General features: G+C 40.5%; 51 protein-coding genes, 1 tRNA gene, 1 pseudogene and 2 other annotated features (1 of these 55 running past the window's edge). Of the genes and pseudogenes, 16 read left to right on the top strand and 37 right to left on the bottom strand.

Going from position 1 to position 57,671, the window contains the following annotated elements:
* Both RV00_RS06845 and trpE read right to left on the bottom strand, forming a co-directional pair.
* A protein-coding gene (locus RV00_RS06845) for an anthranilate synthase component II (protein ID WP_071861864.1) crosses the window boundary here: on the bottom strand, positions 1-57 show its beginning. Its footprint begins 492 nt before the window's first position; 57 of the gene's 549 nt are visible here — the first part of the coding sequence; the start codon lies at positions 55-57; its stop codon lies off the left edge, out of view.
* Positions 54-1,400: an anthranilate synthase component I gene (gene trpE / locus RV00_RS06840; protein ID WP_071861863.1), complete on the bottom strand. Its 1,347-nt coding sequence runs from the start codon at positions 1,398-1,400 to the stop codon at positions 54-56. Before trpE ends, RV00_RS06845 begins: the two co-directional genes overlap by 4 nt.
* Before the next feature lie 71 nt (positions 1,401-1,471).
* Positions 1,472-1,698 (bottom strand) — a binding site (T-box leader).
* Positions 1,699-1,814: 116 nt separating this feature from the next.
* Positions 1,815-2,051, bottom strand: a binding site (T-box leader).
* Between the two features lie 128 nt (positions 2,052-2,179).
* On the opposite strand from trpE, the gene RV00_RS06835 reads away from it, so the two are divergent.
* Positions 2,180-3,169, top strand: coding sequence for a YncE family protein (locus RV00_RS06835; RefSeq protein ID WP_249024073.1), 990 nt, complete (start codon positions 2,180-2,182; stop codon positions 3,167-3,169).
* Positions 3,170-3,193: 24 nt separating this feature from the next.
* On the opposite strand, the gene RV00_RS06830 is transcribed toward RV00_RS06835, so the two are convergent.
* Together RV00_RS06830 and RV00_RS06825 are read right to left on the bottom strand one after the other, a co-directional pair.
* Positions 3,194-3,907 carry a nitroreductase family protein gene (locus RV00_RS06830; RefSeq protein ID WP_071861862.1) on the bottom strand — a complete coding sequence of 238 codons (714 nt, stop codon included), beginning with the start codon at positions 3,905-3,907 and terminating at the stop codon, positions 3,194-3,196.
* A gap of 681 nt (positions 3,908-4,588) precedes the next feature.
* On the bottom strand, positions 4,589-5,446 hold the full coding sequence (locus RV00_RS06825; protein WP_084133252.1) for a formate/nitrite transporter family protein: 858 nt from the start codon (positions 5,444-5,446) through the stop codon (positions 4,589-4,591).
* A gap of 177 nt (positions 5,447-5,623) precedes the next feature.
* On the opposite strand from RV00_RS06825, the gene RV00_RS06820 reads away from it, so the two are divergent.
* Entirely contained in the window at positions 5,624-6,058 is a 435-nt protein-coding gene (locus tag RV00_RS06820; RefSeq protein ID WP_071861861.1) for an OsmC family protein, read from the top strand.
* A 43-nt stretch (positions 6,059-6,101) separates the two neighbouring features.
* Here the strand turns inward: RV00_RS06820 and RV00_RS06815 are convergent, their stop codons facing one another.
* The 10 genes and pseudogenes from RV00_RS06815 to RV00_RS06775 all read right to left on the bottom strand — a co-directional run bounded on the left by RV00_RS06815 (position 6,102) and on the right by RV00_RS06775 (position 18,572).
* Positions 6,102-9,329 carry a SpaA isopeptide-forming pilin-related protein gene (locus RV00_RS06815; RefSeq protein ID WP_071861860.1) on the bottom strand — a complete coding sequence of 1,076 codons (3,228 nt, stop codon included), beginning with the start codon at positions 9,327-9,329 and terminating at the stop codon, positions 6,102-6,104.
* A gap of 182 nt (positions 9,330-9,511) precedes the next feature.
* Positions 9,512-10,303 (bottom strand): hypothetical protein, encoded by a 792-nt coding sequence (locus RV00_RS06810; protein WP_249024072.1) that lies wholly within the window; start codon positions 10,301-10,303, stop codon positions 9,512-9,514.
* A gap of 15 nt (positions 10,304-10,318) precedes the next feature.
* On the bottom strand, positions 10,319-11,437 hold the full coding sequence (locus RV00_RS06805; protein WP_071861859.1) for an NAD(P)-dependent alcohol dehydrogenase: 1,119 nt from the start codon (positions 11,435-11,437) through the stop codon (positions 10,319-10,321).
* A gap of 21 nt (positions 11,438-11,458) precedes the next feature.
* Positions 11,459-12,193, bottom strand: a pseudogene (locus tag RV00_RS16665) (butyrate kinase); the annotation flags it as partial.
* Positions 12,194-12,205: 12 nt separating this feature from the next.
* A complete protein-coding gene (locus RV00_RS16660) occupies positions 12,206-12,520 on the bottom strand; it encodes an acetate and sugar kinases/Hsc70/actin family protein (RefSeq protein WP_249024070.1) in 315 nt (104 codons plus the stop codon).
* Positions 12,521-12,524: 4 nt separating this feature from the next.
* On the bottom strand, positions 12,525-13,418 hold the full coding sequence (locus tag RV00_RS06795) for a phosphate acyltransferase (RefSeq protein WP_071861858.1): 894 nt from the start codon (positions 13,416-13,418) through the stop codon (positions 12,525-12,527).
* 9 nt (positions 13,419-13,427) lie between these two features.
* The gene (locus RV00_RS06790; protein ID WP_071861857.1) at positions 13,428-14,768 is read right to left on the bottom strand and encodes an aldehyde dehydrogenase family protein; all 1,341 of its coding nucleotides are present in this window, start codon (positions 14,766-14,768) and stop codon (positions 13,428-13,430) included.
* Between the two features lie 142 nt (positions 14,769-14,910).
* A complete protein-coding gene (locus RV00_RS06785) occupies positions 14,911-15,489 on the bottom strand; it encodes a TetR/AcrR family transcriptional regulator (RefSeq protein WP_071861856.1) in 579 nt (192 codons plus the stop codon).
* 276 nt (positions 15,490-15,765) lie between these two features.
* A complete protein-coding gene (locus tag RV00_RS06780) occupies positions 15,766-17,778 on the bottom strand; it encodes a glucosaminidase domain-containing protein (protein ID WP_071861855.1) in 2,013 nt (670 codons plus the stop codon).
* A gap of 455 nt (positions 17,779-18,233) precedes the next feature.
* Positions 18,234-18,572 (bottom strand): hypothetical protein, encoded by a 339-nt coding sequence (locus RV00_RS06775; RefSeq protein ID WP_071861854.1) that lies wholly within the window; start codon positions 18,570-18,572, stop codon positions 18,234-18,236.
* A gap of 235 nt (positions 18,573-18,807) precedes the next feature.
* On the opposite strand from RV00_RS06775, the gene RV00_RS06770 reads away from it, so the two are divergent.
* A complete protein-coding gene (locus RV00_RS06770) occupies positions 18,808-19,968 on the top strand; it encodes a cation diffusion facilitator family transporter (RefSeq protein WP_071861853.1) in 1,161 nt (386 codons plus the stop codon).
* Positions 19,969-20,014: 46 nt separating this feature from the next.
* Here the strand turns inward: RV00_RS06770 and RV00_RS06765 are convergent, their stop codons facing one another.
* The 3 genes from RV00_RS06765 to RV00_RS06755 all read right to left on the bottom strand — a co-directional run bounded on the left by RV00_RS06765 (position 20,015) and on the right by RV00_RS06755 (position 22,228).
* Positions 20,015-20,848: a TIGR03943 family putative permease subunit gene (locus tag RV00_RS06765; RefSeq protein ID WP_071861852.1), complete on the bottom strand. Its 834-nt coding sequence runs from the start codon at positions 20,846-20,848 to the stop codon at positions 20,015-20,017.
* 41 nt (positions 20,849-20,889) lie between these two features.
* Entirely contained in the window at positions 20,890-21,792 is a 903-nt protein-coding gene (locus tag RV00_RS06760; RefSeq protein WP_071861851.1) for a permease, read from the bottom strand.
* A gap of 160 nt (positions 21,793-21,952) precedes the next feature.
* Entirely contained in the window at positions 21,953-22,228 is a 276-nt protein-coding gene (locus tag RV00_RS06755; RefSeq protein WP_010779334.1) for an HU family DNA-binding protein, read from the bottom strand.
* Positions 22,229-22,554: 326 nt separating this feature from the next.
* On the opposite strand from RV00_RS06755, the gene RV00_RS06750 reads away from it, so the two are divergent.
* Positions 22,555-24,078, top strand: coding sequence for an AcpB/EbpR/MafR family transcriptional regulator (locus tag RV00_RS06750; RefSeq protein ID WP_071861850.1), 1,524 nt, complete (start codon positions 22,555-22,557; stop codon positions 24,076-24,078).
* The gene (locus RV00_RS06745) at positions 24,056-25,585 is read left to right on the top strand and encodes an AcpB/EbpR/MafR family transcriptional regulator (RefSeq protein ID WP_071861849.1); all 1,530 of its coding nucleotides are present in this window, start codon (positions 24,056-24,058) and stop codon (positions 25,583-25,585) included. Before RV00_RS06750 ends, RV00_RS06745 begins: the two co-directional genes overlap by 23 nt.
* 35 nt (positions 25,586-25,620) lie before the next feature.
* Here RV00_RS06745 and RV00_RS06740 read toward each other — a convergent pair whose 3' ends face one another.
* Positions 25,621-26,010, bottom strand: coding sequence for a hypothetical protein (locus tag RV00_RS06740; RefSeq protein ID WP_071861848.1), 390 nt, complete (start codon positions 26,008-26,010; stop codon positions 25,621-25,623).
* 295 nt (positions 26,011-26,305) lie between these two features.
* Here RV00_RS06740 and ald point away from each other — a divergent pair, with 295 nt between their 5' ends.
* Both ald and RV00_RS06730 read left to right on the top strand, forming a co-directional pair.
* Positions 26,306-27,442: an alanine dehydrogenase gene (gene ald, locus RV00_RS06735; RefSeq protein WP_071861847.1), complete on the top strand. Its 1,137-nt coding sequence runs from the start codon at positions 26,306-26,308 to the stop codon at positions 27,440-27,442.
* A gap of 77 nt (positions 27,443-27,519) precedes the next feature.
* Positions 27,520-29,214 (top strand): M3 family oligoendopeptidase, encoded by a 1,695-nt coding sequence (locus RV00_RS06730; RefSeq protein ID WP_071861846.1) that lies wholly within the window; start codon positions 27,520-27,522, stop codon positions 29,212-29,214.
* 131 nt (positions 29,215-29,345) lie between these two features.
* On the opposite strand, the gene RV00_RS06725 is transcribed toward RV00_RS06730, so the two are convergent.
* The gene (locus RV00_RS06725) at positions 29,346-30,125 is read right to left on the bottom strand and encodes an ABC transporter ATP-binding protein (protein ID WP_071861845.1); all 780 of its coding nucleotides are present in this window, start codon (positions 30,123-30,125) and stop codon (positions 29,346-29,348) included.
* A 340-nt stretch (positions 30,126-30,465) separates the two neighbouring features.
* Between RV00_RS06725 and RV00_RS06720 the strand changes: the two genes are divergently transcribed.
* Together RV00_RS06720 and RV00_RS06715 are read left to right on the top strand one after the other, a co-directional pair.
* Entirely contained in the window at positions 30,466-32,103 is a 1,638-nt protein-coding gene (locus tag RV00_RS06720) for a putative polysaccharide biosynthesis protein (RefSeq protein WP_071862145.1), read from the top strand.
* Positions 32,104-32,175: 72 nt separating this feature from the next.
* Positions 32,176-32,607: a VOC family protein gene (locus RV00_RS06715; RefSeq protein WP_071861844.1), complete on the top strand. Its 432-nt coding sequence runs from the start codon at positions 32,176-32,178 to the stop codon at positions 32,605-32,607.
* 60 nt (positions 32,608-32,667) lie between these two features.
* On the opposite strand, the gene RV00_RS06710 is transcribed toward RV00_RS06715, so the two are convergent.
* The 8 genes from RV00_RS06710 to serC all read right to left on the bottom strand — a co-directional run bounded on the left by RV00_RS06710 (position 32,668) and on the right by serC (position 41,372).
* On the bottom strand, positions 32,668-34,017 hold the full coding sequence (locus RV00_RS06710) for a threonine/serine exporter family protein (RefSeq protein WP_071861843.1): 1,350 nt from the start codon (positions 34,015-34,017) through the stop codon (positions 32,668-32,670).
* Between the two features lie 314 nt (positions 34,018-34,331).
* Positions 34,332-34,835 carry a prolyl-tRNA synthetase associated domain-containing protein gene (locus RV00_RS06705; protein ID WP_071861842.1) on the bottom strand — a complete coding sequence of 168 codons (504 nt, stop codon included), beginning with the start codon at positions 34,833-34,835 and terminating at the stop codon, positions 34,332-34,334.
* A gap of 21 nt (positions 34,836-34,856) precedes the next feature.
* Positions 34,857-35,333, bottom strand: coding sequence for a hypothetical protein (locus RV00_RS06700; RefSeq protein ID WP_071861841.1), 477 nt, complete (start codon positions 35,331-35,333; stop codon positions 34,857-34,859).
* A gap of 89 nt (positions 35,334-35,422) precedes the next feature.
* Positions 35,423-36,574 (bottom strand): trans-sulfuration enzyme family protein, encoded by a 1,152-nt coding sequence (locus RV00_RS06695; RefSeq protein ID WP_071861840.1) that lies wholly within the window; start codon positions 36,572-36,574, stop codon positions 35,423-35,425.
* 118 nt (positions 36,575-36,692) lie between these two features.
* Complete coding sequence (locus RV00_RS06690) at positions 36,693-37,793, bottom strand: SLC13 family permease (RefSeq protein ID WP_071861839.1); 1,101 nt, start codon at positions 37,791-37,793, stop codon at positions 36,693-36,695.
* Between the two features lie 82 nt (positions 37,794-37,875).
* Positions 37,876-39,102 (bottom strand): DUF1015 domain-containing protein, encoded by a 1,227-nt coding sequence (locus tag RV00_RS06685; RefSeq protein WP_071861838.1) that lies wholly within the window; start codon positions 39,100-39,102, stop codon positions 37,876-37,878.
* Complete coding sequence (locus tag RV00_RS06680; protein ID WP_071861837.1) at positions 39,102-40,289, bottom strand: 3-phosphoglycerate dehydrogenase family protein; 1,188 nt, start codon at positions 40,287-40,289, stop codon at positions 39,102-39,104. The genes RV00_RS06685 and RV00_RS06680 overlap by 1 nt, the downstream gene beginning before the upstream one ends.
* Entirely contained in the window at positions 40,290-41,372 is a 1,083-nt protein-coding gene (gene serC / locus RV00_RS06675) for a 3-phosphoserine/phosphohydroxythreonine transaminase (RefSeq protein ID WP_071861836.1), read from the bottom strand.
* Between the two features lie 285 nt (positions 41,373-41,657).
* Between serC and RV00_RS06670 the strand changes: the two genes are divergently transcribed.
* The 4 genes from RV00_RS06670 (at position 41,658) to RV00_RS06655 (ending at position 46,128) form a co-directional block, all read left to right on the top strand.
* Positions 41,658-41,957 carry a DUF2316 family protein gene (locus RV00_RS06670; RefSeq protein ID WP_071861835.1) on the top strand — a complete coding sequence of 100 codons (300 nt, stop codon included), beginning with the start codon at positions 41,658-41,660 and terminating at the stop codon, positions 41,955-41,957.
* Positions 41,958-42,277: 320 nt separating this feature from the next.
* A complete protein-coding gene (locus tag RV00_RS06665) occupies positions 42,278-43,903 on the top strand; it encodes a malolactic enzyme (protein ID WP_071861834.1) in 1,626 nt (541 codons plus the stop codon).
* Between the two features lie 116 nt (positions 43,904-44,019).
* A complete protein-coding gene (locus RV00_RS06660; RefSeq protein WP_071861833.1) occupies positions 44,020-45,342 on the top strand; it encodes a 2-hydroxycarboxylate transporter family protein in 1,323 nt (440 codons plus the stop codon).
* A gap of 180 nt (positions 45,343-45,522) precedes the next feature.
* Positions 45,523-46,128: a TMEM175 family protein gene (locus RV00_RS06655; protein ID WP_071861832.1), complete on the top strand. Its 606-nt coding sequence runs from the start codon at positions 45,523-45,525 to the stop codon at positions 46,126-46,128.
* A gap of 33 nt (positions 46,129-46,161) precedes the next feature.
* On the opposite strand, the gene RV00_RS06650 is transcribed toward RV00_RS06655, so the two are convergent.
* From RV00_RS06650 to RV00_RS06625, 6 genes are all read right to left on the bottom strand, one after another.
* Entirely contained in the window at positions 46,162-46,734 is a 573-nt protein-coding gene (locus RV00_RS06650) for a helix-turn-helix domain-containing protein (protein ID WP_071861831.1), read from the bottom strand.
* A 253-nt stretch (positions 46,735-46,987) separates the two neighbouring features.
* Positions 46,988-48,475: a glutamate/gamma-aminobutyrate family transporter YjeM gene (yjeM, locus tag RV00_RS06645; RefSeq protein WP_071861830.1), complete on the bottom strand. Its 1,488-nt coding sequence runs from the start codon at positions 48,473-48,475 to the stop codon at positions 46,988-46,990.
* Between the two features lie 646 nt (positions 48,476-49,121).
* Positions 49,122-50,717, bottom strand: a complete 1,596-nt coding sequence (locus tag RV00_RS06640; protein ID WP_071861829.1) for an ABC transporter — start codon at positions 50,715-50,717, stop codon at positions 49,122-49,124.
* Positions 50,710-51,468: an ABC transporter ATP-binding protein gene (locus RV00_RS06635; RefSeq protein ID WP_071861828.1), complete on the bottom strand. Its 759-nt coding sequence runs from the start codon at positions 51,466-51,468 to the stop codon at positions 50,710-50,712. Before RV00_RS06635 ends, RV00_RS06640 begins: the two co-directional genes overlap by 8 nt.
* 206 nt (positions 51,469-51,674) lie before the next feature.
* Complete coding sequence (locus RV00_RS06630; RefSeq protein WP_071861827.1) at positions 51,675-52,526, bottom strand: AraC family transcriptional regulator; 852 nt, start codon at positions 52,524-52,526, stop codon at positions 51,675-51,677.
* Between the two features lie 476 nt (positions 52,527-53,002).
* Positions 53,003-53,188 carry a hypothetical protein gene (locus tag RV00_RS06625; protein WP_071861826.1) on the bottom strand — a complete coding sequence of 62 codons (186 nt, stop codon included), beginning with the start codon at positions 53,186-53,188 and terminating at the stop codon, positions 53,003-53,005.
* A 96-nt stretch (positions 53,189-53,284) separates the two neighbouring features.
* Here RV00_RS06625 and RV00_RS06620 point away from each other — a divergent pair, with 96 nt between their 5' ends.
* The 3 genes from RV00_RS06620 to RV00_RS06610 are packed head-to-tail and all read left to right on the top strand — an operon-like array spanning position 53,285 to position 54,118.
* Positions 53,285-53,683 (top strand): hypothetical protein, encoded by a 399-nt coding sequence (locus RV00_RS06620; protein WP_071861825.1) that lies wholly within the window; start codon positions 53,285-53,287, stop codon positions 53,681-53,683.
* Positions 53,680-53,892: a hypothetical protein gene (locus RV00_RS06615; RefSeq protein ID WP_071861824.1), complete on the top strand. Its 213-nt coding sequence runs from the start codon at positions 53,680-53,682 to the stop codon at positions 53,890-53,892. The genes RV00_RS06620 and RV00_RS06615 overlap by 4 nt, the downstream gene beginning before the upstream one ends.
* Positions 53,864-54,118, top strand: a complete 255-nt coding sequence (locus RV00_RS06610; RefSeq protein ID WP_071861823.1) for a hypothetical protein — start codon at positions 53,864-53,866, stop codon at positions 54,116-54,118. Before RV00_RS06615 ends, RV00_RS06610 begins: the two co-directional genes overlap by 29 nt.
* 32 nt (positions 54,119-54,150) lie before the next feature.
* On the opposite strand, the gene RV00_RS06605 is transcribed toward RV00_RS06610, so the two are convergent.
* The 4 genes from RV00_RS06605 to RV00_RS06590 form a co-directional block, all read right to left on the bottom strand.
* Positions 54,151-55,293 (bottom strand): helix-turn-helix domain-containing protein, encoded by a 1,143-nt coding sequence (locus tag RV00_RS06605; protein WP_071861822.1) that lies wholly within the window; start codon positions 55,291-55,293, stop codon positions 54,151-54,153.
* Positions 55,271-55,936 carry a hypothetical protein gene (locus RV00_RS06600; RefSeq protein ID WP_071861821.1) on the bottom strand — a complete coding sequence of 222 codons (666 nt, stop codon included), beginning with the start codon at positions 55,934-55,936 and terminating at the stop codon, positions 55,271-55,273. Before RV00_RS06600 ends, RV00_RS06605 begins: the two co-directional genes overlap by 23 nt.
* 78 nt (positions 55,937-56,014) lie before the next feature.
* Positions 56,015-56,086: transfer RNA gene (locus RV00_RS06595), tRNA-Met, on the bottom strand.
* Between the two features lie 283 nt (positions 56,087-56,369).
* Positions 56,370-57,662 carry a LysM peptidoglycan-binding domain-containing protein gene (locus RV00_RS06590; RefSeq protein WP_071861820.1) on the bottom strand — a complete coding sequence of 431 codons (1,293 nt, stop codon included), beginning with the start codon at positions 57,660-57,662 and terminating at the stop codon, positions 56,370-56,372.
* Between the last annotated feature and the right edge of the window lie 9 nt (positions 57,663-57,671).

Raw genomic sequence — 57,671 nt, 5'->3', positions numbered from 1 at the left:
TAATAATTGCAGCAAATTATAGGTAAAGGAATCATAATTATCGACTAATAAAATCATTGACTCACCTCCATTAACGCTTTCGCTTTTTGTAACGTTTCAAAATATTCGCTAGTAGGATCAGAATCATAGACGATCCCCGCTCCGGCCTGCACATGGGCCTTGCCGCCTTGAATCACCATCGTTCGAATCGCGATTGCGAAATCGGCTTGGTCATCCTGGCCTAAAAAACCGATCGCTCCGGCATAAATCGAACGCTTCACGGGCTCCCATTGATAAATCCGTGTCATTGCTCGGATTTTCGGTGCACCGCTGACAGTTCCAGCAGGTAAGGTGGCTTTTAAAGCATCCATCGCCCGCTTGTCGGGCTGCAATTTCCCCGTTACTACCGAGACGAGATGCATCACAAAGCGATAACGTTCAATCGTTAAATAAGTTGGGACAGTCACTGAGCCTCTAACGGCGACTTTCCCCAGATCGTTGCGACCAAGATCGACTAGCATTCGATGTTCCGCCACTTCTTTCGGATCGTTTTGTAATTCTTCCGCCAACCGTTGATCTTCTGCTTGATCAGTCCCCCGTTTTCTTGTACCGGCAATCGGATTGGTCGTGACCAATTCTTCCGCTACCGTAACTAAGCTTTCTGGCGAACTCCCGATTACTTGAACCTCGGGAAAGTCTAAAAAGTAACAATAAGCTGAAGGATTGCTTGTTCTTAATTGTCGATAATAATTAAACGCGTCACCTGAAAAGTCCGCCGATAAGCGTTGGGAAGGAACCACTTGAAAAACATCTCCAGCCACGATTTTCTCCTTCGCACGATTGACTATCGCTTCATAACCTTGTTGAGAAAAATTGCTGGTAAAATTTAGCGGCTGGGGCTGAATTTCTGGTAAAAGAACCGGCCGTTTCAGTTGTGCTTCCAACTTTTCCAACCGTTTCTCCAATTCCACTTCTGACGTTTGACTATAAGTATTTCCGACGACAAGAGTAATCGCCTTAGTTGGTGCTTCATATACGACAAAGGTCTCGTATAAATAAAATTGCATATCCGGTATTTCCAATTCATCTTTTGGAATCGTGCCAATCTCCTCGTAACACGCCGCTACATCATAGCCAACATAGCCCAAGGCCCCACCCTGAAAAGGTAGGTCCAATCCATCCTCTTCTTTCAACACATAGGATTCCAACTCCTTCAAAGGGTCGGAACAAGGATAGCTGCGCTGACCAATTTGAAAATGATTGTCCTGAAAGCCTAGCCTTTCAACCGGATCAAAAGCGATAATGCTGTAGTCGACAGACTCAGAATGACGTTCAAATAAACAGGTCCCGTGATCTTTCAACCGGTAATAAAGATCAATCGGTGTTAATTCTAACTCAGTAAATTGCTTTATTTTTTTCATAACTGGACTCCTCTTTCTCGAAATAGCGACTTAAAAAAACAAAAAAAGCCCTCAAACCAAATAAACTTTGGTCTGAGGGCGCAAATAGCACGGTACCACCTCTTTTACTGTCACGCTGACAGCACTCTAATCGTCCAACAACGATCGTACTCTATAACGGGAGCTCCCGTCGTTCCCTACTATTGTTCAAGAACGCTCCAACAAGTCCATTCACTGGAGAAAAGAATGTTTCTTCTCATCAACCGAAACTTTCTGTAATTCCTTCGTTTCCAGCTACTTCTCTTGTTTATGATTTAAGTTGTGTTTAGTAATAAAAAATTTTTCATCTTCGTACGCATACGATTCCAGTTAGCGTGTTGAAAACACGCAGTGGAACTCGCAAAAAAAAAGCCCTCAAACCAAAATAAGCTTTGGTTTGAGGGCGGATAATCCACGGTGCCACCTCAATGGTATGCCTGAATAAAAGGCATTTCTCTCTCAGTCGTCCAACAACGACCTTACTCTATAACGGGAGTTCCCGGAAGTTCCTACTAATTCTTCAAAACTTCTGTCCAAAAGTCCATTCGCATCGATCTCCCTACTGATTCACAGCACCATCAGCTCTCTGAAAAGGCTCATCCATGTTACTTCTCTTTTGTTCGACACTTATTTTTTTGAATACTACTGGTTTTTTTTCGACTTGTCAATGGTTTTTTTCAAAAAAATCCATTATTTTGAAATCCTCTGACTGTCCCAAATCCTTAGAACTTGCTAAAATAAACCTATTGGAGGCGAAATCGGTGAAAAAAATTCTTTCTAACTTAATGAGCTGGATGCGCCGTTTCTTATCGGGCTCTTTTTATAATCGTCACTCGCTTTGGCAGACTTATCCTACTCTTTTTGCTGCGACAGTTGAACCGAAATATACCGTTCCTGGACTGAAAAAGGCACAAACGATCAACTTGGCAAACCTGCCTAACAGTTGCTTAGCCATGACCCCTCAAGGTTTAACGGTAACGGAAGATTTTTTACTAATCTCAGCCTACTGTCACCAGCATCAGCACCATTCGGTTATTTATGTTTTAGACCGCGAAACCGGCGCTCGTATAAAAACCATCTTCTTGCCTGACCTGCCTCATGTTGGCGGCCTCGCTTACGACCCAAATCATCAAAAGATTTGGGTCAGTAACAACGCAGGGAAAAATGCGGCCGTAGCAGCAATCACCTTAGCAGATATCGAGGCCTACGACCAAAGAAATGGAAAACCGATCGTTTACCAGCAGAAAGTCGCGTTAAAAGAATTGCCTCGCGCTTCAGCTTTGACCTATGATCACGGCTATCTTGTCGTCGCACTATTTACTTTGAAGCAAGCGGGGCAAATCGTCTGTTATCCAATCGATGATTCAGGCAATTTAAAGGAGGCAACGAATCTTTTAGCCACTCCTAGAAATACAACACCTGCCTTGCTGGAGTCAGATTCAGGAACACTTGCCATTCCACAAAAAATTCAAGGCGTGACCTTTTACAAAAATTTCTTGCTGCTCTCACAGTCTTGGGGCAAGCAAGCCGGAAAAATTTTTGTTTTCGATATTCATAAAACAACTGATTTCTCTGATTTAAGACAAGCAAAACAAACCATTACTACGCCGCCTTATTTGGAACAAATCATTGTCGAAGGCGATCAACTTTTCGCCCTTTTCGAAAGTGGCGCTGCTGCTTATCGTAAAAAGGCACCTCTCGTAATGAAAGAAGTCCTGCAATTAGATTTGAATCAGCTATTAAATGATTAGCCCTCCAATTTTTTGGAGGCTTTTTTATTTCACCGTACCCAGATACAAAAATCCCCCAGGTGTTTTTGGAGCAGATTCAGTGATAGAAAAATGAAACGAACGTCCCAGTTCTTCACTAGCAACCGCCAAATGACACAAGGCGATTCCAACATCAAGATCCATCATTTTATAAGCTAAACCAAGCACTCCGCCGATTTTTTGCTTTTGATAGACATGAATCGATTCATTTTCAGTAATAAAATACCACGGCTGCCCATTCAAGCCGGATGGTGCCAAACGCGCAGCTTCGATCCGAGGATCATTTCCTTGAGCTATTTCTGTCAGCGGCTTGCGATCAAATTCTTCGATCGTGCGGTGTTCTGGTTTTGCTGGCTCGCCAAAAGCCATCCCTATGACAAAATTCTTATCCTGTTCCTTGCTTTTCAACATTCCTAACCAACGAGTCGCATAGCCTTCAGCATATAGAAATAACTCGGCGTGCTGAAATAAAAAGCCCGCACAAGTATTGCGTAAAACCTGCGGCGGCGCCGAAATCAAAATATAATGAGGCGCTTTCGGTACGCCCATTCCTTTGACTCCCTCTGGCCCAACGATCTTGTAAGAAATCGCAGCATCTGGTAAAAGTGGGGGAACATTTTCAATAAAGCCACGTAGCTCGTCTATTTTTGACTCGCTCAAAGGTGTCGCCGTAAAATCACGAGTGGACTTTCGCGTAAAAATACTTTCATAAAGATTCATAAATGTTACTCCTTTTTCGTTTTATTGTATTTATTTTTCTTTTAGAAAAATAAATTTGATTCTCAAGCCGTATACCATCCTACTAGGTCTTGCTTTCCTAGTTCCAGTCAAGCTTTTTATGATTTCGATCTTTATATGCTGCAAAAAGTAGGACTGGCATCCTTTTTCGTTTTATTGTATTTATTTTTCTTTCAGAAAAATAAATTTGATTCTCAAGCCGTATATCATCCTACTGGATCTTGCCTTCCTAATTCCAATCGGACTTTTTATGATTTCGATCCTTGTATGCTGCAAAAAGTAGGACTGGCATCCTTTTTCGTTTTATTGTACTTATTTTTCTTTTAGAAAAATAAGTTTGATTCTCAAGCCGTATACCATCCTACTAGATCTTGCTTTCCTAATTCCAATCGGACTTTTTATGATTTCGATCCTTGTATGCTGCAAAAAGTAGGACTGGCATCCTTTTTCGTTTTATTGTACTTATTTTTCTTTTAGAAAAATAAGTTTGATTCTCAAGCCGTATACCATCCTACTAGGTCTTGCTTTCCTAATTCCAATCGGACTTTTTATGATTTCGATCCTTGTATGCTACAAAAAGTAGGACTGGCATCCTTTTTCGTTTTATTGTATTTATCTTCTAATTTGCTACACCAAAAAAACGTTAGGGATCGCTCCCTAACGCTAGTCAACATATTTTGATTCCGTATTATTTAACCAAGCGTAGCCTAAGCCCATGACCAAGCCACCGCCGATGAAATTGCCGATCAAAGTAAAGAATAGATTATGCACGACATTCCCCGCAGTCATTTCTGTGATCGCTCCATGAGAAGAAAAGTAAGCAAGTGAGAATGCTGGGAAATTCGCAATCACGTGTTCGTAACCTAAAAAAGCGAAAATGAAGATAATGAAAATGATCGCCATCACTTTAGCCGCGTCATCTTTCATTCGTAAGCTTACTAAAACAGCGATATTCACGACAATATTTGCAAACATACCTTCAACCAAAATCTGTCCAGTGGATTTTGTTAATTTACTGGCGATACCTGAGAACATATAGTTTTCTGCTTCCAAGTGGCTAAAGGGAGTCGTCAAGGATAGCAAATACCCGCAAAGGACACCTGCAACCAAGTTAAACAAAATACAAGTGAACAACAATTTGAATGCAAAAGAAACAGTCATTTTTTTACGATAAACACCGATAGTCGTATAAAGCATATTCGAAGTTCCCAGTTCCGCATTCATGAATAAGATCATGACTAATGACCAGCTAAACATAAAGGCGTACGCCATCTTTTCTAAACCAGGAATCGCTTCCTGCATCCGGATGGCAATATAAAAAGCAATAGCCGTTCCTAAAGCTAAAAATAAGCAAGCTAACATTGAGCGAACTGCGTAACGAGGCAAACTTGAGTTGAATAAATCAATTTTTTTACTGATTGAATATTCAATCTGTGTCATTAGATTTGATTTGTTTTTCACATGTTTCTCGTTTTCAGTCGTAGAATTTTCTTCAATTTCCATAAATAGGTCCGATTTCATGAGGTTCCTTCCTTCTTTGGCAAAGCCATAATGTACAGGTATCATACAAGATTTTGCTGGCGTTTTCAATGAAAAATTACTGAAAACAGAAATATTGAGAAAAATTGCACAAGTTATTTTAAATTTTAACTAGAAAACGTAGTATCATTAAGAAAACGATCTAGGAGGAATCTTCTGATGACAAAACAAATTTTAAAGGCCGAAGTCGCTTCTATTGGCGGGCTACAATTGAAATGCTCAGCGCGTGGATTTGAATTTCTGATTGATGAGCCAGAAAATGTCGGCGGAACAAATCAAGCGATGAATCCTTTAGAAGCACTATTATGCTCTTTAGGTGCTTGCAAAATGATGGTTTGCCGCTTCTTTTATCAATCGAAGCAGATCAATTTGAAAGCAATGCGGGTGGAAGTTTTAGGTGAGATCGACTCAGATCGGTTAAAAGGCAACCCAGATATCAAAGTCGGCTTTTCAAAAATTACAACGAATTATTATATCGAAGCCGACAATACTGCCACAGAAATTCAAACTTTCGTTGATTTTATTGAAAAAACCTGTCCGGTAAAAGACACCATCGTACATGCTCCTGAAATGGACATTCAAATCAATCCGTAATAAATACCCCTTCAAAGATTTGAAGGGGTATTTATTTTTAGTCTTATGGTAGCCTCTTTCGATTGATATATCCATAGACGATGGTTGTAACAATCCCTGTTAAGAAAAAGAATGCAGCGACTTGAAAAATTTTTCCTCTTCCCATGCTGCCTGTACTCGGCAAGATTGAAGGCTTCTGTTCCCGCTCATTCTTAAGCGTGACTTCGATGGTATTGTTAGTCACGACAGAATCGTATTCCACAATGTATGGTTTGGCCTCCATATTCACGAGATAGTCCTCACCTCGTCCTATGATCTCAATCATTAAAGGCTCGTCCATTCCCTGATAGCCTTTAGGAGTCTTCGTTTCAATTAACTTGTAACTGCCCTCTCTAAGATTTTTGAAGATAAAGTCTGAGCCATCAGATAGCGTCTGATTGTAGTCTGTTCCCATCAATTGAAATTCTGCACCAGTTAATGGGAGAAGGTCATCGGCTACTTTATGAAGAATCAAGGTAAAGTCTGCTATTTTTTTGTTCTCAACTACCTTTTCAGCCGTTGAACCGTCAACCATCGCAATCACCCGGTTTTCATTAATATCTTCCGTGACCTTTATCTCAAAATCAGTCATCTTCTGATAACCTGACGGTACATGAGTTTCCTCTACTTTATAGGTTCCAATTGCTAAGCCTGTCAAGGCGACTCTGCCATTTGCGTCAGGCTCAATATTTTTTTCAAACACTTGATTGCTTTCTTTATGAATAATAGTAAACCGCGGCTTGTCGTTTCCGTTAAAGGGCGCCTGATCCTCACTTTTTAGCTTCACAAAGCTGTAATTGGTCGTCAATAATTTATTTGTGATTAGGATGCCCTCGGAAGATAATGTCTCCGCCGTAAAGGATTCTTGATTGTAACTAGGTGGATGATAGCCCGTCACCTTCTTCTGAGTGGCTATCTGTTCAATGACGCGATAAGTCTGGCCGGGTGCTACCTCAACAAATTCAGCTTGCCACTGATTTTTTGCTGTTAATTCGACTTCTGCAACATCAGTCCAGCTATCGCCGCTTTGCTTTTGCAAAATAGCTTTGATGGTTGCTGGTCTCAGTTGAAAATAATTGTCACTTCCCTCAAAACGATCCGCCCACTGCTTCTTTACAGGTATCGTAAACGTTTGCTCTCTGGCTTTAACTGATGGAACGCCAAAATCAAGCTTATCTGTACTTTTTTGTGGCGTTGGTTCCAGAATAGTTTGGCCATTCGCCGGATACCAATAATCAGGCTTAAAACTGGCGTCTTCTGTCTTCAAACGGACCGTATATTCCACTTCGATTTCCTGACCACCAGTCAAATTAATATTATTTACCTTTACTTGACGTGGATCGCTAATGTCTAGGGTAGCCATCGCGGCTGATGCAATCGGTGTACTGCTGTTTCCCACTGAAGTAATCTTCGGAGTTTTATTAGGGACCAATTCTACCATATCACCTAAAGGGTCAGTAATTTTACCTTTATCAACAGTACGAGCAATCGTTTCGAACCAATCCTTAAAGGTGCCTGTCAGATCACTTATATCTTTGACATTATGATAAAAGTAATCATTTTCGCTTTCCCCGTTAGCATTATTGGAAGCATCTGCTTTTTTAGTCGCCAGCTTATAAAGTCCTTTCAGCAACTCTTCTTTTGTGTGCTTTTCCCTTAAATGAACGGAGATTGTTAGGGCAACAGTGTGAATCTCAATACCGGCGTTTTTAAGATCCCAAGCAGTCGAATTAGTAGTAGTCATGTGACTGTTGACCTTCCCTCCGTAAGGCGGTTCGATCTTGGTCGTATTTCCGACTACTTCAGGGCTTCCCATTAAATTATTTCCAGTTAAGTAATTAGGCTTCGTTCCCATGTTAAACCCGCCTAATCGATATTTATCATAATACATTTCATCATTTTCTGAATAAACAGTCGGCTTCCAGCTTTCATTCGGTGCACCATCGGTTAATAAAAAGAGTACTCGTTTTCTGCCAGCCGAATTTGGCGCGGCATCAAACAGGTCCTTTGATTCCTGTAATCCTCGTTGAGTAAAGGTAGTCCCCATTTCATAGGCCCTTTTGTGTTCTGAAACAAACTTGTCCCAATCAGCAGGATTACTTGAGATCGGAAATTTATATTTTCCGCCACTAGAGCCAAAGCCCCATTCATTACCTCGAAAAGAAGAAAAAATCTCACCACCGATTCGAATATTATCCGCAGAAGGCTGATGGATCGTCTTTAATTCTTTAATGATATTTGCAAAAACTTTCTCTGCCGCGTCCTTTCGCGTATCTTTCAATTCGTCTTGATAAACATCCATCGACGCCGAATTATCTATTAAAAATACGATGTCCAACCCAGGTTTATAGGTCGTTTCTCCCCGTACATTTAGTTTCACCTTAAACTCATTTGGGGTCTCCGTTTCAGTAATATACTTTCGCAAAGAAATATTCGGATTGTTTAGGTCGTCACCATAATGAATATAAGATTTTGTCCGATCGTCACTGCTAGCATCCCAACTTTTGACCCCATCCCAGCCTTCTGAGCCTTCAAACCCACCCTGATGGTTGATTACTGTCGTTTGCCCATCTGGCTGCCAAGAATGAGTCGGATATGTCCCTAAACTTGTACTATTAGTATATTGAGGCTCTTTATTATTATAAAGCTCAGGATATTCTTGCTTAACACTGCCCATTGGTTGAAATAGCAACGGACTACTTTTAGGCAGAACTACAGTTTCTTGTGAGACGGTCTGCTCTTGACTCTCCTCATTTGTGGTTGGTGATAGAAACTTCAAATTATAAGAATCCTTCACAGATAAAGTGTTTTCCCTAATTGTTTCCTCGCCAACCACGCCCTTTGTTAGTGTATCCATTTGAATCGAAACGACCAGCTTTTTTTGATCCTTTGGTGTAGTCAATGTGACCTGACCGGTTGATCTTGCTGTAAAGCTTTTTTCAACTAACCAGCCAGCTCTTTCTTCCAATTCTTTTACTTGAGGATAACTGATTGATTGATCTTGCTCATCTAACGCTTTAAACTTCAGCCGTTGGACTTTTTTTTCTGATCCTTGTTTTTCCCAAGTTAACTGCCAGAAAATATTAGCGCCTACTTCCTCTGTTTTATAAGTCACCGTAAGCTCTGGCTGATCAATGACTACTGCATTTTTTTCGGTCGTTGTTTCTGCGATTGCCTGTATGCTGGATAAAAACAAATAATTATAAGTGGAACATAAAAGAACTGTTAACACGAACAGCTTCATTAATTTCATACTTACATAACTCCCCTTTAACTGATTAATAAGTCCTTTCTACTTATATATTATAATTAATTCTATTTTTTGATTTTTTCTATTTTCAAGTATGGGATTGTTATATTAATATAAGCTAGGCAGTTGTATTCATAGAAACTATAAGATAGTTTATCGTTTTTTTACTTTTTAAATTTACTATTTTATAAAAGAATAAACACTAAATCTTTTTCATTTTTTAAAGCATCTTGAATAAGTGATGAACCTGTCAGCAAAAAAAAAGACATCACATAAATGATGTCGTTTCGTTGATTTGATTTTAAATAAGCTATTTCTTCTGGCAACTTACCAGAGCTGCTACCTTTTTTTGATGCGAGGGACAGGATGATCCCTAAAGCAATGGAACTGAATGCTGCCACAACCACCCGCACATTTTCTGGCAGCAAAAAAACAATTGTGTGAACGGGTATCCAAAAACAAATTCCTACTTTCAACCAGTTAAACGTCACAAAAGCCGTCCAATCAATCTTTGCGATCAAGCCCTTCAAACTGACAGATTCTTTTGCACTAGCCGTTTCGATCCACAACTCCATCAAGCGATGAAGAGTATTCATAGCCGGCGCGAAGGTCAGATTCATGATGCTGCTGCCACAAAAGGCTTGAGCCAAAGCCACTCCAGCAAAGGGCAACAGTCCTTCTGCTTGAGCTAAGGACGCGCCTCCCATAAAGACTGGAAAGACCAAAGTCACCATGCAACCAATGATTCCCCAAACGACCGCCCGTAGAAAGACTTGTGAGGAAAACTGATATTCGCCAGAAACGATTCGTTTGCCAAATAGGTCACCCATCGTAGCTAAGATGGCGAATTGGATAAATCCGCCAATGTAAGGATGGGCGCCGCTAGCAGCTAAAATGGTTTCTCTAGTTGCTGGAATAACGAAAAGCCCTAACAAGCACAATAGCAAAATAACCCAGATAATGTCTCCTTTATTCATGTCATTGACCTCCCATTAGTTTGGCGGCTGATAAGACTTGTCCATTACGACCACCGCTTTGATGACTTCACCGCTGATTGAATCTGCTTCAGCTTGATTAATATTTTCAAAATCATAGTATTTTACAAATTGATCGAAGGGAAATTCTCCACGTTTATAAAACTCGATCAAATTCGGTAAATGATATTTTGCAATCGTATCGCCAATCAAGACCCCGCGAACTTTTTTATTTCCAAAGACTAAATCAAAGAAGGTGTTCACTTCAAAATTCTTTTGAGTAACTGCCAGCGGCACAAAGGTTCCGGAATTACTAACCGAATGAAGTGCTTTGGTCATAACCGGTGGAACACCGGTAGAATCAATCACATAATCTAATCCTTTCCCACCAGTTAACTCCGAGATAAATTCTGCTGGATCGGCTTCTTTACTATTAAAGACATGACTCGCCCCCAGTTCTTTGGCTTTAGCTAAGCGTTGATCTTTGATATCAATGGCAACAATCGGATAACAACCGGCAATTTTGGCAGCCATGACTGCAGAAAAGCCAACTGCTCCTGTGCCAAAGACCGCGATTCCTTCACCAACTTTAGGCTGCAGCACACTTAAGACTGCTCCGCTGCCCGTCCCTAGTCCGCATCCTAATGGACCTAACAAACGTAAATCGACCTCTTTACCGACCTTCACGACATTCGATTCTTCCGTCAAACTATACGTTGAAAAAGAAGATTGATTAAAGAAGTTATTGACTGCCGTCCCTTCTTTAGTGTGTAAAACATATTCTCCCCGCGGATTTTTTCCAAGATTATTGACTGCAAGCCACTCTTCACAAGACGATGGATGACCTTCCACGCAGTGCTTACACTCGCCACAATAAGCATAAGAAAGAATCACATGGTCCCCTGGTTCCACAGATGTGACTGCATTACCGACCTTCTCAACGATGCCGGCGCCTTCATGTCCTAAAACATTGGGAAACTGAAGACTATTTCCATTGCGCTCGCCATAATCTGAAAGACACAAGCCAGATGCGACGATCTTTACTAAGACGTCCTTTGAGCCGACTTCGGCCAATTCTAATTCCGTGATTTCATAAGGCGCGCCCTCTGTTTTTACTAATGCTGCTTGGATTTTCATTTGTGTTGCCCCTTCCCATTTTTAATAATGAAATTGTTTCAATTCTTCTTGTCCCAACACAACCCGCTCCGCCCCTTTAGATAGAGCGATCATTTCATGCTCACCAGGAATCGCGATAATTGGTGCAATAAATCCGACCCGTTTCGTCAATTCTTTGACCACGATCTCAGAATAGGCCACCCCGCCAGTCAATGCGATCACATCTACTAATCCATTGGTGACCGTCGCTAAGCCCCCGATTCCTTTCGCGATTTGATAAATATAGGCATCGTAGATCTTTCCCAGCTCAGCATCCCCGGCCGTAATTCGTGCTTCGATCTCACGAGCATCGCTGGTTCCAGCATAGGATTTTAGCCCACCTTCACGTTTATAGAGCCGTTGCATTTCCTTTAATGGATGTTCATAACACAAAGGCATCAAATATTTCAAAGGCAAACCTCCCGTTCTTTCCGTTGAAAATGGCCCTTCGTCATCAGAAATCAAATCGATCATCTTCCCGTGATGATGGATACTAATAGTATTTCCTCCCCCTAAATGGGCTACGATCAACGTCGCCTTTTGATAGTCTAATCCTTGCTCCCCAGCAACCTTCATTGCCACCGCTCGCATATTCAGTGCATGTCCAATACTTTTACGCTCGATCCCTTTTAATCCAGAAATTCGAGCCACTTCTTCAAACTCGTCCACCGTGACGGGATCATAGATCACCGCGATGGTTTGCGGATTGCCTTGTTCTTTGATTTCATTTGCTAGAAGTGCTCCTAAATTTTATGGATGTTCAATTTTTGTGACATGCTTCAAATACTCGATCATCTCATCATTGACTTCGTAAGCTCCGGCAGAAACCGGTGGTAATAATCCGCCACGACCCGCAACTGCATCCAATTCTTTCGGATCGATCCCTTCTTTTTCCATAAATCGTAATAAAATGTCCCTTCGAAATTCCAGCTGCTCCATCACATGATGAAAGCCTTGCAGCTCTTCAGTCGTATGAGAAATCCCTTGTTCTTTTATAATCTCACCATCCAGATAGTAAGAAACTTTCGTAGAGGTTGAACCAGGATTAATCGCTAAAATTTTCATCTAGTCACGCTCCCTTGCTGCAATACATGGCTATCAAGATGGAATAAGCCTTTTCTTCTTCCGTAGAGCCACGAGAAACCATTACAATCGGTACGCTAGCTCCCATGATCAGTCCCGCCATTTTTGCGCCTGCCAATATCGTCAAGCTCTTGCCTAAGACATTCATAGTAGTGATGTCCGGTCCTACGACAATATCCGCGTCACCTGCAACTGGGCTTTCATAACGCTTGATTGCCGCTGTATCCGAACTTAACGCCAAGTCCAGTGAGATTGGCCCATCGATCCAACAGCAGTCTGGTGTCTCGGCTTGGAGTTCATTCATGATTTCTCCCGCTTCAACACTTGAAGCAATTTTCGGGTTGACCTTCTCCGCCGCCGCTAGTAGTCCAACTTTCGGTTTTTCGACACCGATCTTGTTCATCACTTCGATTCCGTGCTTGATCAGAACTTTCTTTTCTTCCTTCGTTGGGGCTGTCACCATCCCACCATCGGTCGTTAACAATAGCTTGTGATAGGCGGGGATTTCGTTTAGCGCAACGTGGCTTAATAGCCCACGGTTTGCGATTCCTTTTTCCCGATCTACCACTGCCTTTAAGAAGGTCCGCGTTTGGAGATGTCCTTTCATCAAGAAATCGATTTCTTTGCCTTGGACCATTGCGACACCGATTGCAGCGCATTCCTCTTCGGTCATCGCAGGAATAATCGTCGCTGACCATTGATGACGCTGTAAAGCAGCTGAGATCAACGCTTCATCTCCGATTAAAATCGGCGCTAAAAACGGTCGTACCATTGGATTAAACACAGCTTGGATAGAAACCTCGTCATTGGCACAAACCACGCCAATCCGGATTTTTTGCTCACTGGAAAAATTTGCCAGTAAATCATCAAACTTTTTCATCATCGTCACCTAATCCCACGGTTTGCCATCATGCTTTGGTTGAATAGGCAATGCGACTCTTGAAATATTGATCAAATGGGTATAGGTTAAATTTTCTGAAATAATATTATTCCCCCACGAGCCACAGCCTAGTGATACCGTTGGGTTCAAGCCATTCGCCGGCGATCCGCCTGCATCGATCGTTGGTTGATTCACCACCACCCGACTGACTGGCAAAACTTCTCCGGCATAAATTTGATGTTCTTTGGTCTGACTGAATAAACCTGCTGAATGTCCAGCACCTTCTAACAACAGATTTTCTTTAGCAAATCCAACCGCCTCTTCAAAGGTGTCATAGGACTTCAAAGCTAAAACCGGCGCCATTTTTTCTTTACAGAAAAGTTCTGATTTGCCGACAGCATCGACTTTTACCGCGATGATTTGACTATCTGCTGGAATCTCAACTCCCGCCGCATCGGCAATAATTTTGGGATCTTGACCAATCATATCCGGGTTCGCTCGCCCATCAATGAATAGCGTGTTCCGCAATTTTGCTAAATCCTCTTTGTCCGTAATCACTGCCGCTTGTTTTTGGCTTAACGCTTCAAATACTTCCTTTTCCTTTTCCTGCGGATAAATCAAGCTTTGCTGACACGCGCAAACAATCCCGTTATCAAAAGAACGACCGATAACGGATAACTCAGCTGCCACCTCTACGTCAAAATCACGATCAAGAATTGCTTGAACATTACCTGGTCCTACGCCATAGGCTGGATGACCACTTGAATAAGCAGACTTCACTAAACCAGGTCCTCCGGTTGCTACAATCAAATCGACTGATTTCATCAATTCCTGAGACAATTCGATACTTGGTTCTTCAATCACTTGTAGCAGATCTCTCGGTGCGCCAACACTCACAAGCGCCTCACGCATCAACTCAATCGTTTCCTTCGTCGTTTTTTTCGAACGAGGATGGGGAGAAACAATCATGGCATTTTTACCCTTTAACGCCATCAAGCCATTTCCCAGCGGGGTAATGGTTGGATTTGTCGTCGGTGTAACTGACCCAATCACACCTACCGGATGCGCGATTTCAACTAGTCCTTCTTCCGGTATCTCCCTAATCACATCGACTGAAGCTTTGTCCTTCAAACTAGCGAAAATATTTGTTGCCATGCCCTGATTTTTACCAATCTTATGATCCAAACGACCCAGACGTGTTTCTTCAATCGCCAACTTCGCCAATGGTTCAGCTTGTTCAAAAACTGCCTTTGAAATCACATAAAGCATTTTGTCTACTTGTTCTTGATCATATCCACTGATTTCCTCCATTGCTACTCGTGCCTGTGTCACCATTTCCTTAATCGTCATTTTCCCAAGCTCCTTTCATTTTTACATACACTGATGTATGTATCTAACAATCCCACTATACAAAACTGTTGAAAGCGCTGTCAATTTCGTAAAAAAAAGAACTTGCTCGTAAAAGACTGCTACGAACAAGTTCCTCATTTTTTTAAGCATTTGTAAAAATAATCGAAATACTCCGTCTGATCGCTTCGGCGTTATAGTTCCTTGCCACCTCCTCAGGTGTTCCCGAACCATACATTCCTTCAAAATAATTGTAAAACATACTGGCAACAGCTGCGGCATCATTCTCATTTAGCCCCTTCATTCTCAGTCCCTCTAAAAAAAATTCGTATAAACGGGCCCGCGTTTCTCGAAACTTTTGTAATAGTTCCGAGAATTCCGAATGGATCTCTAAAGTTTTTAATGACTGCTGCAGAAAATTAAAGCCCTCTTGTGCCCGCGACGGTACTAACAGTATTTCCACGACTTTTTCTTCAAAATCTAGTGTCTCATCCATCATGATCTGTCGTTTCTCATTTTGAATTTTTTCAATCGTCATCGTCACGACTTCGTTAAAAATCTCAGATTTATTTTTGAAATGCCAGTAGGCGGCTCCACGACTAACATTCGCATCTTTTGATATTTTTTCTAAAGAAGTATTCTCGAAACCAACGTCATAAAAATTTTCAAAAGCTGTCTCTAATAAACGCTGTTTGGTTAATAAACTGTCCTGTTTTCTTTTCAAGTTGCCACCCCTTAAATAAAAAAACAATTAATTGTTTTTTTTTTGCGCTTTTTTACTGTTTTTAAAAGTTTGGGAAATTTCACAAAAAGCTTGCGCTTGTGAAAGACTATCACTTATTTTTTTGCCTAAAGCTCCGTTTCCATTCTTTCATAATTGAAACTATTTGGGAAGAACATTTTACAAATCGTTTGTTTTAAAAATTTATGGACTACTCATTAGTCCAATAAATACAAAAAAGCGTACCAATTTCTCATTGGTACGCGATTAGTAACTATTTTAACGTAGTGGCGGTAAAATCGCTAGCAGCCCACTACTTAACGTAATGTACATCGAAGCTGCGGTTGGCAACGTTTCTGTTACGATTTTTTTAGCAGGCATAGCCGTTGAAGCTAATGCAATCAAGCTATCACCACGGAATAAGTTAATGAAATGCTTCGTTGTCATCACTTGTGGAATTCGCTTGTTATTCGCAATGCTTGCAAGTAATTTGGTTTGTAGCCGTTCATTGAAATCAAAAGTCATTTTCGTTGCTTTGATTTCTGGACCAGTCGTAATTTTTTTAACTTCTTTCGATTCTTTCGCTTGGTCAAACTGCGTTAAATCGTAAGCTTTGATGATCGCGTTCAATTTTTCTGCGTATTGTTTGTCTGTCGCATATCGTCCTTGTAAATGTTTAGTCGCATCTTGATAAGACTCTGTTTGGTCCTTCCAAGTATCCTTATAGAAATCAGCGTTGCCTGTGATGCCTTTTTTAAGCAAGTTGGCATAGTCTTCTAAGGACTCTTTATAAGAAGGATATTTTCTAAATTCAGAGCTGATTTGATAGCTCTTACCGTCTTTGTCTTGCTCCAACGTATTGAAGGTCACGCCTTGATCCTTAAATTTACCCTTGATGCCGAACAAATTGTAATTTGGTTCGCTGGCTAAAGAACTATTTCCTGAGCCGCTTTCTAAAATTGCTTGAGCGATCATAACAGAAGAATAGATTCCATTCTTTTGTCCGATTTCCCGAGAGGTTTCACCGATTTTTTTGATGAATTGATCCGTCGTTTGGTTTTTGTTGAAAACAAACGGTTGGTTCGTACTGTATTCGCCAAAAGCATTTGATAATGAACTGCTGGCTTTTGGTAGACCCGCCATATTCACTCGAACTGCAAAGGTTGGGGCAAAATCGCTGATATTGCCGATCTTCACAACGTCTCCTGGTTGCGGTGCATGGATATATTGACCATTACCGATATAGATTGCTACGTGAGTTGTAACACTAGTTGGTGCTCCCCAAAATAGTAGATCTCCTGGTTGTGCTTCACTGACAGGAATTTGTGTACCAGCGTATTGCTGGTCCCCTGTCCAACCGCCGATGTAATGACCAGTGGCATTCGCGTAAACGACATAAGCTAACCCAGAACAGTCAAAAGCATTTGGTCCTTTTGCTCCCCACACGTACGGCATGCCAAGATAGCGATAAGCTTCTTGAACAATTGCATTTTGCACATCATTACTATAAGTCGGTGCTTTTTGGTTCGAAGGCACCCGAACATCTGCTGGCGCAGATCCTGGTTGACGTGCAGCTGCCTGATCTTGTTTAGGTGTTGTTGTATTACCAGCCGGTTTTTGTGCATTTCCATTATTTGTGTTTCCTGCCGGTTTATTGTTTGGCTCTGGTTTTGGCGCCGGAGCTGGATCTGGTTTTGATTCTTGTTTCTTTTCTTCAACAATAAATTGGATAGAAACGTTATTAGCCGGCATAGTAAAATGTCCAGTAAATTCTGTCTCGGGAATAATTGTCACATCGTCAGACGAAATACCTTTTAATACAAATTTTTCAGCATCGGCGAGAGATATTGAATACTGAACAACTGGCTTTTCTTTAGCCATACTTTCAGACAAATTTTTAAAAGAAATTATATTACCTTTTGAATCTTTGTATGAATCTCCTACAAGTTTTTGGTCATTGACCGTTATTAGAGACTTCACTGGTTCCGTTGGAGTTTCTGGTTCTACTGGTTCTACTGGTTCTACTGGTTCTACTGGTTCTACTGGTTCTACTGGTTCTACTGGTTCTGTTGGAGTTTCTGGTTCTACTGGTATCTCTGGTTTAGGAGTTGGGGCTGGCTCCGGTTGGGACTCAGAACTTGAACTTCCTGTGCTTGAACTTTCCGTCGCTTCTTGACTTGATGATGTCGGCACTGTACTGCTTTCCTCGGCCAAAACTTGTTGTGAAGATAAAAGTGTTGGACCGACCATCGTTCCAATCGCTAATAAACTCAAGATTTTATTGTACTTCAATATCCATACCTCATTTCTATTTCAAATTATTGAATAGATATAATTATTTTCCTTAATTACTTCTATATTATCATTAATTTAAAAATATGTCTAAAATCCCATCATAAATTCATAAAATCTTCAAAGCTAATATATTCAGACCCAAAAAGCTTCAACAATTTTCAAAAAAAGGTGCTGTATTGCCTATTTTTATTGATGTTTCATTAAAAGAACATAATTCATATTTTAAAAGCATTTCTACTGTTTTTAATCCGTGATTCCACAAAATTAAAACTTATTTTCAGGTTTGAATAATAAAAAATAGCAAAAAATAATACTTTATTTTACTCTAATATACGCAAAACAACAAAAAAAACTAGGAATGCAAATAAAAACTTACATTCCTAGTTTTTTAGTCTGTTTGACTATCAACTTGGATTCTCACCGGGCATCCAAAGCTAATTCGGATTTCCACTCTACCTTGCTACAATAATTTTTTGCATCAAATTGGAAATCGTTCGTTCATGAAAATGTGTCATACGGACACTTTCCCCAGCTTCTGTACACCAAATTTTATTTTCGTAAAAGCCAACGTTTTCCCGTTTGCCGTCCATTAGTTCTTTAGCATATTCCAAAACAAGTTGGATAGCCTCACGAGTTGGTTCATCACTTTTGAAGTAACCGGGATAACTACGCAAATATTCATGAAGATCACTATTTTTTGAAGCTTTCCAGTCTTCGATAAAATCTTCTAATGCGGTAACGACATTGCCTGTCTGAATATCCCATAATGATATATCTGTTTGATTGTCCATACGCTTCCCCTCCAATGGGTGAATCCCTTTTCAAGTTATTATAAAACAATTTCCTTTTAAACGGCTGAGATATGTGCGAATTTTTTATTAAAATTGATCAAAAATCAAACCCAATTTTAAAAGTAAACTTCAAAAAAAATGAAGTTTACTTTTAATCGAATGTAGTTATAGCTTCTTATTCCCTTTTCAATCGGGTATAATAGAGCTAATTGATTAATTTTTAAGGATGATTCTTATGCTAAACTTTCTAATAGATAAAATTACAAAACGTTCCAAAGCAAATAAGCGGACTGGGGTCGGGATTTTAGCTGGCTTGTTAGGCCTGTTCTCTAATTTGGCCTTATTTATCGCCAAATTTTTCATTGGCTCGCTATCCGGCAGTGTTTCTATCATGGCCGATGCTATCAATAATTTATCGGATACGGCCTCCTCGGTAATCACATTGGCTGGTTTCAAAATCGCGGGCAAACCCGCGGACGAAGGGCATCCCTATGGTCACGAACGCTTTGAATATATCAGTGGTTTTGTTATTTCTATCCTAGTGACTTATGTAGGTGTGCGCTTTTTAGACAGTTCTTTTGTCAAAATCATTCACCCTAGCAGCGTCTTACTTTCACCGATCGTCTATATCGTGCTGGTACTTTCGATTTCACTGAAATTCTGGCAAGGCTTTATGTATCGCAAATTGAGCCGTGAAATTGATTCAGACACTTTAAGGGCTACTGCTCAAGATAGCATCAATGATGTCTACACGACCATTGCCGTTTTGATTTCTGCTATCATTGAATGGCTTAGCGGTTGGCGGATCGATGGCTACATCGGTTTTTTGATCGCGCTATACATTATCTATTCTGGCATAAAAATGTTATTAGGCTTCATTAATGATTTAATGGGGGTACGACCTCCGGAAGCCGAGGTCTTAGCAATTCGCAAGCATCTCGATAATTATCCAAATATTATTGGTTATCACGATTTACTGATTCACAGCTATGGTCCTAATAGTGTTTTTGCCTCCGTACACATTGAAGTCAATCAAGATTGGAGTTTGTCTCATGCCCATGAAGTAATCGATGCTATCGAATACGAGGTAAAAGAGGATGTCGGAGTCGATCTAGTTTGTCATTTAGACCCCTATCCGATTAATGACCCCGATTTCAAACGAATCGCCCCAGAGCTGAAAAAAACCTTGAAAGATATCCATCCACATTTACGCTTTCATGATTTGCGGGTAGATAAAACGACGACACCTGAGACGATTTATTTCGATTTAGTGGTACCTGAGGAATTAAAGAAGACTGAGAATTCTCACTTACAAGACATCATCAGTCAGCATTTTATTGCTCAAAACGAACCGGCAAAACTAAATATCACCTTTGATCGAACCTATTTACTGTGATAAAAAAACCGCTTTGGCTTACTAAGCCAAAGCGGTTTTTTTCTGTTTAAAATGCACGATAAACGTATTGATTTTTCGGTGCAGTCACGGTCTGAGCTTTAGTAACATTCACTGCAGGAATCTGGCGTTGGAAAGGTTCGAAAAAGTCCAACGTAATCGTTCCTTCAACGTGCAGCCATTCGTTGTTTTTAACAGTCAGATTTTCCGGCAGCTTCGTCATGAGACCAAATACTCCAGAATCCGCGACGCAATGAATAATCCCAAAGCGGAACATAAAATCATATTTTTGCTGGTCCTTTTGGGTCTCATAGATAAATCCATTAAAGGAGATGTTCTTGCCCACAAAGGAATTAGGATAATTATAGATCAGTTCCATCACTTCTAAATAGTTCTCATCGGTGACTTCCAGTTTTTGATCCGTCTCATATTTTTTCATCAGCTTGGTCATTTGATCATTGTAATCACTTTTGTTGTAATAAATGCTGGTATCAGGTTTTAAATATTGGGTATTCATCTCTGGATCACCCACGGACTCCTTGCTAACTGGAAAACTAAAGCCCTTTGCCTCAACGATCGTTGTATCCAAATTAATAGTAGGAAATAACAGACCCACTACCAAAGGAATGACCAACAGCAAATAAGCGATCCCGCGTTGATACGGTTTATTCAGTCCATGATCGTGATCATGATGAGAATGTTCTGCTTGCTTATCACTACCCGCCCAAATTTTTAATTGGACTAACGCTAAAATCAGCGATAGGCCCATTGTTAGAAAAACGAGATAGCGATAATGGACATTAATATATTGATCCAATCTGCCAGAAACCTGCAGATACATCATCAATTCGAAATAACCTGATAAAATCAAGAAACGAATCATTGGTCTCCTCCATTTTTATGTATTCTCTCTTATTCGATTCGCTAAATCACTAACGCGTAGACCGTAACGATCACGCTGATCAAAGCGATTAGCTGAACAATAAATTTCCCGTGAAAGCTGCGTTTCATCATCATTAGATTTTTGATATCCACCATTGGACCAAAAACTAAAAAGGCCACGATCGCATTGGTACCAAAAAGACTCAATAAAGATGAACCGACAAAAGCATCGGCCTCGGAACAAAGCGACATTGTAAAGGCCAAAACTAGCATCACTAAAACGCCGACAATTTTTGAAGAAGTTAGTTGCAACATGAATTGCGTAGGTAAATAAACTTGCATGCTGCTGGCGATCAAAGCACCAATAATCAAATAGCGGCCGGTATCAAAGAATTCATCGATCCCATGAACCAAGACTGACCAAATATTTTGGCTGAAAGAATGCTTACGTGTTTCTCCGTGTTCATGGTGCTCCTCTGTGTGAGGTTGTAAATCAGCTTTTAAAATCGGTGAGTGATTGATATACGCGATCCATGAGCCAATGATTAAGGCCACGATAAAGCTGCCTAGCGCTCGTAAAAAAGCAAACTTCCAGCTATTACCAAAGGCGATAAAAGTCGAAAATAAGACAATTGGGTTAATAATCGGCGCAGTCACCATGAAGGCAAAGGCCGTATGTTCCGGCACACCTTTTTTAATGAATTGAGTGATGATTGGCACGATTCCACATTCACAAGAAGGAAAGAAAAATCCTAAAAATGAACCTACGAGAATCGCCAGTAATTTATTTTTAGGCAAAATCTTTTGAACCCGTTCAGGCGTTAAAAAAACCTGTAAAGCGCCAGAAATGATACAACCCAATAAAACAAAGGGAATCGCCTCGATTACGATTGAAAGAAAGATCGTACTCATTTGTAAAACGGAATGGGGCAGAAAATTAAACATAAAGTTCCTCCAGAATTTTCACTGTTCTAAGATATACGCTTTTTTAGCCAAAGACACAAGAAAATTTTGATTCACAAACTTTTTTTTAGATATTTTTTAGATTTGAGACGGATCCGAGCACAAAAAAAGCCCGCTACTCAAAGTAGCGGGACTCATTTTTTTACTTCACTGCGTCTTTTAATTGTTTACCGGCTTTGAATGCTGGTGATTTGCTTGCTGCGATAGTGATTTCTTCACCTGTTTGAGGGTTGCGGCCTTTACGTGCAGCACGTTCCCGCACTTCAAAGTTACCAAAGCCAATGACTTGAACTTTTTCTCCAGCTTTCAATGATGATTGAATTCCTTCAAATAAAGCATCTACGGCAGATGTTGCATCTTTTTTTGTAAGACCTGTCTTTTCCGCTACTTGTTCAACTAAACTTTGTTTATTAATCATAATGTATAGCCTCCACTGTCTTTTTAATTGATTCCAAACATAATTCTATTCGTTATTGCTGAGAAAGGCAACCGTTAACTCTCTTTTTCCTATTTTTTTCCGCCGGATTCTTTTTTTATTTTTTTAGAATTAAAAAATAAAAAATAAATTCGAAGTTTTTTTTAATTATTTGCGTTTATCCTTATAAAATTAGTATCCTAATTTATAATAATTCTTATTGGGAATTAGTTAAATAACAAAAATAAGCTTAATATAAGTTAATCTAACTTGTTTCCCCTCTTTTTTGCCATTATATTAAATAAAAAATTATTCGAGGGGTTATATATATGAATTTAAGAGGGTTAATGAAACAAGAAACGACGAGACGTTTATGTCTAATCGAACAATTATATTATGCCAAAGATTTGCTTTCTTCCGAACAATTAATGGAGGTACTAAACTGCTCACTACCTGCATTGATTAGTGATATTCGTTTTTTAAATGAAGAAACCTTACCGATCAAAATAAAGAAAAAGAAAGGGCTCTATTCAATTGAGTTCGATCAATTCGCAACGATCGACATTGTTTATGCCTATATTTTGCGGACTAGTCTAGAGTTTCAAGTGATTGAGTGCCTGTTTTTTGAGAAAAGTCGGGGGATTCAAATAGCAGCGGATCATTTAAATTGTAGTTTTTCTAACATGCAGCGTTATTTGAAAAACATCAAGCATAAGCTAGCTACTTGGGATATCTCTGTCCATCATCGCCCACTGCGAGTCGCTGGAGATGAAGCGATCTTACGACAATTCTATTATCTTTTTTTTAGAGAAGCTCGAATGGCCTTTGTTGATTATGGTTTCTCAAAGGAATTACTAAATTCAGTCGATTACTTGCTACGGCAACTCTTAAAAGAAAATCAAATCGATAATAATATGAATGTCCATTTTCAACTGATGCACAGCTTTTTGATTGGCTTACAGCGTTTAAAAAATGGTCATTCCATGAAAAAACTGTCCAATGAAAGTGGTTTGAAGCTCCCTGCTTTCGATCAGCTAGAGCGTTTAACCAAGCTGATCAAACGTGAGACTGGGATTGATTTTACTGAGAGCTCATTGAAGGAATGCTTGTGGCCGCTGTTTTCCCATCAATTGATCTTAAATCGTCAGCAGCAATTATTCGCGATCCAAAAAAATACTCGACTGGCGAATTTTTATGAATCTCATCATTTATTATTGAATCGTATTAGCGAACTACTAGACACGCCGCTTTCACAAGCTGAGATCGTTGAAAACCTGCGACTATTAGGCAACAGTCTGTTTTGCTATCAGCCTAATAAACGATCAGTCGAGATTTTACAGGAAACGCAAGCTACTATGCTGAAATTGATCGATAAAAAATATAGCCGTGAGTTGAGAAAAATCAGAACGGTCGTAGAGGATTTTTTACCAAGCCAGCAGCACAACTCCTTCACCGAGTTGTATATCAGCTTATTGGTTACTTCAATCAGTCACCTGCTGCAGCGCTTAGTAGCGGCGGATCAACCAATCAAGGTCTTGTTGCTCTCTGATACCTCCACCACCCACGAACGTTTCTGGCACTCGATTTTCCCGGCCTTTATTAAAGGCGCCGTGAACTACGATTATTTTAGCAGTCCGTTTATTCAACAGGAACAGTTGACTAATTTAACTAAAAGATATGATTTGATCGTAACCAATGTCACGATGACTGAACTTAAATCCGCGTGCCCATTGATTGCCATCAACGCCTATCCAACCGCTCAAGATTTTGAACGTATTCAGCAATTTGTGAATTGTTTCGAACCACTTCCATTACGAAAGGAATATTATAATGAACTTACGCCGACTTCTTAAACGAGATAGCCAGCGCCAATTAAATTTAATTGAAACCCTGTATTATTCCAAGCATCCGTGTTCCAGCGAGGAATTGTCCACCATCGCAGACTGCACCACACCTGCTTTATTAAATGACATTCGAACAATCAATACCCAAAGCAACTATTACAAAGTCGTGCGAGAAAACAGCCTGTATCGGCTAGAGCTGAAAGACAACGCCACCATCGATGTGCTTTTCTCCACTTTGCTAAATCATTCGATGGCTTTTAAAATTCTGGAAGCCATCTTCTTTGAGGAATGTTCCACCTTATTAGAGTTGTCCCAAAAATTATTTTGCAGCTTGACCACAGTCCAATCGGCCATGAAAGATCTGCAAGATGCTCTGGCACACTGGAAATTGACGATTCAGCGGCGGCCTTTTCGTTTGACCGGTGATGAGATCGCGATCCGCCATCTATTCTTTCTCTATTTTTCAGAGAAGAAAGTCATGCGGGAAAATACGCGCTTCAGTTCGGAATTCTTCCGATACGGTGACGAGATCGTTCGCTCCATGATCAATGAAAATGAATTATCGGTGTCTTTTGCCCAATACAACCGGCTAAGTCTTACCTTTTTTATCAGTCTCGTACGGATCTCTAACAACCATCGTTTTTCCTCCCGTACATTAAAATCGGAGAGCATTCTGCCACCAAAGCAAGCGATGATGAGTCGTTTTGGTCCGCACTTGCGGAAAGAGCTGCATATTCTCTACTCAGAAGATGTTATGAAAGATAGCTTTTGGTTGTTGTATTCGGATCTCTTTTTGCTAGGCGACAGACAAAAGAAAAAAGCCTTGGAAACAAATTATTCCTTGGCTTATCATTATGAAACGCATTATGAACTAGCGGAAAAACTCAGCACGATGCTCGTCGATCCTTTGACCGAAAAACAAAAAGATCAATTAACCACAATTTTGATCAATCAGCATTTGTTCCATGCCAAGACAAAAGAATTTATCAGTGTTCTACAAGACCGAAAAAAGGATTGCTTACATTTGCTAGAGACTTTTCATGCTCATTGTGTGCATCAGTTGCGGGAACTAGTGCTTGGATTCACCGAAGATTATCAGCTTTTCGCGACGGCGGAATTCATCGATAATTACATTTATCAAATCATCGCAACGGTTCCCAGCTGTCTGAATAATATGCAGCAATCTAGTCAGCCCGTTACCTTGCTAGTCGTCTCGACAGACTCTAGTATGCAAGAGAGCCTGTTGTCTGAACTGCTACGCTTTTCAATCAGAGGCAATTACACGATCCAACATATCAATTTCAACAGCCTCCAAAACAAAAGCTATTTAGAAATCTTTGAAGAATATGATATCGTCATTAGCACCTCCACCTTTGATGTGCAAAGCTGCCGAACGCCGATCATCGCAGTAGAACTGTGTCCCAGCATCCATTCTTTAAACAAGATCCAATCGTTGGTAGATAAGGTCCATCGTAAAAATTTCTCTTCAGAAAAGCGCGAAGCTATTTCCGTTTGAGAAAAGTATTCCTTTATATGAAACAGGCCGAGGCATTAGGTTCTCGGCTTGTTTTCTTTTAGCCGTATGACTTCCTTTTCCATTGAAGCTTTTTCTAACGTCAAACTGTCGATCATCTTTTGGTATTTTTCCGGCCCATTTTTCTTACGAATCAGATTTAGTTGAACTGCGGAAAAGAAAATCATGAATAATGACAAAATAACTATCACAGCAAAAACCAATCCTGGTGTGATGCGAAAGAATACATACAGCAAAATAATGAGCCCAATTAGAATCTCAGCGATACTTAGTTTCGCACGCCGTCCTCCGCCAAAGAGAATTCGTTTTAAAACTGATCCATGTAGCAATTCTTCATAACGCGTCAAACGTGCTTCTAAAAAGCTGATTTGTTCTTTTAATATATCAATCCGTTGATTTTCCGGCATAATACAATCTCCCTTAAGTTTCTTTCTTTATTATTACCAGTAATTGGTTTTTTCGCAATAAATTCAGCAATCAAATAATAAATTTAAAATTATCACAAACTTTCAACCAATCAATTCTGACTGATTCTTCGAAAAAAACTAAGATGAGAAAATGAAAAGGGTTTCATTTGCTTACTTGTAGTAAAATGAATCGTATTTTTCACAAAATTTTATTTGATATTGTTTGAAACTCCTGTACAATTAGTTTGTAAGCGGTTGCGCTTATCTATGATTTGTTAGAAGGAGTGTGTGTCGAATGATTATTGGAATTCCAAAAGAAATTAAGAACAACGAAAATCGTGTTGCCCTTCCCCCTTCAGGTGTTTTTGATCTGAGTAAACATGGTCATAAAGTCCTCGTTGAGAAAAATGCTGGCGCAGGATCAGCCATCTCCGATGATGAATATCGTGAAGCCGGAGCCACTATCGTTGATGATGCAGCGACAGCTTGGTCTGCTGATATGGTCATGAAAGTGAAGGAACCCCTTCCCGAAGAATATCAGTACTTCCGCAAAGATTTGCTATTATTTACTTATTTGCATTTAGCTGCGAACAAACCATTGACCGAAGCTTTACTCGAAAGCGGCGTCAATGCCATCGCTTATGAAAATGTCCAACCTGCTGACAATACGCTGCCTTTGTTAGCTCCGATGAGTGAGATTGCTGGCCGTATGGCGGCTCAAATCGGTGCCAACTATTTAGAACGGATCAATGGCGGTAAAGGAATCTTGTTATCTGGCGTGCCTGGTGTTCGCCGCGGCAATGTCGTCGTTATCGGCGGCGGCGTGGTAGGACTGAACGCTGCGAAAATCGCAGTCGGTCTTGGAGCCAACGTGACGATCTTAGATGTCAGTGTCCCACGCTTGAAAGAATTAGATATCATTTTCGGCAACGACGTACAAACGTTGATGTCAAACAGCTTCAACATTCAAGAAGCATTGAAAACTGCTGACTTAGTGATTGGAGCGGTCTTGATTCCTGGTCACAAAGCACCAACCTTAGTCACTAAGGAAATGGTTGCCAATATTCCAGATCATTCCGTAGTAGTAGACGTTGCCATTGACCAAGGCGGGATCTTTGAAACAGAGGACCGCGTAACAACTCATGACGCACCGACTTATGTCAAAGAAGGTGTTGTCCACTATGCCGTTGCAAACATGCCAGGGGCTGTCCCACAAACCGCGACTCATGCTCTAAGCAACAGTACGATGGCCTATGCGAATCTGCTAGCCAACAACTCGTTAGAAGACTTGCTGAAGAGCAATCTAGCCTTGCATCGCGGGGTCAACACCTACAAAGGAAAACTAACCATCGAAGCAGTAGCCAAAGATTTGAACTTAGACTACACATCCATCGATGAATTGTTAGACGAAGAACTACTAATGAATTCGTAAGCTTGTAAGAACCGTCAGCACAATGCTGGCGGTTTTTTTGTTATACTTACAAAAAAGTTATCTATTGGAGGTTCGTCATGTCCTTTTCAACTTATCCTTATCAACGTCCTGAACTGGAACAATACGAAAAAGCGTTTCGGCAAGCCTTGCAACTGTTTGCTACGGCTTCTAATTATTCTGAGGCTAAAAAAGCCTTGAACCAGCTGAACCAATTACGCAGTGAGATTGCAACTAATGCTAAGCTGGCCTATATTCGTCATTCAATCAATACCAATGACTCTTTTTATCGTGCTGAAAATGATTTTTGGGATCATCACCAGCCCTTAATCGATCAACTCCACAACGAGTTTTATGAAAAATTATTAGACTCGGCTTTTGAAGTGGAACTAAAACAAGAATTTCCCGAGACTCTTTTTCTCTATGCCGAAGATCAGCTACGGCTGTTGAATGACGCGGTGGTTTCCTTGAAACAGCAAGAAAACGAAACCATTAGTCAATACACCCAGCTCATTGCTTCTGCTCAACTAGAATTTCAAGGCCAGACATTGACCTTGTCAGAATTAGCGGCTTTTTTCACCGCTACTGAACGCTCTGTCCGCAAAGCCTCTCATAAAGTCTACGAGGCCTTTTTTGTCGCCCATGAAAAAGAATTCGATGCTATTTTTGATCGACTAGTTCAGTTACGCCATCAACAAGCCCAACAATTAGATTTTGAAAACTACGTGGAATATGGCGACCGCTTAATGAATCGCTGGAGCTATGATCGCAAGCAACTACAGTCCTTCCGTCAATTTATTATTGAGGTTGTCGTTCCCATCAATCAAAAATTGTATCAACGACAAAAAGATCGCTTGCAGCTAAAAGATTTTTATCACTATGATCTGCCATTAGTGTTCCCTACTGGAAATGCCCAGCCTAAGGGAGACGACTTAGTTCAAAAGGCCCAGCAAATGTATCATGAATTATCACCTGAAACGGGAGACTTTTTCGAGCAAATGATCGATCAAGAACTGTTGGACCTCAGCAGTCGTCCTGGTAAACAAAGTGGCGGTTATTGTGAATTTATTGACGGTCTGCAGATGCCCTTCATCTTTGCAAATTTCAACGGTACTTCCGATGATGTTGATGTCTTGACCCATGAGACCGGTCACGCCTTTCAAAGTTATCTATCCCGCTGGATCGTAGAAACGGAACTCGTTTTTCCTACTTCTGATACGGCGGAGATCCACTCCATGAGTATGGAATTTTTAACTTGGCCGTGGATGGAAAAATTTTTCCCTCACGAACGTGTAAAATATCAATTCGCACATTTAAGCGGTGCATTGCAGTTACTGCCTTATGGCGCCTTAGTGGATCATTTCCAAGAAGAAGTCTATCTTCATCCAAGCTGGACACCGGAGGAACGCAAGCAGTGCTGGCGGAAATTAGAACAAAGCTATTGCCCAGAGCGTAACTATCAAGAATCTGACGCTTTGGCGCGCGGGCTTTATTGGTATCGTCAAGGACATATTTTTGAAGTCCCCTTCTATTATATCGATTATACGCTGGCACAAGTCTGCGCCCTGCAATTTTGGCAACGACGGATCGTCACGGAAGACCCCACTGTTTGGGAAGATTACCTCGCCATTTGTCGCATCGGCGGAACGAAGACTTTTTTAGAGACCGTAAGCTACGGCCATCTTGCTTCGCCTTTTGACTACGACAAAATGACGGAACTACTAAACATCGCAAGTGACTATTTGGCCGATATTTCAGAAGTTGAATTAAAATAAGCTAAAGTAAAAAACATCGGTGCCCGGCCGATGTTTTTTTACTTTAGCAAGACTCCAAGAATCGCGAGTAGCCTCTGTCACTCCCTTCACTTATAGTTGTCTCAACAACGTCTTAACCTTGAAAAATACCTTTATTTAGGTACCACCATCAAGCGGTCGGAACCCATGGAGTGAAGCGCAATCGGTCGAAAATAAAATGCGTTTAAGACCGATTCGGTCAGTAATTCTTCTCGTTTGCCCTGTTTGAAAATCTTGCCATCGCGAATCATCAAGACTTGATTCAAAAGTGGCAAAATTTCTTCGGTGTGATGAGTGACATAAAGTAAACTTGGCGCGTCTGCAGCTTGCTTCAATTTTTCGATTCGTCGCAACAAATCTTCACGAGCAAATAGATCCAGACCGTTGCAAGGTTCATCCAAAATCAATAGTTCCGGTTTTCCCATTAATGCTCGGGCGATCAGGACCAACTGTTTCTCCCCTTGGGACAAAATTTGATAGACCTTGCCGATTAGTTTTTCACCCCCTAATGAAGCCAACAGGTCTTTCGCTTCCTGTACATCTTCTTGAGAAAAATGCTGATAGATGCCAATACTAGCGAATTTTCCCGACAGCACGATCAGCTCCGCTAGTTCCTCCCGATGAATCCGTTCCTGCAAAGATTGACTGACCCAGCCGATTCGCTTCGTTAAATCAGGAATCGAAGTGCGACCAAAAACTTCGCCTAAAACGGTCAGTCGGCCCGTTGTCGGCCATAGGTTACCCGAAATCATTTGTAGCATCAAGCTTTTTCCTGCTCCATTCAATCCAAGAATGGACCAATCTTCCCCTGCATTGATCCGCCAATTGATTGATTCTAATAAATATTTTTTTTGACGAATAAAATCAATTTGCTCAAAGGATAAAATTTCCATACGTCTACTCCCTCCCACTCCTATTTTCATCATTTTATTAGAAAAATCACAGAAAAGCTATCTTATTTTTTGAATCACCACAGCGCTTGAAATTTTCGTCGATCAAAATGAGCAAAAGCCCCCGCTTTAGACCGATTTCTTAAAGATTTTCTTACAGGATTGTAAGTCGCTGACAGAACAGGTAAAATATGGAGGACACTGTTGGAGAAAGCTGGTATATATGACAAATAATAGACAAGACAACGCCCTACCGAAAAACGAACCTCGTTCGCGAATGGCGCGTTATCATACAGAAACGGTCAAACCGACCAAAGAAAATATGGAACAACCAGAAAAACAAATGGAGGAAGTCTCTGCGCCTGTTAAAAAGCAAGCGACTGCCCAAGAAAAAATGGTCCAAAGTACCGCTTGGCTAACTGTGGGGAATATCTTCTCGCGCTTACTAGGTGCCGTATATGTGATCCCCTGGTACATGTGGATGCAGCCTCACGGAGAAGCAGCCAACTATCTTTATACCAAGGGCTACAATGTTTACGCGTTGTTTCTAATGATCTCCACCGCGGGAATTCCAGCGGCGGTAGCGAAGCAGACCGCCCGTTACAATTCCATGAATGAATATGGACTTAGTAAAAAACTTTTATTCTATACCTTGCGGCTGATGACGATTGGCGGTGTGATTTGTGCGGGCATTATGTTCGTTGGCGCCCCCTTCCTATCACAAGGAAATCCGGATCTCGTTCCGGTGATGCGTTCATTAAGCGTCGTCCTTTTGATTTTCCCTGCGATGAGTGTGATTCGCGGCTTCTTCCAAGGAAACAGCAATATGAAGCCATATGCCATTTCACAGATCATTGAGCAGATCGCTCGCGTATGTTATATGCTGGTCTCGGCTTATATCATTATGAAGATCAATAACGGCAGCTACAAAACCGCCGTCGTTCATTCCACCTTTGCGGCCTTTATTGGGGTAGCTTTCGCTATGGGTGTACTGATGTTCTCCTTATTAAAAGAACGTACCGCCTTTCGTCAGTTGGTTAAGGAAAGCAGTAATCAAATCAGCTTCTCTGGCCGCCAACTTGTAATGCAAATGATTGCGCAAGCCATTCCATTTATTATTGTCGGCAGCGGGATCAGTATTTTCAAATTAATCGATCAATACTCCTTTGAAAAAATTATGACGATCGTCACGAATTATTCTGCCGCCAAAAATGCGGATCTTTTCGCGTTGATCTCAGCCAATCCGGATAAATTGACGATGGTCGTTATTGCGTTAGGAACCGCGATGGCTACTGCTGGACTACCTTTGATCACCGAACGCTTCACGAAAAAAGATCAAGCCGGCTTGGCTAATTTAGTCACAAATAATTTTCAATTGCTATTCTTTGTGATGATGCCAGCTACCGTGGGTATGATCGTCCTAGCTTATCCTTTAAATACCTTGTTCTATCGTCCAAATCCATTGGGGGCGCAATTATTGGCCGCTTCCTGTGTTGTTGGTATCATGATGGGACTCTTCATGGTCTGCTCAACGATGCTCCAAGGATTAGACGGCAATATGCAAGCCGTTGGTTTTCTAGGAATCGGGATCGGGGTAAAAGTCGTTACCCAATTCCCGCTGATTTTCTTATTCAAAGCCTATGGCCCTTTGATCGCAACTTTTGTAGGTCTCTTAGTTGCAAATATGTTCTTATTAGATCGAATTCATGTCTTGTCTCGCTTCCCATTCCGAGCAACGATTGAATCTTTCACAAAAATCACTGGCATGTCACTAGTAATGGGTGTGGTTGCCGTGATTGCGAAGTTTGGCTGTGAATTGGTCTTGAGTCCCGATTCGAAAATCCAATCAATGATTATTATTTTGATCGTGGCAGCCTGCGGCGGTTTGGCGTATATTGTGCTGGCTTTGAAAACGCGCATGGCCGACAAATTACTCGGACCTCGTGTTGATGGTATCCGCAGAAGACTGCATATCCGTTAATTGAATGATGTTATCAGGCACACAAAATTTTGTGTGCCTAATTTATAATTTCAAAAAAAAGGAGGCGCTTTTATGAAGTATCCGATCCATCACGTTCAAGTGACTGTGCCTGATGTTGAAAAGGCCGAAGCTTTTTATGATCAGTTGTTTGAACTATTAGGCTATGATATTAGCCAAAAATTTAAAGGCTATCTGGAACATGCCGATATGCAAGTCATCGAGTATTTAGGCGAAAACTTTGATTTCGGAATCTGTTCTCCTAAAAAAGAATATTTACAGGAGCAAGTAGATGCCAGAAAACCTGGAGCTTTGCAGCATCTTGCTTTTTTTGCAGAAAGTCGTGCAGCTGTTGATACTTTTTATCAGGGGCTAAAGCAGACTGAAGCGAAGATCTTGCATGATGAGCCGCGAGAATACAAAGAAAAAATTGCCCCTCATTACTATGCGGTCTTTTTTGAATCCCCGGACGGGCTTCGCTTCGAAGTATTTCATTACCCAGAATAGTAAAAAAGCTCGCCAATCTATCAGTTTAGATTGACGAGCTTTTATTCTCTCAAATCGTCTTTACGTGCAGTAGCGAAATTCTTTGTCCGTGATCATGCGAGCAATCGTTAATCCTAACGGTAAACATAATAGAATCAGCAACGCTTTCGTTGCCCAAGTCGCGCCTTGTCCAATCTGATAATCGCTCATATAATAGACCGCCGTATAAATATAGAAACCCGGCACCATGATCACGATCGAAGGTACCGTTAGAGCAATCCGCGGATAATGTTCTTCCTTATTGAAAAAAGTTGCGCAAAGACCTGCGACGATCGCCGCCACTAACGCTGCGGTAGCAATCGTAAAATTGAATACATCGATCAACTCCAACCGCAGTGTATTGGATACCGCTCCAATCAATCCAGCAGTAGCCGCCATTTTGTGCGGGCTGTTAAATAAAATTGAAAAACCATAGACGCCGCAAAAACTGGCGATGATCCGTAAAATAAACAACAGCAGCGGCGAAAGATCCTGTGGCACGAAGGGCTGAGGCTGCAAATTTAAAACTAGCGCTGCTACCCAAGCACTAAGAGTCGCGATGGCAAGGATCAAAATAGAATAGACCAGTCGTTCAATCCCTGATCGCATGTATAGTTTAGCCAAGTCCAAGCAGCTGGTGATAAAGGGAAAGCCCGGTACAATAAAGAGCATCGCCCCGATATAGCCTGCTTGATGGCTCATCTTGATAGGCAAAAAATAAGCCAGCGCATAAAAACTGATGCCATAAAACAAGCACGCCGTGAAGACACTGAGAATGATCCAAGCAGTCAACGTCAATTGTTTATCCAGCATTTTCTTCCGGAAAAATTGTCCGATAAAGGCTCCAATAAAAGTGCAAAAAAGTTCAATGATTCCGCCGCCTAATAAAAAAATAAAAGCACCGCAAGCTACACCGGACGCCAAACAACTGACTAATGTGGAATGTAACCCCTTTTTAGCTTGAATCGCATCCAACTGATGATGAATCTCCTTGGCGTTTTCATTTAAATAATCGGCCTTAAAACGATCGACTAGTCGTTCCAAATCCGCCAACCGGTTCGTATTGACCCCTACGTTGGGGATCGAAAGAATCCGCGTCAAGCTTTCATTTCCCTGGTAGCAAGTATATTCAAGCGAACGAATCCCCAGACTGACACTGCAAATCACGTCAAGATTACGAGCAACCCTATTCATGGCTTCACGAATCCGCCATGCCCCAGTTCCACAAGCCAGAAACATAATCCCGATTCGACCGATAATCGCCGACTTGGTAGGCAGATCCGTCAGTAAGATTGGCACATCCTCCATTGGAATAAAATTTTCTTCGTACAAAGACATCGTGTGCTGAAAATTATGCTTTCCAGCTTCATGCGGCTGATTCGTTGAATTCATTCTGCCTCCTTCACGTCATTTCAGATCAACAACGTTTTTATACTTATTAATCTATTATCGCAAATTTTGAGAACCTTGAAAACTATTACCTCGATTTTCAAAAAAGCTTCACGAACGCCCTCAGGTTTTGAGTGCTTTCGTGAAGCCTTTTTGATTTATTATAAGTGAAGAATGCCATAAATAATCAGTGCCAGACCTATTAATACATTCAAGCTAAAGCCAAATTTATTTTTCATATTGAGGTTATTCCCAAAATTAGCGGCCAAACTAAAAGCAGACCATCAAAAACATCGAATTCCCTCTTCCATTAAGAATTAAGCCGTGGCTTGCTCTGGCAATACCAAATAGACTGGCTGAATCCCAAGCTTGGTTAAATAACGTTGAAAATCAGTAAAGGCCAGCACTAAAGTGGCCGTATTGACATTGGGATGAAAGCCAATCTTGGCCGTTTGATCAATCGCCTGATCAATCACTAAAGTAATTTGCCGCTCCCTATCGTGAGGCAAGGCTAACGGCGTGACAGCTCCAGGGGTCAATCCCAGTAAACCAAAGAGCCGCTCCGCCGAAGCAAAGGATAAATGACTCTCACCGAGGATTTTTGCCAGAGCTTTTATATCCAACCGTTTCTCGCTAGGACAAATAATAAAATAATTTTGCTTGCTCTTCTTTCCCCGCATCAGCAAATTTTTGACCTCAGTCCCATCGATAGAAAAATCAATCTCCGCTACCGTATAAACGGCTTGATGCTCCACTCGTTCATAGGGAATTTGCCACTCTGATAACAGCTGATACACTTCTGTGTCGGTCGCTTTCGCCATTTCACTCCTCCTTGTCATTTCCTATTGATTCGAAAACTCCTTGATTAGCTTACGCCACGTGATGATGATTTTGTTCACATGATTCGAGACTTCTAACTCTAGCTTTTTAGAATCCGTAACCTCTTGTTCCATAAATCGCTGAAGTTGAGCGATATTGTCTAACAATAGCGTTTGCGCTTTTTGATTCTCTCTAGCCTGCTCTGTAACCAAACTGTCCGCTTCGGCTTGCAGCTGTTGCAAAACAAAAGGGGTCGTTTCTTTGAAATAGGGATAGCCATATTGATTTAGATGCTGCTTATAGCTTTGTAAGATCGCCAATGACTGTTCAAAAACCGTCAACACATCTGTTGTTGGTTCAGGTGCTTTAATTGGTTCTGATTTTTCAGCGATCGTGGCATGTTTTTTTCGTTTCATTCCCCACCGTGTGACAAAAAAAGTGATCAAACAGGCGACCACGATTGTAATCAACACTTCGGGGCGTAATAGATTTTGGCTCATCTGGTTTTCCCCTCTTCAAAAAGATGCTTCCATTATAACCGAAAAAAACGAGAGCATGGAGAAAAATTCCACACTCTCGCTTCTTTTTATTAAAAAAGTGGCTTCAATTTACCTAAAGCCTGCTCCAAATCCGCCAGTAAATCTTCCGTGTCCTCGATTCCTACCGATAAACGTAACAGACCCTCAGTCACCCCTTGCTTTTCTCGTTCCTCTTTGGGTACACAAGCATGACTCATGGTAACTGGATAAGATAAAATCGATTCTACTCCCCCTAGGCTGACGGCGGCGATCGGTAGCTCTAAGGCTTCCGCAAAGCTGTAAACAGCCGCTTGATCGGCTAATTCAAAAGATAAGACTGCTCCGCCGGAAGTTGCTTGCTTTTGCTGAATCCTATAGCCAGGATGGCTTGCTAGTCCCGGATAATGAACTTTTTTGACCGCGGGATGATCTTCTAATAGCTGACTAATTTTTTCAGCACTACGGGCACTTTGGTCCATTCGCAATCCCATCGTCTTCATGCCCCGCATCGTCAGCCAGCAATCTTCAACCCCTAAGATGCCACCAAGAACCTTTTGCTGCAACTTGATCTGCTGACCCCATTTTTCATCATTAGTGACCACCAGACCTGCGACGACATCACTATGACCGTTGATAAACTTCGTAGCACTGTGGATCACGACATCGACGCCTAAAGCCAACGGTTTTTGAAATTGCGGTGTCATAAAGGTATTGTCGATCATCGTCACCAATTGATGGGCTTTGGCTAAGGCAACCACCCGTTGAATATCGGTGACTTGTAGCAATGGATTTGAAGGCGTTTCAAGATAAAGGCCTCGGGTGTTCGGCCGAATCGCTTTTTCCCAGGCCGTCAGATCCGTTTCATCCACAAAGGTGACTTCGATCCCAAAACGCTTCATCACTTCATTCACCAGCTGGAAAGTCCCGCCGTAGATGCTTTTACACATGACTAAATGATCGCCTTGATTAAAACTTAATAGTACCGCTGAGATCGCACTCATCCCTGAAGCAAAGGCGATTCCATAACGACCTCCTTCCATTGTCGCCACCGCTTCCTCTAACGCACTCCGAGTCGGATTACCGAAGCGGGAATAGGTGTAGTCCTGCCCTTCCTTGATAGACGTTTGCTTGAAGGTGGAGCATTGATAAAGCGGTATCGAAGACGCCCCTGTCACTTCGTCAAAGACATTATACCCATGAATTAATTTTGTATTATCTCGCATCGTAAATCCCTCCTGTCATTTCTACAATGCAAGCTTAGCATTAAATAAAGCGGTTTCAGCATTTTTGCAAAGATTCCCATAAGAAACTTAGCGCTCTTTCAGGAATTCTTGGTGATTTCTAATGTATGAAAAAGAAAAAGATGCCGCCTAAGATCACTAATAAGCCAAAATTGACAAGGCTAAAGAGACCCAAAAAACGTTTTGTTTCATCGGGATAAAAGGAATGGAAAAGATTGTAGCCGATTAAATTGGCTAAAGAGGCTAAGAGTGTTCCTAGTCCACCGATATTAACCCCTAAAATGACCGCCTGCTGATAATCGGTAAAAGGCGCGATCAAAAACGCCGCCGGAACATTGGAGATCACTTGACTCATTCCAATACTTGTTAGATAAACTTGTTTACTCGATAATGCATGCAGATTTTCTCGAATGAAATCCGCTTCACCAATATTTCCGACAATAATAAAGAAACAGACGAAGGTCGCCAATAAACCATAGTCCACTCGTCTAAATAAACTCCGGCGATAAAAGAAAACAGCTAAGGCTACCAAAGGCACCGTCCATTGATAAGGAAAGAGATTCAAAACGACTAAGATCATGATAGCCATTAAAGCTGCCAGCAAAAAACTTTCGTTCCGCGCAAAAGTCGCTTGTTTGAATTCGATCTCCTCCAATGAGTCCTTCGCTACCAATAAAGTCAACAGCCATAAAGCGATGATGCTCACCAATAGGACCAAACCCATCCATAGGAGAAATTGACTAAAAGCCACGTGATAATAATCGTAAAGATATAAATTTTGTGGATTGCCAAAGGGGAAAAAACTGCTGCCTAGATTTGCCGCAACAATAATCAAGACACTCCCAAGCAAACGTCCTTTAAACTTCGGCAACAGATTCAAGATCTTTAGATAGATCGGCAGCAAGGTCAAGATCGCTACGTCATTGGTCAAAAACATCGATCCGATCAACGACAGCAGTACCATTAGCTGAACCAAACGTCGGCTGTCCTGCGAGTGATGCAATAATTTCTGTGCCACAAACCGTAAAAGCCCGACTTGTTCAAACCCTTGAATCAAGAGCATTAGCCCAAACAACGTCAGGATCACTTTATAATCAATGTCCCCCGCTGAAAAGCGTCCCACCAGACAGCTGATGATCGCCAAAAACAACGAGATACTCAATAATTTATTGGCTTGTATAAAATCCAAAACTCTTCTCATCTGTCTCGCCTCCACTTTTAGCATACCCTATGAAGGAAAATTCTGGCAAAAAAAAGCTCCCGATAGGCATCGGGAACTTCTATTATTTCGTTTCTAAATCATGTAAGAACAAGCCGCTTAATAATTTGGGCTCAAACCAAGTTGATTTTGGCGGCATGATTTTTTTCGCGTCGGCCACCGCCAATAGATCCTTCATCTGCGTCGGATACATAGAGAAAGCCAATTTGAAGTCCCCTGAATCGACTAGTTTTTCCAATTCTGCTGCGCCACGAATTCCGCCAATAAAATCGATTCGTTTATCAGTACGAATGTCTTGAATATCAAAAATGGTTTCGAAAACATACTTTTGCAGCAAAGCCACATCTAATTTTTCCACTGGATCATTTGGAATTTTCTCCGCCTTAATTGTCAAGGTATACCAAGCTTCGCCATCGTACAGCTGGCAATCGCCGGCCTGTTTCGGTTTCTTGACACCTGATTTCGTCACGGAATAATTTTCTTTTAATTGTTCCAAGAAATCAGCTGGCGGAGCGACCTTCAAGACCCGATTATATTCCCAGATGGCCAATTCGTCTTCTGGAAAAATAATCGACAAGAATTGCTCTGTCTCAGGATTTTGCTCACCATTTTCGCGTTTTTCAAGTCCGATTTTCACCGCCGATTCTGTCCGATGATGGCCATCGGCGATATAAAGCGCCTCAACTTCAGTAAATAATTTCGTCAACTTCTCGATCGTGTCACCTTGATCAATTACCCAAACGCGATGTGTCACCTCATGATAACTGGTAAAATCATAAACCGGCTGATACTCCTGCTGCCAAGCTTTAATGATTTGTTGGATCTCAGTCTTTGGTCGATAGCTTAAAAAAATCGGGCTAGTATTGGCATCACAAGTCCGGATGTGATTCATTCGATCGATTTCTTTTTCATGACGAGTAAACTCATGCTTTTTGATTTTTTCGTCAATGTAATCTTCAATCGACGTACAAGCGACAATCCCGGTTTGGCTGCGCCCATTCATGACTAATTCATAAAGATAGAAATAATTTTGCTCTTCCTTAAAGAGCCAGCCGGCTTTTAAGAAATCTGCTAAATTATCGGCGGCTTTTTGATAAACCTTTTCATCATAGGGGGAAATATCCTCAGGCAGATCGATCTCAGCTTTATCGATATGAAAATAACTATAAGGATTTCCCACTGCAAGTTCTTTCGCTTCTTGCGAATTTACGACATCGTAAGGCAAGGCCGCTACTTGTGCAGCTAACGCTGAAGTGGGACGAATTCCCTTAAATGGATGAACTTTAACCATTAAAATTCACTCTCCTCATCCCGTTTAATCGCTCGAACTCGGACAATCCCTTCGTTTTGGGCCAATTTTTCTGTGATCGCCGCGATTTTTTGCGGATCTGTCTCTGACACATCGACTAGTGTATAGGCGTAATCGTCTTTTCCGCGATTCACCATGTTGTCGATATTCACATCTAATGAAGCAATGTCCGAAGCAATCGAGCCTAGCATATTCGGAACATTTTTATTAATGATGGTAATTCGATAAGGAGAATCAAAAGCCATCTCGACATTAGGGAAATTGACTGAACGTTTAATGACCCCGGTTTCTAAAAACCGTTTCAAGCCACGAGCCGCCATCTTCGCGCAATTTACTTCCGCTTCTTCGGTTGACGCGCCTAAGTGCGGCAAGACCGTGATCTTCTCATTATGCAACAATTTTTCATCGGCGAAATCAGTCGTAAACCCGCCGATCCGTTCTTCATTCACCGCTTTGACCACGGCCTCAGTATCGACGATCTCACCGCGAGCAAAATTCATCAAGTGAGCGGTATTTTTCATTAAGACCAATTCATCCGGTCCAATCAAATGTTTCGTTTGATCAGTCAACGGCACATGAACCGTGATAAAATCACAATTCGTCAGCACTTCTTTAATATCTGTCGCCCGTCTTACCCGCCGAGAAATGCTCCAAGCCGTATCTACTGAGACATAAGGATCGTAGCCAGTAACTTCCATGCCTAAACGATAGGCGTCATTCGCTACCATTGCGCCAATCGAACCAAGTCCGATAACGCCTAATTTTTTCCCTTCAAGCTCGGTTCCGGCAAATTGGTTCTTTTGTGCTTCGGCTTGCTCCTCGACATCTCTGCCTGATAACGTTTGGACCCATTCGATTCCTTGAACCATTGGCCGCACCGCAATCAATAGGCTGGCCACCACCAGCTCCTTCACTGCATTGGCATTCGCTCCCGGTGTATTGAAAACAACGATTCCCTGCTCCGTGCATTTTTTTACTGGAATATTATTCGTGCCTGCTCCGGCCCGCGCCACAGCTACCACTGATTCGGGAAATTGATATTCATGGAGCTTCTGACTGCGTAAAATAATCCCATCTGGTTCGTCACTTTCATTGATGCGATAATTTTCTTGATCAAAACGCGCCATCCCTTCAGGAGCGATCGCGTTGAATGTTTTTATCTGAAACATTTAATTCCCTCCATTTTCTTGTTCAAATTTTTCCATGAACGCAATCAGTGCTTCTACGCCTTCTAATGGAAAGGCGTTATAGAGACTGGCTCGCATGCCGCCGACTGAGCGATGGCCTGTTAAGTTTTCAAAGCCTTCTACTAACGCCGCTTGGTTAAAGGCTTTATCCAAAGCTTCATCACCAGTAACAAAGGGAATATTGGTTAGTGAACGACTGGCTTTTTCTACTGGACTTTTGAACAAGTTTGATTTTTCGATGGCGTCATATAGTAATTGTGCTTTTTCCCGGTCTTTTGCGGTGATTCCAGCTACCCCGCCTTGCTCTTTGACCCATTCAAAAACCAATTTTGCGATATAAATCGCATAAGTTGGCGGTGTATTATAAAGGGAATTGTTTTTCGCCTGCAATGCGTAATCCAACATTGGAGCAAAAACTGCCTCTTGATTGAGAAGATCTTCACGAACGATTGCGACCGTTAATCCCGCGGGCCCGATGTTTTTCTGCGCGCCGGCGTAAATCACACCGAAATCTTCTACTTTATAGTCATTGGCTAAGATATTTGATGACATGTCTGCCACCACCGGTACGTCTCCATAGGAAGGAATCTTGGCATACGCCGTTCCCTCGATCGTATTATTGGTTGTAATATGCACATAAGCCGCCTTTTGATCGACTGTTTCAGGCAGCTCAGGGATAGAAGTAAAATTCTGTTCTTCGCTAGAGGCGATCACTTCAACTTCAATATTTTCTAAGGCTTTGGCGGCACTGATCGCTTTTTTCGACCATGAGCCGGTATTGACGTACAACGCTTTTTTCCCTTGCGCTAAATTCAAAGGAACCATTGAAAACTGTAAGCTGGCTCCGCCTTGTAAAAATAAAACTTTATAATTATCTGGAATCGCCATTAATTCTCGTAATAAACTTTCGGCGTCTTGAATAATCGCTTCAAATAAGGAGGAACGATGACTCAGCTCCATCACCGACATGCCGCTGCCCTTATAATCAAGCATTTCGGACTGTGCGATCTCCAGCACTGGTTTTGGCAGGACTGCAGGCCCCGCAGAAAAATTGTAAATCGTCATACATATTCGCTCCTTTTCGATTTGATAAAACAAGTAACCTCTTTCAGATGTGATGCCAATTATAACAGAAGTATTTAAATGATAAAAGACTAATTTTAAACTAATTTGCTTTTCATTTCATTTTATCTGAAAAAGTTTCAGTTTGATTTGCAAAAAACACTTCGCAATTTTATCCCAAAAAAAATTTTTAAGGACAACCTTTTGTTTGACAGTCGAATTTTAAAAGCGTATGCTATCTATAGTTAAAAATACAACTATTTATTTTTAAAGAAAGAAGCGTATGCTATGTCATTAAATCAACAACAAACGATCAATACAAAAAACGAATTCCAAGAAAATTTTGAACGCAGCGGCTTGAGTCTCAAACAAATCGCCGCCGACTTGAATACGACACCAGATGTGATCGCCGATACTTTAGCATTGAATGTCTCCCGAATCGAAGATCCATGGGTCTTAAAAAATTATTTAGAAGACGCCCTTCAACAACAAGGCATTGCCAGCGTCCCTTTCACCGCTTTAGTTGGTGATTACCATCGCCACTGGTTTTTGAACAGTCGTCGGATCGATAAGAAAAAAATCGGTTAATCACTAAAGTGTGTTCTTTAAAGAGATAATAATGTTTGATATAAACGATTCCCTTCCCTGCCTTTTGATTATCAGAACAAACTAAAAAATACCGAAGATCTCTTAACGGATCTTCGGTATTTTTTGTTTATTACAATTTGAATCAAAAAGCTTAATCCATTGAATGAAATCGGGAACGACTCTTCTTTACCTGCTTTACAGCATTTTTCGACTGAATATTTCTGTCATATAAACAAAATTTATCATAACTAACGTTTTTGACTATACCTTCGTTTCTTCATTATACTTCCCTAGCACTTAAAATTTAGGAGGATTTATTTATGCTTACAGGTTTAAACCTATTGAACAACCCATTCTTAAATAAAGGGACTGCGTTCACTAAAGAAGAACGCGCAAAATACGGAATCACAGGCATGCTGCCAAGCACCGTGCAAACACTTGAACAACAAGCCGTTCAAGCGTACGGACAATACTTAAGCAAACCATCAGATTTAGAAAAACGTATTTTCTTAATGAACATCTTTAATACAAATCGGACCTTATTTTTCAAATTGATGGGCCAACATTTAGTCGAATTCATGCCAATCGTTTATGATCCAGTCGTAGCAGATTCAATCGAACAATATAATGAAATTTTCGTTGAACCACAAGACGCTGCTTTCCTTTCAATTGATGACCAAGCAAGCATTAAAGAGAGCTTGAAAAACGCTGCAGCTGGTCGCGACATTCGTTTGATTGTTGTAACTGATGCTGAAGGAATTCTTGGTATGGGCGACTGGGGTGTCAACGGTGTCGATATCGCAATCGGAAAATTAATGGTTTATACTGCCGCTGCTGGTATCAATCCTGCTCAAGTTCTGCCTGTTTCAATCGATGCTGGTACAAACAACGAAGAATTATTGAACAACCCGCTTTACTTAGGAAATCGCCACGCCCGTGTCGAAGGCGATACTTACTATGAATTTATCGATGAATTTGTTGAGTCAGCTACCGATTTATTTCCTGAATTGTTATTACACTGGGAAGACTTTGGCCGCGGTAACGCTGCAAATATCCTTGAAAAATATCAAGATAAGATCACTACCTTCAATGATGATATCCAAGGCACAGGGATTGTTGTGCTTGCTGGTGTCTTAGGCGGGTTAAATATCTCTGACGAAGTGTTGAAAGATCAAAGAATTCTTACTTTCGGTGCTGGTACTGCTGGCGTCGGTATTGCGAATATTCTATTAAAAGAAATGGTCCGTCAAGGAACACCTGAAGAAGAAGCACGTAAACACTTCTACCAAGTCGACAAACAAGGGTTATTATTTGAAGACACTGAAGGCTTGACACCTGGCCAAATTCCATTTGCTAGAAAACGAGCTGAATTTACCAACAACACTGAGTTAACCAACTTAGAAGCTGTTGTAAAAGAAATCCAACCAACGATCATGATTGGTACTTCTACTCAACCAGGTGCGTTCTCAGAAACAATCGTCAAAGAAATGGCTGCTCATACAACTCGTCCAATTATTATGCCTTTATCAAATCCAACAAAATTAGCTGAAGCAACGGCTGAAGACTTAATTAAATGGACGGATGGCAAAGCGTTAATCGGAACGGGTATCCCAGCTGACGATGTTGAATACAAGGGTGTGACTTATCAAATTGGACAAGCAAACAATGCTTTGATGTATCCAGGCTTAGGCTTAGGGTTGATCGCTTCAACATCAACTCGAGTAAACGATGAAATCATCTCTCAAGCGAGTCGCGCACTAGGCGGAATCGTTGATGTCACAAAACCAGGTGCATCGATCTTACCTCCAGTCGCAAAAATCACTGAGTTTTCTCAAATCATTGCGGAAACTGTCGTGAAATCTGTCATGGATCAAAAATTGAACCGTGAAGACATTACTGATGTAAAAGCTGCTGTTGAAGCAGCCAAATGGCTTCCAGAATACTAAAAGAATTATTTAGTCAAAATGAAAGCAATAAAACGCTCTTAAGAGAAGGAGTAGAATATTCTACTCCCTCTTTTTATGGCATTCATCCATGTTTTATCAAAGAAAGGACGTCTCCAATGGCACAAAAAGAACCCTCAACTGCTACACCAGTTGAAGAAAAAAAGACCGGTTTTTGGTCAACCAAAATTTCCGGCGTTAGCTTACCAATTTATTTGATTATGGTAATTGTATTAATCATCGCAATCGCCTTGAAAAAATTACCGACGAATATGATCGGCCCAATCGCTATTTTAGTTATTTTCGGAAATTTATTCCACTTCGTCGGTAATAAAATTCCAATCGTCAAAAGTTATTTAGGTGGTGGCTCTGTTTTTGCGATCTTTGCTTCTGCAGCAATCGCAACATTTGGCATCTTACCTGATTATGTCGTTGAATCAACAAAGAATTTCGTAACCAATATGGGCTTCTTAGACTTTTATATTGCCGCTCTGATTACTGGTAGTATTCTAGGTATGAACCGCAAGCTACTAATGAAAGCTTCAGTTCGGTTTATTCCCGTGGCACTTATTTCTATGATTGTTTCTTTCTTCGCCGTTGGACTTGTCGGTATGTTGATCGGTAATGGCTTTGCCAATTCTGTTCTTTATATCTCATTACCCGCTATGGCTGGTGGTGTCGGTGCAGGCGCTGTACCCCTATCAACCATTTATGCGCATGTTTTAGGAACAGATGCTTCTTCGATTATTTCTCGCTTGATTCCAGCAACCGCCATGACCAATGTTTTAGCAATCATCGGTGCCGCTTTAGTTGCTCGTGCAGGGCAATCATTTCCTAAGATTAACGGTAACGGAAAATTGATGGAAAAAGGCGATCTTGGTGACGGTAAGCCTCGCGAAGTCAAACCAGATATTTTCCAATTAGGCGTGGGCATGATGGTGGCCTTGACCTTCTTCATCCTTGGTCAAATCTGTAATTTCTTTGTGCCTAAAATTCACGCGTATGCCTTCATGATTATTATCGTGGTAATTTGTAAAATCACCAATGTATTACCTGAATATTATGAAGATGCAGCGATCATGTTCAATAATTTAATCGTTAAAAACTTAACAGCCGCTGTCTTAGCTGGTATCGGTATTGCCTTATTGAACTTAAATGTCTTAGCTTCTGCTTTGACATGGCAATTTGTCGTTTTATGTTTAACCAGTGTGATCGTTATTTCACTTGTTTCTGGCTTCGTCGGTCGCCTATTTGGCTTGTATCCGATCGAATCAACCATCACTGCCGGCTTATGTAACAACTCAATGGGCGGCACTGGGAATGTAGCTGTATTGTCTGCGGCAAATCGGATGGAATTGATTGCTTTTGCGCAAATGGGTAACCGTTTAGGCGGAGCCATCGTCTTAATCATTTCTGGTTTCCTGATGCAGTTATTCTCCTAAAACTTTACTCTTGTTCCCTCCTTCTAAAAAAGCTTGTACGTGATCGTCTTACGACTACGTACAAGCTTTTTTTTCTGATCTGATCCAGCCAAAAGTACTATCAGTTGCTTGAAATTTATTATCATGCTAAAACTAAGCGTAAAAGTAACTCTCTTGAGACACTAGAAAGGATTATTCATTATGAATAAAGGCAGAGTTGAAGCATTTTCTGATGCGATCGTAGCGATTATTATGACCATCATGATCTTAGAATTTAAAACCCCTGAAGATTTTCATTGGCAAGCTATTTTAGAAAATTTGACCTATTTATTCGCCTATGCCGTCAGTTTCTTTTTTATCGCGGTGGCTTGGTACAATCATCATTATATGTTCAGCCTAACGAAACATGTAACAAAGCGGATTTACTGGGTCAATAATATTTGGCTCTTTACAATGGCTTTGATTCCCGTCGCCACCGCCTGGGCTGGAAAATTTATGTCCCATCGCGGGCCAGAATACTTTTATCTTTTCATCTTTACCCTTTGGAGCGTCGCCTATCTTCGGCTTAGCAAAAGCTTTGAACAGTTACACCAAGAAAAACACCCCATTATCAGTCAAAAAATTCGGAAGATGGGACCTAATCAATATATGAGCAGCCTCTATTTTCCTCTAACCGTGATCATTATCGGAATTGGGATCTATTTCTATCCTCCCATCAGTCTAATCGCGACCTTGATCGAACTGATCATTATGGCTTTTTGGACTAATGATGATAGTGATAAAATTTTTGATGAAACGATCGAATGAATGCTCCGCTCCTGACAAGACAGGAGCGGTTTTTTATAGCATTCCGCTGAACCACAAACTTAACAGCACAATGGCCACTACAACTATTGTAAAAAGACTAACCGTTAATGTTTTAATCAAAATGTCTTTTTTAAAACTGCGTTCCTTTCGAATTTTGCTCACATCTTCGCCTTCCATATAAGCAACGATTTCTTTATAGGTTTTAACATCGTTGTCCTTTTTGATTTTCTCGATTTTGAAGGCTGCCCACATACAAATCAGCCACAAAATAAACGGAATCCATAACCCTTTGTTCCCCAAAATCTTCCATGCTGGTCCAAATGCGACTGCCGCTGCACCAATCGTTCCCACCATGATCCAACTGTACTTATTCATTTCATCATTTCCAATTAATTTTTTCATTGTTTCCACGTCTCCTTTGACAAGTTCATCTAAAGTCACGTCAAAAAGAACACTCAGCAATAACAGATTATGGATGTCAGGATAGCTTCGTTCATTCTCCCAATTAGAGATCGTTTGGCGAGAAACGTAGATTTTTTCAGCTAGCTCTTCTTGAGAAAATCCCGCCGCTTCTCTCAATCGTTTGATCTGTTTGCTTAAATTCATTTTATCCGCTCCTTTAGCCTCACTTTAGACCTTGCTAAACAGGATCACTAGCAAAGCTCTTTATCATCGGCTGTTTTCCCCTTGTCAAAAGTCTTTATCACGCAGAAAAACCTTCTATTAGCAGCTTTTCAGCATGATTGATGAATATTATTTGGTAATGTTCATCAATTAGTGTATCAGAAAATACTCGAGCGCATAGTCAGAACCGACAAAAAAAGCCTCAGCGAATATCGCTGAGGCTTTAATCGAAAAATTATTCGGCTTTTGAACGGCGTACGTAGCTTTGGTAAAGCAAGATACCTACAACTGAGAATCCTACTGGTCCAGCGATCATCCAAAGTGTATCGTGCGGGCCAGCGCCTTCGATGATTGGTTGGAAGATCGTAAAGACATTCGCACCCAATACTAATAAGAAGACAATGACACTAATAGCCATAGTCATACCATGAGATTTGTAAACTTCAAATGGACGTTCCAAACCATCTTTTTTCTTGAATTTAGGGAACGCATAGATCAAGAACAAGTAAGGTAATGTCATTGATACGTTCGCCATCAACGTCAAGATATTGTAGAAAGCAGATGGGTCTGGTGCAGCGAATGAAGCGATCAAGATAATCGCAACAACGATCGCACATTGTGCCCACATTGCATAACTTGGCATGCCATTTTCATTCAACTCAGTGAATTTCTTCGGCCATAATTTTTTCGGTGTACCCATAATCAACGTCTTCAATGGTGAATACGTCAATGTAAAGAAGGCGCCACTGTATGCTAAGAACATACCTAGACCAGTATAACGAGCAAACCAGTTCCCCATACTGATAGCAGCTGCTTGGCTAAGACCGATGCCTTTACCAAATTCAACTCCTAAGTTGTTCATCATAACATAAGAAATATTACCTAAGTTTGTTGTATCACCTGATAAAACGTCTTGCCAGTTTGTGCTGACACCCCATAGGAAGATTCCTAGAGCGTACCCAACCGAAATAATCAAGGCAGAAAGAACAACCGCTTTAGGGAATGTTTTTTCTGGGTTACGGGTTTTATCAACCATCCCACCAACAGCTTCCAAACCGCCGTAAGCGAAGATCGCGAATACCGCGAAACCTAGTAAACCGATTGGACTTTGATAACTTGGATTTGGTGAGTGTAAGATATGATCAAATGGTTGCGCTAAATGTCCGCCATTTGTCACCAAAATAATTCCTGAAATCACAATCAAGACAACGTTCAAGCTTGTTACGGCTAAGCCACCTAAGCTTGTAATTTTGACGATCCCTTTAACCCCTTTGATTGAGACTAAAGTAACGATGATCATCCATACGCAGGCTAAGATCCCAACCATTTGTGTTGAACTTAGACCGAACATATGCAATTTTTGCGTTTGGTCACTTCCGGCAAAAGTTGTTGTAAATGGAATCCATACCTTTGAAGATGTTGATACCATCCATACAACGTAAGAAGCAAACCACATGAACGTTCCGATAAATGCGAAACGAGGTCCTACGCTGACTTCCAACCATTTATACATCCCACTGTTTTCACCTTTAATGGTAGAACCAAATTCTGCCATCATCAACGCGAAAGGAATGAAAAATAGAATCGCAGCCACAACGTAAAAGACGATTGAGCCATACCCCATCAAGTAAAAGGCTACCGGGCCATTGGCAAACCCAAATACTGAGGTAAAGATCATCATGACCAGAGCGCCAAGCGTCATGCCTTTTTCTGCTTTGGACATTAAAACCACTCCTATTCAATTATAATCTGGGAACTGCCGTAAAAATAAATTCAAAAAATTATCACTAGTTATTAATTGAGCAAGAATATTTCAACAGTTAAAAATTCCCAAAGCTAACTTTACAATGAAAAAAGACAAAGCGCAAGAAAGCAAAATTCACTGAAAATTCTAAACAACTTAAAATTTTATTGGTGTCATTCAAGCAAAAAAACTTTTCTCCGAAATGATAAAATAACAAAAAATCAATTTTTGTAAATAAATATTTCTTATTTGTTTTTTTATCTTTTTTTCAGCAATCGATTAAGCACTGTTATACCAATAAAATACTAAGTTAAAAATAAACTGAAACCGATGCCATTATAACCCTTGATTTTTATTTCAAATTAAAAAAAGACAAGAAAAATAGCTAGTTCCTTGTTTTAAAACGCTGTTAAAATTAAAAAGAATGATCAAAACATTTTTTATCACTAGAAAGATGATAAAATGATTTGAAATATTTTAACGAATCACCATTTAAAGCACATTTTCTAACAATCAAATAGTTCAGTTGAATTTAATTTTTATAATCAGTCAAATTTTATCAATCAAGCCCCTAGAACAGAACATAAAAAAGGAACTCCTGTTAGGAATTCCTTTTAAAATAGTATTAATGGCCTAGCTTTTTCCAAAAATTATTATGATTGATCCACAACCAAGCCCCGGAGAGAATAGCTAACCAAAGCATGACGCCACCGTTTAGCAAAACGGGATTCAATTCCATTAAGACCCCAACTACATACAAAGCAATTAAGATCGCCCCGATTAAGAAAGTCCCAAACAGCCATAGCATCAATCCGTAGTTGCCTACGCCGCGAGTAAAGAGCTGACTGACATTAGTCCAAGTCACATTTAACAAGCGATAGTCGCGACTGAAAAAATACAGCGACATGAGATAAGTCCCCCACAGCGTTCCGACAACGAAAGTGACTAGCAAGAAGAGCGGCAAATGAATAATAAGACCGATTATTATGCTTATGCCGCCAGCAAGTGCCATTTGGATCTTACACCCTACCCAAAATTTTTGACGTAAATATTTTCTTAATGATAAAGGTAGTGATTGAATAAAGGAAAAGTTCTCACGATCCAGTGAAATCAAATTACTGACAAAAGACGTTTGATTCAACATGACGCAAGCAAAAACAATTCCACTAACGAAGAACACTCCACCAAATTTCAGAGACAGTGTTCGAAGGTCTACCGGATTCGTCGTCACCATCGTCGCCAACAGAATGATCGGCATAATCAAAGATGAGGTCAAGACTTGCATGATCAAATTGGGATTTTTCAACAATTGAACATTATAGCTGCCCAATTGTTTTTTCAACGATCGATTCTCTTTCCGTTTACGTTTCGTTGCAACAGTATGAGAGCCCTCATCGCTGAATTGTTCGTATAAGCTTGGTACCACAAAGCCTCGCAACGCCAATAACAGCAGACCTGTCACCAACAATAAAGCCACTAGTGGCAAGAGCCCCCCCACCGAAAATAAGTCATGCATGACATGGTAAAAAGGAAGAAAAATGGCGAAAGGATGACGATCGACTACGTTGGCTGAATGATCGACGGAATTTTGCGAAAAATTAATCGCTAACACGCCTCCAACAGAAACGACCATTGAAAAGCCCAGCATCAAGCTAGTAAATAATTTTTTATGCTGACGAAACAACTTGGTCTTAGTCATGCCAAACACAATCAAACTACAAAAACTAAACAGCAAAATAAAAAAGATCAAAAATAGCAAAATCGCCGCAATCACTGCGATTGGGATGAATTGACCGCTTCTAAAGGCGGTCAAAAAGAACAGAATCAACAATGGCAATAAAAAGGGAACGATGGTCATGCCCACCGCCAAAAATTTAGCGATAAAGACTTCGCCTTGTTTAATCGGCAATGCTAAATAATCTTGCAAGTCTTTACTTTCAAAGAAGACATTGAAGATCGCCGATAAAGATTGAGAGAAACCAATCAATGCAAACAGCGCCATATAATAGGTAAAGAACCCTGGCAGTTGCGAAAAATCGATCATCACCATCGTGGCACCATAGACAAAAAGAAAAATTAAACCAGACAGCACATATTGTTGCAGAATGCTGCGAATCACTTTTTTGCCTTTGTGGCCTTTTTTACGAATTTGATTGGTTGCAGAAGGATTGACATACAGCATATTCACTGCGATCAGACGCTTGATGATTCCACTATTCATGGGCGTCCCCCTCGATTTCTGCAACTAAATCTTCATCCGCTTTACGCCCAGCCATTTTCAAATAAACACTTTCTAAAGATTCATTAGGGTAATCTTGCAATAGATTTTCCACTGAACCATTATAAATCAACTCGCCTTGCTTCAAGATTGCCAATTCATCGCAAAGCTGTTGCGCCGTATCTAAAACGTGTGTTGAAAAAATGACGGTCTTCCCTTTTTCAGCATGCCCTTTGATCATTTGTTTCAAATCAAATGCCGCTTGAGGGTCTAATCCTTGTAAGGGTTCATCCAAAATCCAAATATCTGGGTCCGGCAGCAACGCTCCGATAATAATCGTTTTTTGTCGCATCCCATGAGAAAAACTTTCTAACGTCTCGTCTTCATGCCCTACTAAATCAAATAAACTGATCAGCTCCAGTCGCCGGCGCTCTTCTCCCTTTAACTCATAGGCCGCTTCGATTAAATCCCAATATTCATTGGCAGTTAATTGTAAAAACATATCCGGCGAATCCGGCACATAAGCGATTTTCCGCTTAATCGCCAGACGATCTTCCTTCAAGTTTTTCCCATCAAATAAAATCTCACCTTTTGTAGGTTCAATGATACTGACTAGGCTTTTGATCGTCGTTGATTTGCCCGCGCCATTGTGACCCAAAAAACCAAAAATCTCGCCTTCTTTGATCGTTAAATTTAAATTATCCAACGCTTTTTTCTCACCATAACTTTTTGTCACCTGTTTTAATTCAATCATACCTCTCACACCCCGCTTCTCTTGTACTTACTTCAATACTATACGAGAAAAAGGCTAGCCTGACAAGGAGCTACAACAGAGCTGGCGCTATTTAGCAGATTTGAATTTCATGACGTAGTTGATTAAACTAACCGGTTTCATCGTTACCTAGACCTTTATTACCAAACGAAAAAAGCTGCCTGGATTATCCAGACAACTTTTCAGGCTTATTTGACCCGTACGGGGAACCAGATTTGAAAATGGGCATCTTCTGGATTCGCGTCTAAATACAGTTCAATATCCGGCAGTTCCGCATACTCAAATCCTGAAGTTGGCAGCCATTCCGTAAAGATCTGTGTCTGCATCTCTTGAATCGCTCCCGGCATCGGGCCGCTGCCAGAAAAGATCGCCCACTTCGCTGCTGGAACTTCGTATTGTTTAAAACCTGCAGGGATTTGGTCACTAGCTACACCAATGACATACTCCCAATTCTCTTGAATCTTCGAGGTCATCATGCTGATTCCCATGACACCAGGATTCGCTTGATCCATGATAGGAAATAATTTTTGCAATTCCCCGCTCGCGCTGACTTTGCTCCAAAATTCCGGGATCATCTTTTTATATTTTTCCATATCTTGATCCAACTCGATCCCCACACCCGCTACTTTGAAGGCTTCTTTTTCAACTAATTGATATTCCATTGCATGCACTCCCTTTACCGTAATTTTGAAGGTCAACATGGGATAGCTGGTTAATTTTACGCCAGCTTGCTTTGCTTCCTGTGGTGTAATGCCGTGAATTTCTTTAAATACCCGATTAAAAGATGTAGGGGAATCGTAACCATATTTCAGGGCGACATCAATCACTTTTTTCCCTTTTTGCAAATCCACCCCTGCCAAACTCATTCGACGGCGGCGAATATAACCCGCAAAAGTCACCCCGGCAATATAAGAAAACATCCGCTGATAATGATAGCTGGAACACTGAGCCAGTCGCGCTGCTTCCTCTAGCTCAATTACTCCGTCTAAATTCTCCTCCACATAAGCAATACTGTCATTAAAATGATCCAACCAATCCATTCATCTTCCTCCTATAACTACTATAGTTGAGCCGCTTCACAAAAACCTCTCAAAACCTGCCCTTTATTGCGAGCAAACACTCCATCAGTAAAAGCATACCTGGAAAAAGCCCGGCAATGCAAGCAGAAATAAAAGCCTATTCTAAAAAGCTCAGCGTAAAATAATTATAGTTATTTTAAAAATAATTTAGCTTTACTGATTGGCGTTCATTCAGCATATAATTATACACAACAGTTATTTAAATTGGTCTACTCAAACAATTTTAGTCAAAAAAAAGACACTCACAAAGGAGCATCTCTTCTCAGAATAATTTTCCAGTTCTAATGGCAAAAACTGTGCCTAGTAATTCGAATATATGTCATTGATATTTATTCCGTTACAAACTATACCTTTATACTCGTTTTCCTACAAATCCGATAGTTCATAGACAGGTCATATAATTGCGCCTTTTTGCCCCTTTTTTGCCCCTATGTATGTCAGATTACTGTTGTGTCATAAACATATGTGATATGCCCTTTCAAACCAGCAATTCCTCTAAAGAACTTTTTGTCTTCTTGTTTATTCCAGACATCTCTCCATAGAAAAAAGTTTTCTCTACTTATTTCTATTTTCTCAATTTTCCCATCGCGTAAATCTTTGATCTGTTGCTCATATGCATCCATGCATTCCACCTCAAAAATATTATAGCAGAATTCTTAATAAATTGTTCGCTTTACAAAAAGAACGTATGTTCGTACAATATTTTTGAGGTGAGCAATATGGCTTATGATGATGAAAGTGCGAAACAACTTTTCATGGAAGCGAAACGTGTGTATGAAGATAGAGGTATGCTGAAATGGATGTCAGGATTCTTCCTTTCTGATCACACAGCTGCCATGAAGAAAGATAAGACGGAACGAGCAAAGGTTAACGAACAGAAGACACAAATGTACACTCATGAGATTACGCAAGTGTTAGAGCATGCTCGTTTAAAGTCTCGACCTGTTGCTATCCAGCTAGAGCAGTTAGACGTTGAAGGTCATTATCTTGACGATATCACTGGCATGATCCGTGGCTATGACGAATTAGGAATCTACATTGATGATCAAAAAGTTGATTATGACGAGATCCGGCATGTGGAATTGTATGACTGGAAAAAGTGGAGCAAATTAAAATGAACCCGATTTTTCAATATGAACAAGGTTATATTCCCTTCTCTGATTTACAACAAGTTCTGTGGGATTTTGGACCGAATGCTATTTTCGATGTTGGTGAAAGATGTTTTTCTTTCTATTTAAATAAAGCTAGTGGATTTACTAATTGTCAGTTTTATATCAGAAAATATGGGAGTGGTTTAAATGCAGAGTCTGAATGGTATTGTGAGTAGCATCAAGATAATCAAGTATTCTGAACGTCCCCTCGTCTATTTTAAAGTTAACGATCAATCGTGTTTGATCGCTGCACATTCGTTGAATTTTTTGGCTGATGTGGAAAACGGGATGCGAATAGCAATTGCTGGTGAGTTTAATAGCAGAAAGCAGTTTGTAGTTAAACGGTATGGAGTGATTGGAAAAACGATGATTATGAGGCAAGTTGAAATGATGACAATGTAAAAAAAGACCTTAGCTTTCGCTAGGGTCTTTTCTTAATTATTCTCTATTAATCTAAGAATAGGTTTTTGCTCATCTAATTTATTAGACCTTGAAATAGATCGTCCTATGATCTTTTCTACCTCTTCTCTTGGTAAACGGAATAAATAGTTCAATTCACTCTGTGGCAAAACATCATTTTTAACTATCATTTCATAGACCTTCTTGATTAATGTAGGTTTTTCAACAGGAATCTCATCATCATAGGGCTCTTTTGTCCTCCATTTATTCCTTGAGATTTTTTTATTTAAATACAGCCTTTGATCATCATTGATTAAACCCATTAAATAAGTCTTATAGATCATAGCTTGAATTGAAACTTTCCAATACTTTTTTAGTTCTATATAATAGTCTAACGATGTAGACATCAAAGAATCCGAAAAGGCTTCAGATGGCAGTAAAAAATGCGAAGCAAACAGATTCGCTTGTCGCTCGATAACATTCTTTAATTCTTGGGATGAATAATCATGAATACTTTCAATGCCGTTATGTAAGATGATATGCCCTATCTCATGTGCGACATTAAAACGTCTTCTAACAGATGATTCGTTATTATCTGTTAACATAATAAACGGCCTATCAATAATCCATCTTGAAACGGCATCTAAACTTTTATCCGACATATTAGCCTCTGATATGATTATCCCATTTTTTTCAGCTATTTGAATCAAATTTTGGACGGGGGAAATCGAGTCTATGTTCCAAAGTCTTCTCAGTTCCTCAGCCTTACTAATAATTTCTTGCTCTGAAATTTCATGTACATCTTTTTCAAGCAAATCCGGCAGTTTTACTTCTGGGAAATTAACGTATCTAGCTAGGATCTTAAAAACTTCATAACAATACTTCAATCTTTCTTTTTGCATATCTCGAGTTCTTTTTGTTGCCGCACTCTGACTTCTAAAATAGACAGGTCCATTGTGTAAGTCAGGCATTTCTTCCATGAAGAAATTTCTAGGAAAATTTAAAACCGAAATAATCCTCAATAAGCTGTCTGCCTTTGGTTTTGTCTTACCGGACTCATAATTAGAAATCATTTGCCTTGAAAGACCCGACTTTTCAGCCAAGTCCTTCATAGTCATTCCTTTAGCTATTCTTGCAGAAGTTAGTTGTTTGGGGTTAAATTCCTTTCTCTCTTGCATAATCCTCACCTCTTCTAATAAGCTCTTCAGCTTCTGACGTAAAGGTTAACTGTAAGTCGTTACTAATATCTTCCGAATTGGCAAGAAGTACCGGAGCATTTGTAATATCCACTTGATCTATCCAACCTGACACACCTAAATCTGGTATTCCCAATCGTACAAATTCTAATTTGTGGGCTGATCCCCCATATGTTAATAGTAAAAACGGCGGGTTATTTTCATCATATTTTTGATTTAAATCCTCTGGATCTGTAAACAAATCATATTGTTTATTTAACAAACTTCCTCTATCACGAAAAATTGCCTTTTTGGGAACAGACTGCGGTTTCAATACTTTTGCTGGAGTCAAGATTGCACCTTTTGTTTCTATCATCACATATGTATGACCATTTGGATATCTACTACTTGTTTCATCTGCTATTTCATGCGGAATATTCGAACTTTTCAACACTCTCTTGAGCCCCACATCCACTAATCCATGCCTTACATATCCCCACACCTTTTTCATTTCTTGACGCTGAAAAATTTTCTCGTTTTCTACTAGCTCATCTAAAAAACGATATGCTTCCCTTACACTTAATGATAAAGCGCCTGACAATCTTTTATCACAGTTGTTTTCCAAGTGATTTGATAAAATTTTCATAAGCACACTCTCCTATTAACACGATATATACTATGTTAATAGTTTGCCATTTTATCAAAAAAATGTCAACACTTTTTATGTACCCCGCAGGCCTCGAACCCGCATCTTCCGATATGAACCGGAGTATTCTACCAATTGAACTAAGGGTACTTTAAATGAGTATTATTATTTTTTAAACGTGTTACAATAAAGAAATAGAACGTCAGATCTTCCCCACAGTCCACTTCCCCAAGTAACTGTATCTGACGTTCCCTTTTTTTATGGGCGAGTGACTTCCCAATAGAGTAGATGTTACCTAGAAACCGATTTCTTTGCAAGCATTATATACTTATAAAAAAACTCCCAACTAATTAAGTCTGGGAGACTTCTTATATCTTAATTACAATTAAGAAAGCAAAAAAATAAGCCCCTACAAAACTGTAGAGGGCCTTTTTTAATACGCTAAATTTTGACCTGGATAAATCAAATTCGGGTTTGATAGTCCGTTTTTTTGTGCCAGTGCTTGATATGTTGTACCTAGTTTCGAAGCGATTGATGATAAATTATCACCGCTTCGAACGGTATAACTACGAGTTGCCGAAGCTGTACCATTAACTTTCAATTGTTGCCCCGCATAAATGTAATTAGGATTACCCAAGCCATTCAAGCTAGCTAGACTTTGATACGTTGTTCCATATTTAGAAGCAATGCCACTCAACGTTTCACCACTTTGCACTACATGGATATTTGCTGTGGAAGGTGCTGTGCTTGTCGTTTGAACAATCTCAACATCTTTATTGTTGATCCAGCTCATAACGCCACCTAACAAGACCTTAGATCCAGATACTTCTTGAACCGTGTAACTATTCCCTTTAATAAATGCTGGGATAGCTTGACCAGTTGCCCACGTTGACGCTGAGAAGTTCACTTTCACTTTGAATCCAGCTTTGATGTCATTCTTAGGCGTTTCGTTCGCTTGCTGACCTTGATCAATCGCAGGCGTTTCAGTATCAGGCTTCACAGTAACTTTGCCGTCATCGTCTTTGATAGCTCCGTTATAGCCGTTATCTGTAATACCTGTCAGATCAATATTACCGTCCAAGCCACCAGCGGCATACGTAGATGTAAACTGATAGATTGCTACGCCTTCCATGCTCGGAAAAACACTCCAGACAGGTTTTGGCGTTATATTGTAATTCGGATAGGCAGCCATCCACAACGAGTTAGGGAACTCCGCTAGAATTTGCTGATAGTACACATGCTGAAGCGTGAAAGGCTTGTACGAATAATACATCGGAGTGTAACCGGCTTGTTTAATTCGCCTCATGCCGTAAAGAATTGTATCAGTATTCGCTTGCTTATTAGAGCTTGCACCATGTTCAAAATCCAGAGCGACGATTGACCCTTTCGGCGTTTGAATCTTAGGCAAAAAGTAATCCATTGTTGTTTTTGCAATACTCATACTCCCCCACGTGTCATACCAAATATAGGTATGCGCTCGTTTGCCTTGTGCGATCGTCGAAGCTACTTGACTAGAATAAGTCCACTGATTGTACAAACCACCAGCATTGTATCCACCGATTTGACTAATCGAAAATTTATCCGAGCCATACCCAAATTTCCCTTGTGCTCCTTGATATACAGCCCAATCAACGCCTTGATCACCTTTCGCAGCTTGTACGTTACTCGGAAAAAAAGGCAACAAAAAAAGAGCTGCAACAGCTCCTACAATTAATTTCTTTTTCATTCTAGTCCT

This window comes from Enterococcus devriesei, from assembly GCF_001885905.1.
In the GTDB taxonomy this organism is placed as follows: domain Bacteria; phylum Bacillota; class Bacilli; order Lactobacillales; family Enterococcaceae; genus Enterococcus_A; species Enterococcus_A devriesei.
Note: the sequence above shows the minus strand (reverse complement) of the source record. Positions and strands in the feature narration are given on the sequence as shown.

What these genes read in the sequence shown, in the direction of transcription:
- trpE (WP_071861863.1), bottom strand. Translation starts at nt 1,400, where the DNA reads ATGAAAAAAATAAAGCAATTTACTGAGTTAGAATTAACACCGATTGAT.
- RV00_RS06830 (WP_071861862.1), bottom strand. Translation starts at nt 3,907, where the DNA reads ATGAATCTTTATGAAAGTATTTTTACGCGAAAGTCCACTCGTGATTTT.
- RV00_RS06825 (WP_084133252.1), bottom strand. Translation starts at nt 5,446, where the DNA reads ATGAAATCGGACCTATTTATGGAAATTGAAGAAAATTCTACGACTGAA.
- RV00_RS06820 (WP_071861861.1), top strand. Translation starts at nt 5,624, where the DNA reads ATGACAAAACAAATTTTAAAGGCCGAAGTCGCTTCTATTGGCGGGCTA.
- RV00_RS06815 (WP_071861860.1), bottom strand. Translation starts at nt 9,329, where the DNA reads ATGAAATTAATGAAGCTGTTCGTGTTAACAGTTCTTTTATGTTCCACT.
- RV00_RS06810 (WP_249024072.1), bottom strand. Translation starts at nt 10,303, where the DNA reads ATGAATAAAGGAGACATTATCTGGGTTATTTTGCTATTGTGCTTGTTA.
- RV00_RS06805 (WP_071861859.1), bottom strand. Translation starts at nt 11,437, where the DNA reads ATGAAAATCCAAGCAGCATTAGTAAAAACAGAGGGCGCGCCTTATGAA.
- RV00_RS16660 (WP_249024070.1), bottom strand. Translation starts at nt 12,520, where the DNA reads ATGAAAATTTTAGCGATTAATCCTGGTTCAACCTCTACGAAAGTTTCT.
- RV00_RS06795 (WP_071861858.1), bottom strand. Translation starts at nt 13,418, where the DNA reads ATGAAAAAGTTTGATGATTTACTGGCAAATTTTTCCAGTGAGCAAAAA.
- RV00_RS06790 (WP_071861857.1), bottom strand. Translation starts at nt 14,768, where the DNA reads ATGACGATTAAGGAAATGGTGACACAGGCACGAGTAGCAATGGAGGAA.
- RV00_RS06775 (WP_071861854.1), bottom strand. Translation starts at nt 18,572, where the DNA reads ATGGACAATCAAACAGATATATCATTATGGGATATTCAGACAGGCAAT.
- RV00_RS06770 (WP_071861853.1), top strand. Translation starts at nt 18,808, where the DNA reads ATGCTAAACTTTCTAATAGATAAAATTACAAAACGTTCCAAAGCAAAT.
- RV00_RS06765 (WP_071861852.1), bottom strand. Translation starts at nt 20,848, where the DNA reads ATGATTCGTTTCTTGATTTTATCAGGTTATTTCGAATTGATGATGTAT.
- RV00_RS06760 (WP_071861851.1), bottom strand. Translation starts at nt 21,792, where the DNA reads ATGTTTAATTTTCTGCCCCATTCCGTTTTACAAATGAGTACGATCTTT.
- RV00_RS06755 (WP_010779334.1), bottom strand. Translation starts at nt 22,228, where the DNA reads ATGATTAATAAACAAAGTTTAGTTGAACAAGTAGCGGAAAAGACAGGT.
- RV00_RS06750 (WP_071861850.1), top strand. Translation starts at nt 22,555, where the DNA reads ATGAATTTAAGAGGGTTAATGAAACAAGAAACGACGAGACGTTTATGT.
- RV00_RS06745 (WP_071861849.1), top strand. Translation starts at nt 24,056, where the DNA reads ATGAACTTACGCCGACTTCTTAAACGAGATAGCCAGCGCCAATTAAAT.
- RV00_RS06740 (WP_071861848.1), bottom strand. Translation starts at nt 26,010, where the DNA reads ATGCCGGAAAATCAACGGATTGATATATTAAAAGAACAAATCAGCTTT.
- ald (WP_071861847.1), top strand. Translation starts at nt 26,306, where the DNA reads ATGATTATTGGAATTCCAAAAGAAATTAAGAACAACGAAAATCGTGTT.
- RV00_RS06730 (WP_071861846.1), top strand. Translation starts at nt 27,520, where the DNA reads ATGTCCTTTTCAACTTATCCTTATCAACGTCCTGAACTGGAACAATAC.
- RV00_RS06725 (WP_071861845.1), bottom strand. Translation starts at nt 30,125, where the DNA reads ATGGAAATTTTATCCTTTGAGCAAATTGATTTTATTCGTCAAAAAAAA.
- RV00_RS06720 (WP_071862145.1), top strand. Translation starts at nt 30,466, where the DNA reads ATGGAGGAAGTCTCTGCGCCTGTTAAAAAGCAAGCGACTGCCCAAGAA.
- RV00_RS06715 (WP_071861844.1), top strand. Translation starts at nt 32,176, where the DNA reads ATGAAGTATCCGATCCATCACGTTCAAGTGACTGTGCCTGATGTTGAA.
- RV00_RS06710 (WP_071861843.1), bottom strand. Translation starts at nt 34,017, where the DNA reads ATGAATTCAACGAATCAGCCGCATGAAGCTGGAAAGCATAATTTTCAG.
- RV00_RS06705 (WP_071861842.1), bottom strand. Translation starts at nt 34,835, where the DNA reads ATGGCGAAAGCGACCGACACAGAAGTGTATCAGCTGTTATCAGAGTGG.
- RV00_RS06700 (WP_071861841.1), bottom strand. Translation starts at nt 35,333, where the DNA reads ATGAGCCAAAATCTATTACGCCCCGAAGTGTTGATTACAATCGTGGTC.
- RV00_RS06695 (WP_071861840.1), bottom strand. Translation starts at nt 36,574, where the DNA reads ATGCGAGATAATACAAAATTAATTCATGGGTATAATGTCTTTGACGAA.
- RV00_RS06690 (WP_071861839.1), bottom strand. Translation starts at nt 37,793, where the DNA reads ATGAGAAGAGTTTTGGATTTTATACAAGCCAATAAATTATTGAGTATC.
- RV00_RS06685 (WP_071861838.1), bottom strand. Translation starts at nt 39,102, where the DNA reads ATGGTTAAAGTTCATCCATTTAAGGGAATTCGTCCCACTTCAGCGTTA.
- RV00_RS06680 (WP_071861837.1), bottom strand. Translation starts at nt 40,289, where the DNA reads ATGTTTCAGATAAAAACATTCAACGCGATCGCTCCTGAAGGGATGGCG.
- serC (WP_071861836.1), bottom strand. Translation starts at nt 41,372, where the DNA reads ATGACGATTTACAATTTTTCTGCGGGGCCTGCAGTCCTGCCAAAACCA.
- RV00_RS06670 (WP_071861835.1), top strand. Translation starts at nt 41,658, where the DNA reads ATGTCATTAAATCAACAACAAACGATCAATACAAAAAACGAATTCCAA.
- RV00_RS06665 (WP_071861834.1), top strand. Translation starts at nt 42,278, where the DNA reads ATGCTTACAGGTTTAAACCTATTGAACAACCCATTCTTAAATAAAGGG.
- RV00_RS06660 (WP_071861833.1), top strand. Translation starts at nt 44,020, where the DNA reads ATGGCACAAAAAGAACCCTCAACTGCTACACCAGTTGAAGAAAAAAAG.
- RV00_RS06655 (WP_071861832.1), top strand. Translation starts at nt 45,523, where the DNA reads ATGAATAAAGGCAGAGTTGAAGCATTTTCTGATGCGATCGTAGCGATT.
- RV00_RS06650 (WP_071861831.1), bottom strand. Translation starts at nt 46,734, where the DNA reads ATGAATTTAAGCAAACAGATCAAACGATTGAGAGAAGCGGCGGGATTT.
- yjeM (WP_071861830.1), bottom strand. Translation starts at nt 48,475, where the DNA reads ATGTCCAAAGCAGAAAAAGGCATGACGCTTGGCGCTCTGGTCATGATG.
- RV00_RS06640 (WP_071861829.1), bottom strand. Translation starts at nt 50,717, where the DNA reads ATGAATAGTGGAATCATCAAGCGTCTGATCGCAGTGAATATGCTGTAT.
- RV00_RS06635 (WP_071861828.1), bottom strand. Translation starts at nt 51,468, where the DNA reads ATGATTGAATTAAAACAGGTGACAAAAAGTTATGGTGAGAAAAAAGCG.
- RV00_RS06630 (WP_071861827.1), bottom strand. Translation starts at nt 52,526, where the DNA reads ATGGATTGGTTGGATCATTTTAATGACAGTATTGCTTATGTGGAGGAG.
- RV00_RS06625 (WP_071861826.1), bottom strand. Translation starts at nt 53,188, where the DNA reads ATGGATGCATATGAGCAACAGATCAAAGATTTACGCGATGGGAAAATT.
- RV00_RS06620 (WP_071861825.1), top strand. Translation starts at nt 53,285, where the DNA reads ATGGCTTATGATGATGAAAGTGCGAAACAACTTTTCATGGAAGCGAAA.
- RV00_RS06615 (WP_071861824.1), top strand. Translation starts at nt 53,680, where the DNA reads ATGAACCCGATTTTTCAATATGAACAAGGTTATATTCCCTTCTCTGAT.
- RV00_RS06610 (WP_071861823.1), top strand. Translation starts at nt 53,864, where the DNA reads ATGCAGAGTCTGAATGGTATTGTGAGTAGCATCAAGATAATCAAGTAT.
- RV00_RS06605 (WP_071861822.1), bottom strand. Translation starts at nt 55,293, where the DNA reads ATGCAAGAGAGAAAGGAATTTAACCCCAAACAACTAACTTCTGCAAGA.
- RV00_RS06600 (WP_071861821.1), bottom strand. Translation starts at nt 55,936, where the DNA reads ATGAAAATTTTATCAAATCACTTGGAAAACAACTGTGATAAAAGATTG.
- RV00_RS06590 (WP_071861820.1), bottom strand. Translation starts at nt 57,662, where the DNA reads ATGAAAAAGAAATTAATTGTAGGAGCTGTTGCAGCTCTTTTTTTGTTG.